Source organism: Brachybacterium paraconglomeratum, from assembly GCF_003994255.1.
Taxonomy (GTDB): domain Bacteria; phylum Actinomycetota; class Actinomycetes; order Actinomycetales; family Dermabacteraceae; genus Brachybacterium; species Brachybacterium conglomeratum.
Map to the genome: position 1 here is coordinate 1 of NZ_ML133851.1, position 55462 is coordinate 55462.

Annotated in this window: 52 protein-coding genes, 2 tRNA genes and 1 rRNA gene (1 of these 55 cut by a window edge); 20 read left to right on the forward strand and 35 right to left on the reverse strand. The window is 72.9% G+C overall.

All coding sequences use genetic code 11. The annotated features are described in order from the left end of the window. Both DS079_RS00005 and DS079_RS00010 read right to left on the reverse strand, forming a co-directional pair. Nucleotides 1–77: ribosomal RNA gene (locus DS079_RS00005) — 16S ribosomal RNA — on the reverse strand; the annotation flags it as partial. A gap of 487 nt (nt 78–564) precedes the next feature. Further along, nucleotides 565–1263, reverse strand: a complete 699-nt coding sequence (locus DS079_RS00010; RefSeq protein WP_126984311.1) for a demethylmenaquinone methyltransferase — start codon at nt 1261–1263, stop codon at nt 565–567. Between the two features lie 159 nt (nt 1264–1422). On the opposite strand from DS079_RS00010, the gene serC reads away from it, so the two are divergent. Then, nucleotides 1423–2592 carry a phosphoserine transaminase gene (gene serC, locus DS079_RS00015; RefSeq protein WP_126984312.1) on the forward strand — a complete coding sequence of 390 codons (1170 nt, stop codon included), beginning with the start codon at nt 1423–1425 and terminating at the stop codon, nt 2590–2592. 258 nt (nt 2593–2850) lie between these two features. On the opposite strand, the gene DS079_RS00020 is transcribed toward serC, so the two are convergent. From DS079_RS00020 to DS079_RS00080, 12 genes are all read right to left on the reverse strand, one after another. Continuing rightward, on the reverse strand, nt 2851–3294 hold the full coding sequence (locus tag DS079_RS00020; RefSeq protein WP_126984313.1) for a MarR family winged helix-turn-helix transcriptional regulator: 444 nt from the start codon (nt 3292–3294) through the stop codon (nt 2851–2853). Between the two features lie 3 nt (nt 3295–3297). Beyond that, nucleotides 3298–4818, reverse strand: a complete 1521-nt coding sequence (locus tag DS079_RS00025) for an NCS2 family permease (RefSeq protein WP_126984314.1) — start codon at nt 4816–4818, stop codon at nt 3298–3300. Nucleotides 4819–4898: 80 nt separating this feature from the next. Continuing rightward, complete coding sequence (gene nagB, locus DS079_RS00030; protein ID WP_126984315.1) at nt 4899–5696, reverse strand: glucosamine-6-phosphate deaminase; 798 nt, start codon at nt 5694–5696, stop codon at nt 4899–4901. A 187-nt stretch (nt 5697–5883) separates the two neighbouring features. Beyond that, nucleotides 5884–7257 (reverse strand): NAD(P)/FAD-dependent oxidoreductase, encoded by a 1374-nt coding sequence (locus DS079_RS00035; RefSeq protein WP_126984316.1) that lies wholly within the window; start codon nt 7255–7257, stop codon nt 5884–5886. 78 nt (nt 7258–7335) lie between these two features. After that, nucleotides 7336–8289 (reverse strand): Ppx/GppA phosphatase family protein, encoded by a 954-nt coding sequence (locus DS079_RS00040; RefSeq protein WP_126984317.1) that lies wholly within the window; start codon nt 8287–8289, stop codon nt 7336–7338. Next, a complete protein-coding gene (locus tag DS079_RS00045) occupies nt 8286–8864 on the reverse strand; it encodes a DUF501 domain-containing protein (protein ID WP_010551097.1) in 579 nt (192 codons plus the stop codon). Before DS079_RS00045 ends, DS079_RS00040 begins: the two co-directional genes overlap by 4 nt. Beyond that, entirely contained in the window at nt 8861–9577 is a 717-nt protein-coding gene (locus tag DS079_RS16975) for an FtsB family cell division protein (RefSeq protein WP_164736044.1), read from the reverse strand. The genes DS079_RS00045 and DS079_RS16975 overlap by 4 nt, the downstream gene beginning before the upstream one ends. A gap of 68 nt (nt 9578–9645) precedes the next feature. After that, entirely contained in the window at nt 9646–10929 is a 1284-nt protein-coding gene (eno, locus tag DS079_RS00060) for a phosphopyruvate hydratase (RefSeq protein ID WP_010551095.1), read from the reverse strand. Between the two features lie 147 nt (nt 10930–11076). Beyond that, nucleotides 11077–11847, reverse strand: a complete 771-nt coding sequence (locus tag DS079_RS00065) for a MazG nucleotide pyrophosphohydrolase domain-containing protein (protein WP_126984318.1) — start codon at nt 11845–11847, stop codon at nt 11077–11079. Nucleotides 11848–11857: 10 nt separating this feature from the next. Beyond that, the gene (mfd, locus tag DS079_RS00070) at nt 11858–15538 is read right to left on the reverse strand and encodes a transcription-repair coupling factor (protein ID WP_241237497.1); all 3681 of its coding nucleotides are present in this window, start codon (nt 15536–15538) and stop codon (nt 11858–11860) included. Further along, nucleotides 15535–16149 carry an aminoacyl-tRNA hydrolase gene (pth, locus tag DS079_RS00075; RefSeq protein WP_010551092.1) on the reverse strand — a complete coding sequence of 205 codons (615 nt, stop codon included), beginning with the start codon at nt 16147–16149 and terminating at the stop codon, nt 15535–15537. Before pth ends, mfd begins: the two co-directional genes overlap by 4 nt. Before the next feature lie 157 nt (nt 16150–16306). Further along, on the reverse strand, nt 16307–16948 hold the full coding sequence (locus tag DS079_RS00080) for a 50S ribosomal protein L25/general stress protein Ctc (RefSeq protein ID WP_010551091.1): 642 nt from the start codon (nt 16946–16948) through the stop codon (nt 16307–16309). Between the two features lie 426 nt (nt 16949–17374). Here DS079_RS00080 and DS079_RS00085 point away from each other — a divergent pair, with 426 nt between their 5' ends. Further along, the gene (locus DS079_RS00085) at nt 17375–17944 is read left to right on the forward strand and encodes a hypothetical protein (RefSeq protein WP_164736043.1); all 570 of its coding nucleotides are present in this window, start codon (nt 17375–17377) and stop codon (nt 17942–17944) included. A 129-nt stretch (nt 17945–18073) separates the two neighbouring features. Here DS079_RS00085 and DS079_RS00090 read toward each other — a convergent pair whose 3' ends face one another. The 3 genes from DS079_RS00090 to DS079_RS00100 form a co-directional block, all read right to left on the reverse strand. Then, nucleotides 18074–19054, reverse strand: coding sequence for a ribose-phosphate diphosphokinase (locus tag DS079_RS00090; RefSeq protein WP_010551089.1), 981 nt, complete (start codon nt 19052–19054; stop codon nt 18074–18076). Then, nucleotides 19051–20559 carry a bifunctional UDP-N-acetylglucosamine diphosphorylase/glucosamine-1-phosphate N-acetyltransferase GlmU gene (glmU, locus tag DS079_RS00095; protein ID WP_126984320.1) on the reverse strand — a complete coding sequence of 503 codons (1509 nt, stop codon included), beginning with the start codon at nt 20557–20559 and terminating at the stop codon, nt 19051–19053. Before glmU ends, DS079_RS00090 begins: the two co-directional genes overlap by 4 nt. Nucleotides 20560–20630: 71 nt before the next feature. Continuing rightward, nucleotides 20631–20702, reverse strand: a tRNA-Gln gene (locus DS079_RS00100). 179 nt (nt 20703–20881) lie between these two features. Here DS079_RS00100 and DS079_RS00105 point away from each other — a divergent pair. From DS079_RS00105 to DS079_RS00115, 3 genes are all read left to right on the forward strand, one after another. Beyond that, complete coding sequence (locus DS079_RS00105) at nt 20882–21529, forward strand: TetR/AcrR family transcriptional regulator (protein WP_126984321.1); 648 nt, start codon at nt 20882–20884, stop codon at nt 21527–21529. A 95-nt stretch (nt 21530–21624) separates the two neighbouring features. Continuing rightward, a complete protein-coding gene (locus DS079_RS00110) occupies nt 21625–22161 on the forward strand; it encodes a MarR family winged helix-turn-helix transcriptional regulator (protein ID WP_053917517.1) in 537 nt (178 codons plus the stop codon). A 96-nt stretch (nt 22162–22257) separates the two neighbouring features. Then, nucleotides 22258–24117 (forward strand): ABC-F family ATP-binding cassette domain-containing protein, encoded by a 1860-nt coding sequence (locus DS079_RS00115; RefSeq protein ID WP_126984322.1) that lies wholly within the window; start codon nt 22258–22260, stop codon nt 24115–24117. A 67-nt stretch (nt 24118–24184) separates the two neighbouring features. Here DS079_RS00115 and DS079_RS00120 read toward each other — a convergent pair whose 3' ends face one another. From DS079_RS00120 to DS079_RS00135, 4 genes are all read right to left on the reverse strand, one after another. Continuing rightward, nucleotides 24185–25996 carry an HNH endonuclease gene (locus DS079_RS00120; protein WP_126984323.1) on the reverse strand — a complete coding sequence of 604 codons (1812 nt, stop codon included), beginning with the start codon at nt 25994–25996 and terminating at the stop codon, nt 24185–24187. 402 nt (nt 25997–26398) lie between these two features. After that, on the reverse strand, nt 26399–27325 hold the full coding sequence (locus DS079_RS00125) for a 4-(cytidine 5'-diphospho)-2-C-methyl-D-erythritol kinase (RefSeq protein WP_126984324.1): 927 nt from the start codon (nt 27323–27325) through the stop codon (nt 26399–26401). Beyond that, complete coding sequence (gene rsmA / locus DS079_RS00130) at nt 27322–28299, reverse strand: 16S rRNA (adenine(1518)-N(6)/adenine(1519)-N(6))-dimethyltransferase RsmA (protein ID WP_126984325.1); 978 nt, start codon at nt 28297–28299, stop codon at nt 27322–27324. Before rsmA ends, DS079_RS00125 begins: the two co-directional genes overlap by 4 nt. Continuing rightward, nucleotides 28296–29267, reverse strand: coding sequence for a TatD family hydrolase (locus DS079_RS00135; RefSeq protein ID WP_126984326.1), 972 nt, complete (start codon nt 29265–29267; stop codon nt 28296–28298). Before DS079_RS00135 ends, rsmA begins: the two co-directional genes overlap by 4 nt. Nucleotides 29268–29593: 326 nt before the next feature. Here DS079_RS00135 and rpmF point away from each other — a divergent pair, with 326 nt between their 5' ends. Beyond that, nucleotides 29594–29764 carry a 50S ribosomal protein L32 gene (gene rpmF / locus DS079_RS00140; RefSeq protein WP_010551080.1) on the forward strand — a complete coding sequence of 57 codons (171 nt, stop codon included), beginning with the start codon at nt 29594–29596 and terminating at the stop codon, nt 29762–29764. Nucleotides 29765–29896: 132 nt separating this feature from the next. Here rpmF and rsmI read toward each other — a convergent pair whose 3' ends face one another. Next, nucleotides 29897–30742 (reverse strand): 16S rRNA (cytidine(1402)-2'-O)-methyltransferase, encoded by an 846-nt coding sequence (gene rsmI / locus DS079_RS00145; protein ID WP_126984327.1) that lies wholly within the window; start codon nt 30740–30742, stop codon nt 29897–29899. Between the two features lie 96 nt (nt 30743–30838). On the opposite strand from rsmI, the gene DS079_RS00150 reads away from it, so the two are divergent. Both DS079_RS00150 and malQ read left to right on the forward strand, forming a co-directional pair. Further along, complete coding sequence (locus tag DS079_RS00150) at nt 30839–32461, forward strand: dolichyl-phosphate-mannose--protein mannosyltransferase (protein WP_164736045.1); 1623 nt, start codon at nt 30839–30841, stop codon at nt 32459–32461. A gap of 83 nt (nt 32462–32544) precedes the next feature. Continuing rightward, nucleotides 32545–34674 (forward strand): 4-alpha-glucanotransferase, encoded by a 2130-nt coding sequence (gene malQ / locus DS079_RS00155; RefSeq protein ID WP_126984328.1) that lies wholly within the window; start codon nt 32545–32547, stop codon nt 34672–34674. A 92-nt stretch (nt 34675–34766) separates the two neighbouring features. Here malQ and DS079_RS00160 read toward each other — a convergent pair whose 3' ends face one another. The 4 genes from DS079_RS00160 to DS079_RS00175 form a co-directional block, all read right to left on the reverse strand. Beyond that, entirely contained in the window at nt 34767–35240 is a 474-nt protein-coding gene (locus DS079_RS00160) for an S-ribosylhomocysteine lyase (RefSeq protein WP_126984329.1), read from the reverse strand. Nucleotides 35241–35343: 103 nt separating this feature from the next. Next, nucleotides 35344–35898: a type 2 periplasmic-binding domain-containing protein gene (locus tag DS079_RS00165; protein WP_126984330.1), complete on the reverse strand. Its 555-nt coding sequence runs from the start codon at nt 35896–35898 to the stop codon at nt 35344–35346. Nucleotides 35899–35907: 9 nt separating this feature from the next. After that, nucleotides 35908–36753, reverse strand: a complete 846-nt coding sequence (locus DS079_RS00170; protein WP_126984331.1) for an alpha/beta fold hydrolase — start codon at nt 36751–36753, stop codon at nt 35908–35910. Further along, nucleotides 36750–37460 carry an alpha/beta fold hydrolase gene (locus tag DS079_RS00175; RefSeq protein WP_126984332.1) on the reverse strand — a complete coding sequence of 237 codons (711 nt, stop codon included), beginning with the start codon at nt 37458–37460 and terminating at the stop codon, nt 36750–36752. The genes DS079_RS00170 and DS079_RS00175 overlap by 4 nt, the downstream gene beginning before the upstream one ends. 80 nt (nt 37461–37540) lie before the next feature. Here DS079_RS00175 and DS079_RS00180 point away from each other — a divergent pair, with 80 nt between their 5' ends. From DS079_RS00180 to DS079_RS00185, 3 genes are all read left to right on the forward strand, one after another. Next, the gene (locus DS079_RS00180) at nt 37541–37891 is read left to right on the forward strand and encodes a hypothetical protein (protein WP_126984333.1); all 351 of its coding nucleotides are present in this window, start codon (nt 37541–37543) and stop codon (nt 37889–37891) included. 95 nt (nt 37892–37986) lie between these two features. After that, on the forward strand, nt 37987–38205 hold the full coding sequence (locus DS079_RS16980; protein ID WP_164736046.1) for a hypothetical protein: 219 nt from the start codon (nt 37987–37989) through the stop codon (nt 38203–38205). Further along, nucleotides 38202–38912: a Mur ligase family protein gene (locus tag DS079_RS00185; protein ID WP_164736047.1), complete on the forward strand. Its 711-nt coding sequence runs from the start codon at nt 38202–38204 to the stop codon at nt 38910–38912. Before DS079_RS16980 ends, DS079_RS00185 begins: the two co-directional genes overlap by 4 nt. Here the strand turns inward: DS079_RS00185 and DS079_RS00190 are convergent. From DS079_RS00190 to DS079_RS00215, 6 genes are all read right to left on the reverse strand, one after another. Continuing rightward, nucleotides 38904–38976: transfer RNA gene (locus tag DS079_RS00190), tRNA-Ala, on the reverse strand. The genes DS079_RS00185 and DS079_RS00190 overlap by 9 nt on opposite strands. A gap of 76 nt (nt 38977–39052) precedes the next feature. Then, complete coding sequence (locus tag DS079_RS00195) at nt 39053–39928, reverse strand: inositol monophosphatase family protein (protein ID WP_126984335.1); 876 nt, start codon at nt 39926–39928, stop codon at nt 39053–39055. Between the two features lie 96 nt (nt 39929–40024). Continuing rightward, nucleotides 40025–41365 (reverse strand): D-arabinono-1,4-lactone oxidase, encoded by a 1341-nt coding sequence (locus DS079_RS00200; protein WP_164736048.1) that lies wholly within the window; start codon nt 41363–41365, stop codon nt 40025–40027. Between the two features lie 48 nt (nt 41366–41413). After that, complete coding sequence (locus DS079_RS00205; RefSeq protein ID WP_126984336.1) at nt 41414–42616, reverse strand: alanine racemase; 1203 nt, start codon at nt 42614–42616, stop codon at nt 41414–41416. A gap of 10 nt (nt 42617–42626) precedes the next feature. Beyond that, complete coding sequence (locus DS079_RS00210) at nt 42627–43541, reverse strand: hypothetical protein (RefSeq protein WP_126984337.1); 915 nt, start codon at nt 43539–43541, stop codon at nt 42627–42629. A gap of 89 nt (nt 43542–43630) precedes the next feature. Beyond that, on the reverse strand, nt 43631–44257 hold the full coding sequence (locus DS079_RS00215) for a GNAT family N-acetyltransferase (RefSeq protein WP_126984338.1): 627 nt from the start codon (nt 44255–44257) through the stop codon (nt 43631–43633). A 186-nt stretch (nt 44258–44443) separates the two neighbouring features. Here DS079_RS00215 and DS079_RS00220 point away from each other — a divergent pair, with 186 nt between their 5' ends. The 5 genes from DS079_RS00220 (at nt 44444) to DS079_RS00240 (ending at nt 47889) form a co-directional block, all read left to right on the forward strand. After that, nucleotides 44444–45106, forward strand: a complete 663-nt coding sequence (locus DS079_RS00220) for a 5-formyltetrahydrofolate cyclo-ligase (RefSeq protein ID WP_126984339.1) — start codon at nt 44444–44446, stop codon at nt 45104–45106. Between the two features lie 71 nt (nt 45107–45177). Further along, nucleotides 45178–45513 (forward strand): FmdB family zinc ribbon protein, encoded by a 336-nt coding sequence (locus tag DS079_RS00225; protein ID WP_053917534.1) that lies wholly within the window; start codon nt 45178–45180, stop codon nt 45511–45513. A gap of 80 nt (nt 45514–45593) precedes the next feature. After that, entirely contained in the window at nt 45594–46226 is a 633-nt protein-coding gene (locus tag DS079_RS00230) for an SAF domain-containing protein (protein ID WP_126984340.1), read from the forward strand. 60 nt (nt 46227–46286) lie between these two features. Beyond that, nucleotides 46287–46709 carry a large conductance mechanosensitive channel protein MscL gene (gene mscL, locus DS079_RS00235; protein WP_010551061.1) on the forward strand — a complete coding sequence of 141 codons (423 nt, stop codon included), beginning with the start codon at nt 46287–46289 and terminating at the stop codon, nt 46707–46709. 280 nt (nt 46710–46989) lie between these two features. Further along, the gene (locus DS079_RS00240) at nt 46990–47889 is read left to right on the forward strand and encodes an HhH-GPD family protein (protein WP_126985041.1); all 900 of its coding nucleotides are present in this window, start codon (nt 46990–46992) and stop codon (nt 47887–47889) included. Nucleotides 47890–47926: 37 nt separating this feature from the next. Here the strand turns inward: DS079_RS00240 and DS079_RS00245 are convergent, their stop codons facing one another. From DS079_RS00245 to DS079_RS00255, 3 genes are all read right to left on the reverse strand, one after another. Further along, complete coding sequence (locus DS079_RS00245; RefSeq protein WP_053917537.1) at nt 47927–48448, reverse strand: amino-acid N-acetyltransferase; 522 nt, start codon at nt 48446–48448, stop codon at nt 47927–47929. Next, nucleotides 48445–49269 carry a DedA family protein gene (locus DS079_RS00250; RefSeq protein ID WP_126984341.1) on the reverse strand — a complete coding sequence of 275 codons (825 nt, stop codon included), beginning with the start codon at nt 49267–49269 and terminating at the stop codon, nt 48445–48447. Before DS079_RS00250 ends, DS079_RS00245 begins: the two co-directional genes overlap by 4 nt. Nucleotides 49270–49440: 171 nt before the next feature. Then, nucleotides 49441–52029 (reverse strand): ATP-dependent Clp protease ATP-binding subunit, encoded by a 2589-nt coding sequence (locus tag DS079_RS00255; RefSeq protein WP_126984342.1) that lies wholly within the window; start codon nt 52027–52029, stop codon nt 49441–49443. A gap of 233 nt (nt 52030–52262) precedes the next feature. On the opposite strand from DS079_RS00255, the gene DS079_RS00260 reads away from it, so the two are divergent. From DS079_RS00260 to DS079_RS00275, 4 genes are all read left to right on the forward strand, one after another. Continuing rightward, nucleotides 52263–52505: a DUF6458 family protein gene (locus DS079_RS00260; protein ID WP_029360583.1), complete on the forward strand. Its 243-nt coding sequence runs from the start codon at nt 52263–52265 to the stop codon at nt 52503–52505. Nucleotides 52506–52710: 205 nt separating this feature from the next. After that, nucleotides 52711–54192: a malate:quinone oxidoreductase gene (locus DS079_RS00265; RefSeq protein WP_126984343.1), complete on the forward strand. Its 1482-nt coding sequence runs from the start codon at nt 52711–52713 to the stop codon at nt 54190–54192. Between the two features lie 61 nt (nt 54193–54253). Continuing rightward, on the forward strand, nt 54254–55039 hold the full coding sequence (locus DS079_RS00270; protein ID WP_126984344.1) for a (Fe-S)-binding protein: 786 nt from the start codon (nt 54254–54256) through the stop codon (nt 55037–55039). After that, nucleotides 55036–55462 carry the 5' portion of a lactate utilization protein B gene (locus DS079_RS00275; RefSeq protein WP_126984345.1) on the forward strand. The gene runs 1211 nt beyond the window's last position, so the window shows 427 of its 1638 coding nt (coding positions 1–427); its start codon is at nt 55036–55038; its stop codon lies beyond the right edge, outside the window. The genes DS079_RS00270 and DS079_RS00275 overlap by 4 nt, the downstream gene beginning before the upstream one ends.

A 55462-nucleotide genomic window follows, 5' to 3' on the forward strand; every position in this document is an offset into this window, starting at 1 on the left:
CACCGTCATCGTTCGACTTGCATGTGTTAAGCACGCCGCCAGCGTTCGTCCTGAGCCAGGATCAAACTCTCCATGAAAATCATGAAAAACTATAAACCTGACAAAATAAACAAACAACCAGCATTAACTGCTGTATCATCCGTTATAATCTGCCATTCAAAATAATGGCATCGATAAACAGACACGCTATTGAGATATCAAGCAACACGCGCACTCAGCGTTCTGAACTCTTTCAAGCTCTTCACCCTGAGGCAACCCGTCTAACTTAGGACTTCCGCTCCCCCGAGTCAAATCGCTGCGGTGTGATCCGCGCCGCGATCCTCTTCCGAGAACCTTCCGTCCCAGGTCAGGACCAGTTCCAACCTCTCGACCATGGGCCGATCCGCTGTCCCGATCTCCTGGGCACGAGGAAGAACATTACGGGGGTTGCGAGGCCCCGTCAAGCCAGAACGGCCCTTTTCGAGGTGGCCTCGACCACATCGCTCCCCGTCGAGGTGCGCATCGGCCCCGACGCCGATCCTCGTCTCGCCTGTACGTGCAGGTCAGGGCGAGGATCGAGGGAGGTCAGCGAGCGGGCACCACTCCACGGTGCAGGGCGACGATGCCCCCGCTGAGGTTCCGGTACTTGACCTGCTCGAGGCCGGCCTGTGCGAACCATCCTCGCAGCGCCTCCTGGTCCGGCCAGTCCAGGATCGATTCTGCGAGGTAGTCGTAGGCGTCGGCGCTCGTGGCGACGCGTCGTGCCACGGCCGGCAGCGCACGCAGCAGGTAGTTCTCGTAGACCGTACGGAAGGGGCGCCACGTCGGGGTCGAGAACTCGCACACCACGACGCGGCCGCCCGGGCGCACCACCCGGGACATCTCTGCGAGTGCCAGGCGCGGCTCATGGACGTTGCGCAGGCCGAAGGAGATCACCGCGGCCTCGAAGGAGTCGTCCGCGAAGGGGAGGTGCTGGGCGTCGGCGCCCACGAACGGAACCGGCGCACCTCGTCGGCGGCCCTCGGTCATCATCCCGAGCGAGAAGTCGGCGGCGACCACCTGCGCGCCGGCGCGGGCGATGGCGGCGCTCGAGGTGCCGGTGCCGGCGGCGAGGTCCAGGACCTGGTCCCCCGCAGCGATGTCGAGGGACTCGACCATCTTCTCGCGCCACATCCCGACCTGCCCCATGGCGGCGACATCGTTCATCAGGTCGTAGCGGCGGGCGATGCCGTCGAACATCGTCGCGACGTCGTACGGCTGCTTCTCGAGATCGGCACGGCTCATGCCCTGATCCTCGCACGGACCGTGCCCCGGGAGCGTCAGCCGGCCCGCACTCGCGACGCTCCCCGGACCGACCGAGGCGTCGAGGCCCGTTCCTGGAAGAATGCCCCCGGGCCGCCTCGTCACCGGGCGGCCCGGACCGTCCTCGTGAGGAGAGCTCGAATGACCGCTGCCAGCACCGCTCGCACCGACGCCCTGCGCGCCCTGACCATCCCCTCGGAGCTGCTGCCCTCCGACGGACGCTTCGGCTCCGGTCCCTCCCGGGTGCGCGATGCGCAGATGGAGGCGCTCTCTTCGGTGTCCCGCACGGTGATGGGCACCTCCCACCGTCAGGCGCCGGTCAAGCAGGTCGTCGCTCGGGTCCGTCAGGGCCTGGCCGAGCTCTTCTCCCTCCCCGAGGGGTACGAGGTCGTGCTCGGCAACGGAGGCTCCACCGCGTTCTGGGACGTGGCCGCCTACGGGCTGATCGAGAAGCGCTCCCAGCACCTCGTGCTCGGCGAGTTCTCGCAGAAGTTCGCCGCAGAGACCGCCGGCGCACCGCATCTCGCCGAGCCCGAGGTCATCCGCGCCGAGCCGGGGAGCTGCCCCGCCCCGCGCGTCTCCGAGGACGTGGACGCCTATGCCTGGCCGCACAACGAGACCTCGACCGGCGTGATGGTCCCGGTCGCCCGTCCCGAGGGCGCGCGCGAGGACCAGCTCGTGCTCGTGGACGCGACCTCCGTGGCCGGCGCCGCGCAGGTGGACGTCTCGGCGACGGACGCGTACTACTTCGCCCCGCAGAAGGCCTTCGCCTCCGACGGCGGGCTGTGGCTCGCGATCCTCTCCCCCGCCGCGATCGAGCGCGCGGAGCGGCTCGGCACGGCGGAGGACCGCTGGATCCCGTCGTTCCTCTCCCTCACGGCCGCGATCGACAACTCCCGCAAGGACCAGACGCTCAACACCCCGGCGGTGGCGACCCTGGTGCTGATGGCCGAGCAGATCGAATGGATGCTCTCCCAGGGCGGTCTCGCCTGGGCGGACTCCCGCACCCGCACGACCAGCGGCATGCTCCAGGCCTGGGCGGAGCGGCGCGGGGAGATCACCCCCTTCGTCGCGGACCCGGCGGCGCGCTCGCAGGTCGTGACCACCCTCGACGTCGACGACTCGATCGACGCCACGGCGATCACCTCCGTGCTGCGTTCCCACGGGGTCGTCGACATCGAGCCCTACCGCAAGCTCGGACGCAACCAGCTGCGCATCGCGACCTTCCCGGCCGTGGACGAGCAGGACGTCGCCGCGCTGATCGCGGTCCTGGACCACGTGCTCGACCGCTCGGCCGACGCCGTCTCCTGAGCAGCTCGCCGGGCCGGGCGGCTCCCGCGCGCTGACCGCTGCATGTCGGCCCGCCTGGCCGCGAGACCACGAAGGGCCCCGTCCGAGGACGGGGCCCTTCGTGCATGGGGCGCGTGGGCAGGAAGTCCGTTCGGTCCTGCGGAGCGGCTGCCAATGGACCCGGGGCGGGCGGAGCCGCGCGTCGTCGTCCACCCGGCCCCGCCACGGCGTCCCGTCGCTCCCACGGCGACGCCTCGACTCCCCCGCTGCTGCGCCCCGTCAGTCCCGCGGCGGGACCAGCGTGCGCCGCAGCAGGGCGGTCGCCTCGCGCAGGCTCTCCCGCTCCGCGGCGCTGATCCCGTCGAGACGGGAGCGCAGCCAGGCGTCCCGCTCCGCGCGGCCGGCCCGCACGAGCTCCCTGCCCCGGTCGGTGAGGGTCACCCGCACCTGCCGACCGTCCTCGGGGTGGGCGGAGCGGCGGACGAGCCCCGCCTCCTCGAGGCGGCCGAGCACGCGGGTCATCACCGGGGGGCTCACGTGCTCGAAGTCGGCCAGCGTCCCCGGGGTGGACTCCTCCGCCCGGTCCAGGTGCGCGAGCACCGAGAACTGCGAGGCGGAGACCGCGTGCGAGGCGGTGTGCGAGCGCAGGATCCGCGAGGAGACCAGCAGCAGGCGCTGCAGCTCGGCGGCGAGCTCGGCGATCTCGGCCTCCGCCCCCGGGATCGGTCACAGCAGCAGGCCCTCGACCGCGCCGCGCAGGAAGTACGCGACGAACATCAGGGCGATCACGTACATCAGCCAGTGGATCGAGCGTGCCTTGCCCCGCACCAGCTTCAGCAGCACGTACATGATGAAGCCGGCGCCCATGCCCACGGTGATCGAGTACGCGAAGGGCATCAGGATGATCGTGAGGAAGGCGGGGATCGCGATCTCGACGTCGGTGAAGTCGATGTCGGTGATCTGGGTCATCATCAGGAAGCCGACCATCACCAGCGCCGGGGTCGCCGCCTCGTAGGGCACCATGCCCACGAGCGGCGAGAGGAGGGTCGAGAGCAGGAACAGCACGCCGACGACCACGGCGGACAGCCCGGTGCGCGCGCCCTCGGCGACGCCGGAGGTGGACTCGACGAAGCTCGTGTTCGAGGAGACTCCGCCCATGCCGCCGGCGATCGCCGCCGCGGAGTCGACCACGAGGATCCGCTGGGAGTGCGGGATGTCGCCCTGCTCGTCGACGAGGTCCGCCCCCGCGGCGACCCCGACCATGGTGCCCATGGTGTCGAAGAAGTCGGCCAGCAGCAGCGAGAAGACGATGACGCTCGCGCCGACCGCTCCCGCGGCGGTGATCCCGCTGATCGGGTCGACGGTCAGCAGCGTGGAGAAGTCGGGCAGCTGGACCGGGAACTCGGAGACGGCCGGGACGTTCATCGCCCACCCGCCCGGATTGCCGGGGCCGTCGGTGCCGGCCGGGGCGAAGGCGCCCAGGTGGAGCACGCGCTCGATCACGATCGACAGCGCGGTCGCGGTGACGATGGCGATGAGGATCGCGCCGGGGACCTTGCGCACCCAGAGCACGAACATGAGCAGCAGCCCGGCGACGAACACGAAGGTGGGCCAGCCGGTGAGGGACCCGTCGTTGCCGAGCTGGACCGGGGTGCCGTTCGCGGTCGTCACGAACTTCGCGTTGTACAGGCCCAGGAAGGCGATGAACAGCCCGATGCCGACGGCGATCGCGGTCTTGAGGAAGGCCGGGACGGCGTCGAAGACGGCCTTGCGGAAGCCGCTGAGCACCAGCAGCAGGATGACGACGCCCTCGATGACGACGAGGCCCATGGCACCGCCCCAGGTCATGCCCGGCAGCGGGACGACGGAGTAGGCGAGATAGGCGTTCAGCCCGAGCCCGGCGGCCAGTGCCAGCGGGAACTTCGCCCACGCCCCCATGAAGATGCTCAGCAGTCCTGCGATGAGCGCGGTGCCGGCGGCGACGGCGGGGAGGTTCGGCTCGGTGCCGCCGCCGAGGTACATCCCGGTCGAGTCCGGGACCGTGCCGATGATCAGGGGGTTCAGCACCACGATGTAGCACATCGAGAAGAAGGTGACGATGCCGCCGCGGATCTCCCGGGGGATCGTCGAGCCGCGTGCGGTGATGTGGAACCAGCGGTCCAAGGCGCCGCGCGGCGCCTCGGGGGTCGTGGTCGCGGCGTCGGGGGCTGTGCGAGAGGAGGAGGGGGAGGGATCGGCCTGCTGCATGAGGGCGATCGTATCGGCCCTGCGCCCACCGGGCCCCTGCCGGGGAGGGGGGTCCCGCCCGGGACCCGGTGGTATCGGTCTCAGTGGGAGCGCGCGGCGCGCTCGGCCTCCTCGAGGCGGCGCTCGTGGCGGTAGTCCTCGTGCAGCTCGAGGCGGGAGGCGGCGGCCTCGTCGGCGACGACGACGACCTCGGGGTGCATCTGCAGCACGGTCGCGGGCCAGCGCGCGCTGATCCCGCCCTCGACGAGCTGGGCGATGGCCGCGGCCTTGTTCTCCCCGGAGGCGACCAGCACGATCCGCCGTGCCTCGAGGATGGTCCCTAGCCCCTGGCTGAGGGCCTGGATCGGGACGTCCTCGGGGCTGGCGAAGTAGCGCGAGTTGTCGGCGATGGTCGAGCGGGTCAGGCCCACGACCCGGGTGCGGGAGCCGAGGGAGCTGCCGGGCTCGTTGAAGGCGATGTGGCCGTTGGAGCCGATGCCGAGGACCTGCACGTCCACTCCGCCGGCGTCCCGGATGCGTCCGTCATAGGCCACGGCCTCGGCGTGCGGGTCCTCGGCGGTGCCGTCCGGGGAGTCGACCCTCTCCTCGGGCAGGTCGATGTGGTAGACGAGGTTCTCGCGGATGAAGCGGTGGTAGCTCTGCTCGTGCTCGTCGGGCAGGCCCACGTACTCGTCGAGGAGGAAGGCGCGCGCGTCGGCGAAGGAGAGCCCCTCCTCGCGGTGGCGGCGGATCAGCTCCTGGTACGCGGACAGCGGCGAGGAGCCGGTCGCCAGGCCCAGCACCGGGCCCCGGTCGTCCGCCTGCTCGAGGACGCGCTGGATCTCGTCGGCGACGACGACGCCTCCGGCCGCGGCGTCCTCCACGATGTGGATCTGCATGGTCCTGCCCCTCTCCGGCCGTGCGCCGGATGCTCTGCGCCGCGCCGCTGCCGCGTGCGCGAACGTGCTCGTCTGCGTGACCCTCCGAGGATACTCGCTCACACGGGCCTCGAACATGACGACGCCGCCGCCCCGTGAGGGGCGACGGCGTCATGTCGCGGGGACGCTCAGCGGCGTCCCGCGCGGATCACTTCTTCTTGCCGGAGCTCGCGGCGAGCTCGAAGGCGGCGCGCGGGGTCTCCGCCTGCGGGATGCCGATGATGTCGCGGCGGGAGACGAGGTTGCCCACCCAGCCTGCGGCCACGGAGACCTTCCGGCCGAGGGTCGGCATCGCGTACAGGTGGTACGAGCGGGCCATCGCCCAGGCCGGGAGGCCGCGGATGTCCAGCTCCTTCTCGCCGAGCATCAGGCGGCCGACGCCCTTGTACATGCCGAGGGTCGCGAAGACGCCGAGGTTCTTGTGGTAGTAGTCCACCAGCGGGCGGCCCTGGACGGAGCGCGCGATGTTGTCGGCCAGGCGCTTGGCCTGGCGCACCGCGTGCTGGGCGTTGGGCGGGCAGAACTTGCCCTCGCCCGAGGCGAGGTCCGGCACGGCGGCGCAGTCGCCGGCGGCGAAGACGTCGTCGAAGGGGCCGTCCTCGCCGTTGACGCGCAGGTCGGGCAGGACCTGGACCTTGCCCATGAGCGGGCCGCGCTCGGTGACGATCGGGAGGTCGGAGGTCTCCTCGTCGAAGAGCACCGGGTTCGGCTTGACGCCCGCGTTCCACACGAGCAGGTCAGTCTCGAACTCGTCGCCGTCGCTGGTCTTGATCACGCCGTTCTCGGCGGAGTTCAGGAAGGTCTCGAGCTTGACCTCGATGCCGCGCTCGCGCAGCCGGTTCAGCACGTAGGCGCGCTGGTCCTCGGTGAGCTCCGGGAAGATGAAGGGGGCGCCGTCGACGAGCACGAAGCGGATGTCGGAGGCGTGGAGGTCGGGGTAGTAGCGCAGGGCGTCGCGCACCATGTCCTCGGCCTCGGACACGGCCTCGCCGCCGGCGAAGCCGCCGCCGATGAAGGTGAAGGTGAGCAGGCGCTTGCGGAGCTTGGGATCCTTCGTGGTCGCCGCCTCGGCGAGGTTGGCGAGGATGCGGTCGCGGACGGCCGCGGCCTCCTCGACCTGCTTGAAGCCGATCGCGTTCTCGGCCAGGCCCGGGATCGGGAGCAGACGCGGGACGGCGCCGAGGCCCACTACGAGGTAGTCGTAGGAGATATCGAGCTGCTCGCCCTCCTCGGTGTCCACCACCACGGTGTGCTCGGCGCTGCGGATCGCCGCGACGGAGCCGGTGACGACCTTGGTGCCGGTGAGGATCTTGCGCAGCGGCGCGAGCACGTTGCGGGGATCGATGCTGCCGGCGCCGACCTCGGGGAGGAAGGGCGCGTAGGTCATGTACGGGCGCGGGTCGACGACGGTGATCGCGACCTCCGCTCCGAGCGTCTTGCGCAGCTCGGACGCAGTGGTCATGCCGACGGAACCGCCGCCGAGGATGAGGACATGGGGCTTGCCGCCGAAGGTGTTGGTCATGGACCACAGCCTAGGACCGTATGGTCGCTGAGACAAAAGCACCTCGTCAGGTGGTCACCGCCCGACGCGCGGAGGGTCTCAGGGCACGTGGTCGAGCAGATCCAGCGCCATCCCGTCGAGGATGTCGTGCTCGCTCGTGCGGGTCTCGGTGATGCCGGAGGCTGCGGCGACGCGCTCGACGATGCGCGACCAGATCAGTGCGCCCGCGCCGATGACGTCGATGCGCCCGGGGTGGATCACCTGGTGGCGCGCCCGTTCCTCGCGGGTCTCCCGCAGCAGCGTCTCGCACAGCGCGCGGACCTCGTCGACGGGCAGGGCGGCGCCGTGGGTGACATCGGGACGATAGTCCCGGATCCCGGTGGCGACCGCGGTGACCGTGGTCACGGTCCCGGCGACGCCGACGAGCGAGGCGACCCGCTCCAGCGGGATCGCCTCCGCGGCCTCGTCCAGCAGGGCGTCGATGTCCGCCGTGGCGGCGGCGATCTCGTCGGCGGCGGGCGGGTCGGAGCGCAGGTGGCGCTCGGTGAGGCGGACCGATCCCATGTCCAGGCTGATCCGGTGGGTGGGGGCGGTGGTGCCGAGCACCAGCTCGGTGGAGCCGCCGCCGATGTCGACCACCAGCGCGGGTCCGGCGGGCAGGCCCTCGACGGTGCTGACCGCGCCGCGGTAGGACAGCTCCGCCTCCTCCTGGCCGGAGATGACCTCGGGGTCGATGCCGAGGATCGCGCGGATGCCGGAGATGAAGTCCTCGCGGTTGGAGGCGTCGCGGGTCGCGGAGGTGGCCACGAAGCGGACGTCCTCGCGGCGCACGCCGTGGTGCTCCACCAGCGCCTGGTATCGGCGGGCGGCGTCCAGCGTGCGCTCGACGGCGACGGGGTCGAAGCGCCCGGTGCGGTCCACGCCGAGCCCGAGGCGGACCATCTCCAGGTGCCGCTCGAGGTCGACGAGGCGCCCGGTGGCCTCGTCGCGCCGGGCGATCAGCAGGCGGATCGAGTTGGTGCCGCAGTCGATCGCGGCGACGGGCGCGCTCATCGTCCCTCCTCGCCCTCGTCGGTGCGGTGCTCGTCGGGGTCGGTCCCGGGCTCCTCGTCCTGGCAGCGGCACACGAGCTCGGGCGCGGCGCCGTCGATCATCGCGAGCACCTGGTCACCGACGGGGTTGATGCCCGGTCCCTCGGCGAGGGACTGGCCGGCGAGGGCGTGGAGGCACTTGACGCGCGTGGGCATGCCGCCGGCGCTGACGTGCGCGACCTCCTCCGCCTCGCCGATCTCGGCACGGCGCGCCAGGTAGCGCTCGTGCGCCGCGCGGTACGGGGCGGCGAGCTGCTCGTCGCTCTCGAGACGCTCGGTGAGCTCGGCCATCAGACCGGTCGCCTCGAGCCGGGAGAGCTCGAGGGTGAGCCAGGGAAGGGTGAGGTACAGCGAGGTCGGGAACGGGGTGCCGTCCTCGAGGCGCGGCGCGGTGCGCACCACGGCGGGGCGCCCGCAGCCGCAGCGCCTGGCGATCGAGACGACGCCGCGCATGTCGCGGCCGAGCTGGAGGCGCATGATCTCGAGGTCGCTCGGCGAGGCGGGCGTCTCGTGGGGAAGGGGGGCGAGTGAGGTCACTGGTCGTCGTCCTGATCGGTGGTGTCGGCGGGGTCCTCGGCCGGGACGTCCTCGTCGGTCGAGCCGGTCTCGTCGGGGATGTCCTCGGGGGTCAGGCGGCTCGAGCCCTCGACGCTCTCCCAGAGGGTCGAGTACCACTCGCCCTCCTTCGCGGCCTCCTCGGCCTGCTGCGCCTCGGTGAGAGGGACGTCCTGGCCGGAGGTGTCGGTGAGGCGGTACTGGGTCTCCCCCGGCATCGCGAACAGGAGGCGCTCGCGGGCACGGGCGGCGACATAGGTGGGGTCCTCCCACTGCGCGACCTGCTCGCGCAGGTCCTCGACCTCCGCCTCCTGCTGGGCGACCTGGCCCTGCAGGTCGGACAGCTTCTGGCGCTGGGCCACGTAGGAGTTCACCGTCGGCACGAGGGCCGCCAGCGCCACCACGACGAGAGCGACCAGCACGAGGGTGCGGCGCGTGATCGTGATGCCGGGCCCGTCCGGGCCGTCGGCGCGGGACGGGGCGGTGGCGGGGCGGGAGGCGGCGGCGGGGCCCCGGCTGCGGTCGCCGCCGGTTCCGGCGGAGGCGGACTGCCTGGTCCCGCCGGGGCGGACGGCACCGCCGCGGCCGGGGGCGGCCGACGGGCGCGAGGTCGAGCGCGCACCGGTGCGACGGGCCCCGGACGCGGCGACCGGGCGCCTCGTCGATCGCGGGGCGCCCGGTCGTCTGCTGCTCATGCGCTAGAGGATACGGCCTCCGCCTGGACGCGCCGCGCGGGAAACGCGGTGCGCCCGGGCGGCGGAGATCACGCCGTGTAGCGCGGGAAGGCGGAGGCGCCGGCGTAGCGGGCGGCCTCGCCGAGCTCCTCCTCGATGCGGAGCAGCTGGTTGTACTTGGCCACGCGCTCGCCGCGGGCGGGGGCGCCCGACTTGATCTGGCCGCAGTTGGTCGCCACGGACAGGTCGGCGATGGTGGTGTCCTCGGTCTCGCCGGAGCGGTGGGACATCATGGCCTTGAAGCCCGCGCGGTGCGCGAGGTCGACGGCGTCGAGGGTCTCGGAGAGCGAGCCGATCTGGTTGACCTTGACCAGCAGCGCGTTGCCGGCGCCCTCGTCGATGCCGCGGCCGAGGCGCTCGGGGTTGGTGACGAAGAGGTCGTCGCCCACGAGCTGCGTCTTGGTGCCGAGGCGCTCGGTGATGGCCTTCCAGCCGTCCCAGTCCTCCTCGTCCAGCGGGTCCTCGATGGAGACCAGCGGGTAGGCGTCGACGAGCTCGGCGTAGTAGTCCACCATCTCGGCGGAGGTCTTCTTCGCGCCCTCGAAGGTGTAGGCGCCGTCCTCGAAGAACTCGGAGGCCGCGACGTCGAGCGCGAGCGCGACGTCCTTGCCGGCCTCGAAGCCGGCCTTGCCGATGGCCTCGACGATCAGGTCGAGCGCGGCGCGGTTGGAGTCGAGGTTCGGGGCGAAGCCGCCCTCGTCGCCGAGACCGGTCGCCAGGCCCCGCTCCTTGAGCACGGCCTTCAGCGCGTGGTAGACCTCGGCGCCGACGCGCATGGCCTCGGAGAAGGTCTCCGCGCCGATCGGCGCGATCATGAACTCCTGGATGTCGACGTTGGAGTCCGCGTGGGAGCCGCCGTTGAGGATGTTCATCATCGGGACGGGCAGGATGTGCGCGTTCGGGCCGCCGACGTACTGGTACAGCGGCACGCCCGCGGAGGCCGCGGCGGCGCGCGCCACGGCGAGGGAGACGCCGAGGATGGCGTTCGCGCCGAGGGTGCCCTTGTTCTTGGTGCCGTCGAGATCGAGCATCGCCTGATCGATCGCGCGCTGCTCCTGGACGTCCATGCCGTGGATCGCCGGCAGGATCTCGGTGATCACGGCGTTGACGGCGTCGAGCGTGCCCTTGCCGAGGTAGCGGTCCTTGTCGCCGTCGCGGCGCTCGACGGCCTCGAACTGGCCGGTGGAGGCGCCGGAGGGGACCGCCGCGCGCTCGAACGTGCCGTCGTCGAGCAGGATCTCGACCTCGACGGTGGGGTTGCCGCGCGAGTCGAGGATCTCTCGTGCGAGGAGTGCTTCGATCAGGGCTGCCATGGGCTGTTCCTTCCTTCGGTGATGAAGTTCGAATCGTCCGGTCGGCGCTGACCGTCCGCCAGACAGTCTAGGCCGAGCGGCGCCCGCCACGCGCCCCCGTGCCCGCGGTTGCGGCCGGAGGGCGCCGACGGCGGACGAGTGCCCCGGTCAGGCGCCGGTGCCCTGCTCGAGCTCGCGGACGGTCCTCGCGAGCAGGGCGCGCAGCGCGGTCTCGGGATCGTCGTCGCGGCCCTCGGCGGCCACGACCAGGTCGAGCAGCGCCCGGCCGAGGTCGCCACCCCAGTCGCCGGCGTCCTCGGCCGCGGCCGCGGCGTCGGCCGCCGCGAGCAGCTGCTCGAGCCCGCCCGCCGACCGGGCGCGGTGGACGATCTTCGCCGTCGTCTGCAGGGCGGGCAGCTCGGCGGGGATCCCCTCGGCCCAGCCGCGGGGGCGCGCCGGAGCCGCCCCGGCGCGCCCCTGCTCCTGCAGGTCCTGCTGCTTCTCCTGCGCCTTGACGGCGTGCCACTGCGCGATGATCTGCTCGACGTCGGCGGGGTTCTCGAGCGCCTGATCGGGCGCGTCGCCGAAGACGTGCGGGTTGCGCCGCTCCATCTTCGCGACGAAGGAGCGGGCCACGTCGTCCACGTCCCAGGCCGGCTCCTCCTCCTGGCCCACGCGCGCGTGGAAGAGGATCTGGAAGAGCAGGTCGCCGAGCTCGTCGGGCAGCGCCCCGGGGCCGTGGCCGGCGGGGTCGTCGATCACCTCGAGCACCTCGTGGGTCTCCTCGAGGAGGTAGCGCGCGAGCGAGGCGTGGGTCTGCCGGTGGGTCCAGGCGTCGCCGCTCGGCGCCCGCAGCGCCTCCATCACCTCCACGGCCCGCAGCAGGGCGCTGCCGCGCGGTGCGGGATCGGTCGGGTCGGGGCGCTGCGCGGTGCTCACGAGGGCGAGGCTACTTCCTCGCCGGCCCCGACCCCGCCTCCGCCTGCACGACGGGCGCGGAGATCTGCTCGGCCGCGGAGGGCACGAGCACGCGCAGCACCTCGCGCGCCCACTCGAGCAGCGCGTGGTCGCGCAGCTCGGTGCCGCCGAAGCGGGAGGTCATCGGGCGGGGCACGAGCACATGGCGCAGGGCGGGCTTGAGCAGCGTGCCCGGGTACAGGCGCTTCATCCGCATCGCGACGGAGTCGGCGGGCTCGAGATGGGCGAAGCGGATCATCTTGCCCTGGGCCTGGACCTCGTCCACCCCGGCGGCGCGGGCGTCGATCCGGAAGCGGGCCACGTCCAGCAGCACCTCCACCGGCGCGGGCAGCGGGCCGTAGCGGTCCGCGAGCTCGGCACGGACCTGCTCGATCTCGGAGACCTCGCGCACCGCGGAGAGCTTCGCGTAGGCCTCGAGCCGCAGTCGCTCGGAGCCGATGTAGTCGTGCGGGACGTGCGCGTCCAGCGGTAGCTCGACTCGGATCTCCTTCTCCGGCGCGCTCGCCTCGCCCCGGAAGGCCGCGACGGCCTCCCCGACCATGCGCACGTAGAGGTCGAAGCCCACGCCGGCGATGTGTCCGGACTGCTCGCCGCCGAGCAGGTTGCCGGCGCCGCGGATCTCGAGGTCCTTCATCGCCACCTGCATGCCGGCGCCGAGGTCGGTGTTGGTGGCGAGGGTGGTGAGGCGGTCGTGGGCGGTCTCGGTGAGCGGCTTGCCCGCGTTGTAGAGGAAGTAGGCGTAGGCGCGCTCGCTCGAACGGCCCACGCGCCCGCGCAGCTGGTGCAGCTGCGAGAGCCCGAAGCGGTCCGCGTTCTCGACGATCAGGGTGTTGGCGTTGGCGATGTCGAGGCCGGTCTCGACGATCGTGGTGCACACGAGCACGTCGAAGTCCCGCTCCCAGAAGTCGACGATCACGCGCTCGAGCTGGTGCTCGTTCATCTTGCCGTGGGCGACGGCGACGCGGGCGTCCGGCACCAGCTCGCGCAGGTGCGCGGCGACGCGGTCGATGTCCTCGACCCGGTTGTGGATGTAGAACACCTGCCCCTCGCGCAGCAGCTCGCGCCGGATCGCGGCGGCGATCTGGCGATCCTCGTCGGCGCCGACGTAGGTCAGCACCGGATGGCGCTCCTCGGGCGGGGTCGCGAGGATGGACATCTCCCGGATGCCGGTCACGGCCATCTCGAGCGTGCGCGGGATGGGGGTCGCCGACATCGACAGCACGTCCACGTTCGTGCGCAGCGCCTTGAGCGTCTCCTTGTGCTCGACGCCGAAGCGCTGCTCCTCGTCAATGATCAGCAGCCCCAGGTCCTTGAAGCGCACATTGCCGGTGAGCAGGCGGTGGGTGCCGATCACGACGTCGACGCTCCCCTCGCGCAGCCCCTCGACCGTCGCCTCGGAGTCGGCGGCGGACTGGAAGCGGCTGAGCCCCTTCACGGTCACGGGGAAGCCCGTGTACCGCTCGGAGAAGGTGTCGAGATGCTGCTGGGCCAGCAGCGTCGTCGGGGCGAGCACGGCGACCTGCTTGCCGTCCTGGACGGCCTTGAAGGCGGCGCGCACCGCGATCTCCGTCTTCCCGTAGCCGACGTCGCCGAGGATCAGGCGGTCCATCGGGACCGGCTTCTCCATGTCCTTCTTGACGTCCTCGATGGTGGAGAGCTGGTCCGGGGTCTCGACGAACTCGAAGGAGTCCTCGAGCTCCCGCTGCCAGGGGGAGTCGGGACCGAAGGCGTGGCCGGGCGCGGACTGCCGGGCGGAGTACAGGCGCACCAGCTCGTCGGCGATCTCGCGGATCGCCTTGCGGGCCCTGGACTTGGTCTTCGCCCAGTCGGCGCCGCCCATGCGGTTGACGGACGGCTCCTCGCCGCCGACGTACTTGGTGACCTGGTCGAGCTGGTCGGAGGGGACGTAGAGCCGGTCGCCGGGCTGGCCCTTCTTCGAGGCCGCGTACTCGATGACGAGGTACTCGCGGGTGGTGCGCTTCGCGCCGGTGCCGACGGTGCGGCTGGTCATCTCCACGAAGCGGCCCACGCCGTGGTGGGCGTGGACGACGTGGTCGCCTGGCCGCAGCTGGAGCGGGTCGACCACGTTGCGGCGGCGGGAGGGCATCCTCCGCTCCTCGCCGCGGCGCGCCCCGGACTTGCCGGTGAGGTCGCGCTCGGAGGCGAGGACCAGCTTCAGGTCCTCGGCGACGAGCCCCTCCGCGAAGGGGCCGACGGTGACGACGGCCTCGCCGGGCTCGACGGGTCCCTCGAGCCGCTCGGCGAAGACGGCCGCCATGCCCTCGCCGCGGAGGTTCTCGGCCGCGTGGCGGGCCCCGCCCGTGCCGGCCATGGTCGCGAGGACGGACCAGCCGTCGGCGCGGCGGCGCTCGAGGTCCTTCGCGGCGTCGGCGGGCTTGCCGGAGTAGCCGGGGTGGGTGGACGTGCTCGAGGTGGTCAGGTCGAGGTCGGCGTCGAGGCCGAAGGCGGCCAGGGTGAACCAGGCGCGGCCGCCCTCGAGGGCGTGGCCCTTCGCCTCCGACAGGGGCACGAAGCTCGCCGCCCCCACGTCGATCGGGAGCCCGCCTCCGGCGGCGGCGCTGGACCAGGCGGCGGCGAGGAACTCGTCGGTCGTGGCGACGAGCTCCTCGGAGCGGGCGCGCGCCTTCTCCGGGTCGACGACGAGGAAGCGGGCGCCGGCGGGGAGCACGTCGGCGACCTGCTCCATGCCGTCCACGAGGACGGGGCTGAGGGACTCCATGCCGTCGGCGGCGATGCCGTCGGCGATGCGCAGCAGCAGGTCGCGCACGCCGGGCAGCTCCTCGGCGCGGGCGCGGGCGCGCTCGCGCACCGAGGGGGTCAGCAGGATCTCCCGGCAGGGCGGGGCGTCGAGCCCGTGCGGGACGGGATCGAGCGAGCGCTGGTCGGCGACGGCGAAGTACCGCACGTCGTCGATCTCGTCCCCGAAGAGGTCCACGCGCACGGGATGCGGCTCGGTGGGCGGGAAGACGTCCAGGATCCCGCCGCGCACCGCGAACTCGCCGCGCTTCTCGACCATGTCCACGCGCACGTAGGCGGCGTCGACGAGCTCCTGCTCCAGGTCCTCGAGGGGGTGCTCCTCCCCCACCAGCGCCCGGACGGGACGGAGCTCGCCGAGGCCGGTCGCGATCGGCTGGAGCAGGGAGCGCACGGGCATCAGCAGCACGTGCACCGGGTCCTCGTTCTCCGGATGGGCGATGCGGCGCAGGGTCTTCAGGCGCTTCGCGACGGTGTCGGCGCGCGGGGAGAGCCGCTCATGGGGCAGGGTCTCCCAGGCGGGCAGCTCGGCGACGTGCGCGGTGCCGACGAGGGCGCTCAGCGCCGCGCGGAGGTCCTCGGCGGCGCGGGTGGTGGAGGTGACCACGACCAGCGGCGACTCGGCGCTCGCGCGTCGCGCGAGATCGGCGACGACGAAGGGGAACAGCGCGGTCGCGGCGACGATGTCCCCGCCCGGGCCACGGTCCTCGTCCGCGCCGGCGGACTCGACGAGCTCGCGGATCGCGGTGAGATCGGCACCCTCGGCGAGGCGCGCGAGCAGCGGGGCGAGCGGCGGGGCGGACCGCTCGGCGCTCACGGCATCGGAGCCTGCGCCGGAGGCCCGTCCGGTGCGTGCGGCGTCGGTCGGCGCGGTCATCGGTCCTCCCGGGAGTGGAAGCGCTGCTGGGCGGCGGTGAGGCCCTCGAGGACGACGGCCTCGACGGCGTCGGCGGCGTCCGAGATCAGCAGCTCGAGCGTGCGGCGCTCGGTGGAGGTGAAGGGGGCGAGCACGTGGTCGGCGGTGTCGCGGCCGCCCGGAGGTCGGCCCACTCCGACGCGGACGCGCAGGTAGTCCTTGGTGCCCAGCGCCTTGGAGATGTCGCGCAGGCCGTTGTGGCCGCCCTCGCCGCCGCCGCGCTTCAGGCGCACCGCGTCGAAGGGGATGTCGACCTCGTCGTGGACGACGACGACCTGCTCGGGGTCGATGCCGTAGTACGCGGCCAGCGCCTTCACCGGACCGCCGGAGACGTTCATGTAGGTGGTGGTCTTCGCGAGGATCACCCGCTCGCCGGCGCCGGGGGCGCCGAGGCGGCCCTCCAGCACGACGGCCTGCGCCCGCTTGGCGGCGGCGAATCGCCCGCCGGCGGCGTCGGCGATGTGGTCCAGGACCATCTGGCCGATGTTGTGCCTGGTCGCGGCGTACTTCGGGCCGGGGTTGCCCAGGCCCACCACCAGGTACGGCCCGGGGCGGCGCTCGCTCACGGTCATGATGCTCCTCGTTCTCACCGGTGCGCGGCGGCGCACGACCCCGGACACCGTACCGGGGCGCCGCGCGATGCGCGACGCCCCGGCAGGCGGTGTGTGAGCAACGGAGCGGGACGGGGAGCCGACGGGCGTCCTGCCCGCGCTCCCCGTCCCGGAGGGGTCACTCCTCCTCGGAGCCCTCGGAGGACTCGGCGCCCTCGGCCTCGGTCTCGCCCTCGGCGCCCTCGGCGTCCTCGTCGACGACCGGCTCGAGGTCCTCCTCGGCCACGTGCGGCACCATGACGGAGACCACGAGGATCTCGGCGTCGGTGACGAGCTCGGCGTCGCCCGGGAGGACGACGTCGCCGGCGAAGAGCTGGTAGCCCTCCTCCTTGCCCTCGACGTCGATCTCGATCTGCTCGGGGACCTTGAGCGCGTCGACCGAGAGGGTCAGCGACTGCAGGTCGACCATCGCGACCGCGGGGGACACGGCCTCACCGGCCAGGACGACGGGGATGTCGACCTCGACCTTCTCGCCCTTCTTGACGATGATCAGGTCGAGGTGGTTCAGCGAGCGCTTGAGCGGGTGGCGCTGGATCTCCTTGATCAGGGCCAGGTGGGAGGTGCCGTCGGCGAGCTGCAGCTCGAGGAGGGCGTTGGGGTTGCGGGCCGCGAGCGCGGTCTCGTGACCGGGCAGCGACAGGTGCAGCGGGGCCTCGCCGTGGCCGTACAGGACGGCGGGGACGCGGCTCTCGGCGCGCAGACGGCGGGCAGCGCCCTTGCCGAAGTCCTCGCGCAGTTCGACGTTCAGCTTCTCAGCCATGGTGGTGCTCCTCGTGGATGCGGGGCTCGACGATGAGCGACGCCACGGGGCACAGGGAGGGCACGCCTCCCGGAGATCCGCACCGCGTCGATCACGGAGGGGGCAGGACCCCTCCCTCGCCGAAGTGACGCGCAGACACTACCACGCAGCCGCCCTCCCGGTGCCGGGGAGCCGGGCGGACGTGAGCGGCGCCGCACGCGGCGGCAGCCCCGCACCCGGCCGTCTCATCCCCCACCCACCCCTCACACTTCCCGACGGGACCAACGTCCCTGCAGGTCAGGAGGACGAATCGGTGACCTTGGTCCCCGCGCGGACCGGCCGGTCGGGCCTACCGTTGTTCTTGTCAGGACGACACCGCTGACATGGACATCATCGACATCACCGAGATCCGGGCACCGACCGGGTCGACACCGAAAGGCAGCTGCCGTGAGCGCCTCCGCCGCCACCCCCGCCGCTGCGACTCCCGCCCGCCCCGCCACCGCCGCCGAGCTGACCGCCACGCGGAAGGCGGGCTGGGGCTACACGCTCCTGGGCGTGACGCGCCTGATGGTCGGCTTCACCTTCCTGTGGGCCTTCCTGGACAAGACCTTCGGCCTCGGCTTCGCGACCCCGCCCGAGGGCGCCTGGCTGAACGGCGGCTCCCCCACCGCGGGCTTCCTCGGCGGCTCGATCGAGGGCGGCAACCCCTTCGCGGACGTGTGGAGCGTCTTCCTCTCGATCAACCCGCTCACGGACGTGCTGTTCATGCTCGGCCTGCTCGGCGTGGGCCTGGCGTTCATGCTCGGCATCGGCACCCGCGTCGCCGCCGTCTCGGCCGCCGCGATGCACACGCTCATGTACCTCGCCGCGTTCCCGATGTCGACCAATCCGCTCTACGACACCCACCTGCTGCTCGCGGTCGCCGTCCTCGCGATGGCGGGCCTGGCCGCCGGTGACCACATCGGCCTCGGCAGGCAGTGGAGCCGCCTCGTCAGGGGCAACCGGTTCCTGATCTGAGCCCCGGCACCACCCCGCCGCACGACGAAGCGGCCCCGTTCCCCGTCGGGAACGGGGCCGCTTCCCCGTCGGCCGCGTGCGGCGCGGGGCGTCGCGCCCGCAGGAAAGGCCGGCCCGGACCGCGTCGGCTCAGACCTCGCCGTCGAAGAGGCTCGTCACCGAGCCGTCGTCGAACACGGCGCGGATCGCCCGCGCCAGGAGCGGGGCGATGGAGAGCTGGGTGAGGCGGTCGAACTGCTTCTCCGGCGGGACCGGGAGGGTGTTCGTGCACACGACCTCGCGCACCTGGGAGTTCTTCAGCCGCTCGGTCGCCGGGTCCGAGAGGATCGGGTGGGTGGTGGCGATGACGACGGAAGCGGCGCCGTTGGCGATCAGCGCGTCGGAGGCCTGGACGATGGTGCCGGCGGTGTCGATCATGTCGTCGACGAGGATGCAGGTCTTCCCCGTGACGTCGCCGATCACGCGCTTGGCGACGGCCTGGTTGGGGCGCGTCGTGTCGCGGGTCTTGTGGATGAAGGCGAGGTTCACGCCGCCGAGCCGCTTGGACCACTGCTCCGCGACGCGGATCCGGCCGGCGTCCGGGGAGACCACGGCGATGTCCTCCTCGCCGTACTTCCTCTGCACGTAGTCGGCGAGGATCGGCAGCGCCATCAGGTGGTCCAGCGGCCGGTTGAAGTAGCCCTGCACCTGGGGGGCGTGGAGGTCCACGGAGATCATGCGGTCCACGCCGGCGGTCTCGTAGAGGTCCGCCATGAGGCGGGCGGAGATCGGCTCGCGGCCGCGGTGCTTCTTGTCCTGGCGGGCGTAGGGGAAGCTCGGCGCGATGGCGGTGATGCGCTTGGCGGAGGCGCGCTTGAGCGCGTCGATCATGATGAGGTGCTCCATCACCCAGGTGTTGATGGGAGCGGGGTGGGACTGGAGCACGAAGACGTCGGTGCCGCGCACGGACTCGCCGTAGCGCACGTAAATCTCCCCGTTGGCGAAGTCCCAGGCGTCCATGGGGAGGACCTCGACGCCGAGCTCCTCGGCGACCTCCTGGGCGAGCACCGGGTGGGCCCGTCCTGAGGCGAGGACCAGTCGCTTCTCCCCGGTGGTGACGATTCCGCTCATCGCTGCTCGTGCTCCTTGTGCTCCTCGGCGGCAGTTCCTGCGGGCGTCTGTGCCGCGGACCCCTGCTCGGCGTCGAGGGCGGCCCGGGCCGCGCTCTCGGCCGGGGTCCCCGCACGGCGTCGCAGGGTCCATCCTTCCATGTTCCGCTGCGAGACAGCGTTCACGCCCAGCGCTCCGGCGGGGACGTCCTTGCGCACGGTGGTGCCGGCGCCGGTCGCGGCGCCGTCGCCGATCGTGACCGGGGCGACGAGCACGTTGTCCGAGCCCACGCGCACGTGGCGGCCGACGGTGGTGCGGTGCTTGTTCACCCCGTCGTAGTTCGCCACGATCGTGCCGGCGCCGATGTTGGTGCCCTCGCCGATCTCGGCGTCGCCGACGTAGCTGAGGTGGGGCACCTTCGCGCCCTCGCCGATCACCGCGTTCTTCGTCTCGACGAAGCCGCCGATCTTGCCCTTCGCGCCGAGGTCCGTGCCGGCGCGCAGGTAGGAGAAGGGGCCGACGGTCGCGCCCTCGCCGATCACGGCGAGCAGCGCGTGGGAGCGGACCACCTCGGCGCCGGCGCCGACCTCGGTGTCGCGCAGGGTGGTGTCCGGGCCGATCACGGCCTCGGCGCCGATGTCGCTGGCGCCGTGCAGCTGGACGCCGGGGAGGATCGTCGCATCCTGGCCGATGGTGACGTCGGCGTCGATCCAGGTGGTGGCGGGGTCGACGATCGTGACGCCGGCGCGCATGTGGCGCTCGAGGATGCGGCGGTTCATCTCGGCGCCGAGCTGGGCGAGCTGGACGCGGTCGTTGACGCCCTCGACCATCATCACGTCCTCGGTGACCACGGCCCGCACGGAGCGGCCGTCGGCCCGCGCGATCGAGAGGACGTCGGTGAGGTACATCTCGCCCTGGGCGTTGTCCGTCGTGATGCGGCCGAGCGCGTCGCGCAGCACGGCGAGGTCGAAGGCGTAGATGCCGGAGTTGATCTCGTCGATCGCGCGCTGCTCGTCGGTCGCGTCCTTGTGCTCGACGATGCCCAGCACCTCGGAGCCGTCCTCGCTGCGCAGGATGCGGCCGTAGCCGGCGGGGTCCGGGACGCGGGCGCTGAGCACGGTGACGGCGGCGCCCTCGGCCTCGTGGGCGGCGACCAGCTCGCGCAGCGTCGCGGGGTCCAGCAGCGGCACGTCGCCGTAGGTCACCAGCACGGTGCCCTCGCCCGCGGCGACCTGCTCGAGGCCGCACTGGACGGCGCGGCCGGTGCCGGGGATCTCGTCCTGGTCGGCGACCCGCACCTCGGAGGCGTGCTCGGCGAGGTGCGCGGCCACGCGCTCGCGCTCGTGGCGCAGCACGACGACGAGCTCGCCGGGGCCGGTGCCCTCGGCGGCGGTGAGCGCGTGCACGAGGAGCGAGCGACCGCCGATCTCGTGGAGCACCTTGGGGGTGCGGGACTTCATGCGGGTCCCGGCGCCGGCGGCCAGGACGATGACGGCGGCGGGTGCGGTGGTCTCGGCAGTGGCCACGTCGGCAGCTCCTAGAGATCGAGGGTGGGATCGACGGGTGTCGGCCGCGCCGCCCCGGAGGACGGTGAGCGTTCCGCCATCAGGACTCGAACCTGAAACTTCAGAACCAAAATCTGAGGTGTTGCCGATTACACCATGGCGGAGCGCGCCCGTCGCGGAGCGCCGGCGAGCAGGCGCGGGGCACCGCCGGACGGAGCCGACGGGCGCACGGACGCGGGGCGATCCTACCGCCCGGGCGCCCCCGGCCAGCGCCCGTCGACGCGCTCGGGGGCTCCGCTGACCCGCCGGTCACCGTGCGGTCGCCGTGTGGGAGACTCGCCGCATGGCGGAGAACGGGGCCCCTCGCGGTCGGTCGACCCGGATGACGGGCAAGGAGCGGCGGGAGCAGCTCGTGCTCGTCGGCCGGCGGGTGTTCGCCGAGAAGGGCTTCGACATGACCGCGGTCGAGGAGATCGCCTCGCGCGCGAAGGTCTCCAAGCCGATCGTCTACGAGCACTTCGGCGGCAAGGAGGGCCTGTACGCGGTCGTCGTGGACCGCGAGGTCTCCACCCTGCTCACCGCGCTCGAGGAGTCCCTCTCCGATCAGCGCGCCCATCCGCGGATGCTGATGGAGCGCGCCGCCCTCGCCTTCCTCGCCTACATCGACGAGAACGAGGACGGCTTCCGGATCCTCGTGCGCGACTCCCCCGTCAGCCATTCCGTGGGGACCTTCTCCTCCCTGCTCACGGACGTCTCGCGCCGCGTCGAGGTGATCCTGGCGAGGCAGCTGCGGCTGCACTCGTACCCGATCAAGGACGCCGCGCTGTACGCGCAGATGCTGGTGGGCATGGTCGCCTACACCGGCCAGTGGTGGCTCGAGACCCGCAAGCCCTCGAAGGAGGTCGTCGCCGCGCGGATGGTGAACCTCTCCTGGTTCGGGCTGAGCTCGCTGGAGAAGAAGCCCGAGCTGCGCGGGGAGACGAAGGGCTGAGCGTCTCGGCCGGCGCAGCACGTCGCCCGCGTCGCCCGCGTCGCCCGTGTCACCCGTGTCGACCGCGGCCCGGACCGAGAACCTAGACTCGCCCCATGCCCACCACGCCTGCGGACGACGCCGCGCCGCCCCATGACGAGGTCGACCGCGTCCTCGCGGGCTGGGAGCTCGCGCGCGAGGACCTCGACGTCTCGCCGCTGGCGGTCCTCTCCCGCGTCTCGCGCCTGACCCGCTATCTCGAGATCGCCCGGCGCGAGGCCTTCTCCGAGGCCGGGCTCGAGGGCTGGGAGTTCGACATGCTCTCCGCCCTGCGCCGCAGCGGCGAGGACGCTCTCTCCCCCGGCGCGCTCATGCACGAGACGCTCGTGACCAGCGGCACCATGACCACTCGCATCGACAAGCTGGTCACCCGCGGCCTGGTCTCGAAGAACCGCAGCCCGCACGACGGCCGAGCGGTCGAGGTGCGGCTGCGTCCCGACGGCGTGGCCCGTGTCGACGCCGCGATGGAGCGCCTGCTCGAGGCGGAGCGGGAGCTGCTCGGCCCGCTCGCCGCGGCCGAGCAGGCGGAGCTCGCGGGCATGCTCCGCACCCTGCTGCTCACCTTCGAGTCCGACGACCCCCTCGGAGGCTGAGGCCGGCGCACGGCGCCCGGTGAGCGTCCGCTCCCGCGCCGCCCCGGCACTCCCCCTCCGACTCCGCTCCCCGTCCCCCAGGAGGACCCCACCCGCATGGCTCATCTGCTCGGCACCCAGTCCCTCCACGTCGCGCTGCCCGATCGCGTGCTGCTCGACGACGTCACCGTCGGCATCGACGAGGGCGACCGCATCGGAGTCGTCGGCCGCAACGGCGACGGCAAGTCGACGCTGCTGCGCCTGCTCGCCCGCGCGCAGGAGCCCGACGAGGGACGCGTGACGGTGCGGGGCGGGGTGCGCGTCGGCGTGCTGACCCAGCAGGACGAGGCGACGGTCGGGGCGAGCGTCCGCGACCGCGTGGTGGGCGACCGGCCCGAGTACGAATGGGCCTCCGACGCGCGGATCCGCGACGTGCTCGCGGGTCTGCTCGGCGGCATCGATCTCGACGCACCGCTCACGGACCTCTCGGGCGGGCAGCTGCGCCGCGTGCATCTGGCGGAGCTGCTGGTCGGCGACTGGGACGTGCTGCTGCTGGACGAGCCGACGAACCATCTCGACGTCGAGGGCATCGCCTGGCTCGCCGAGCACCTGCGGCGGCGCTGGAGCGCGAAGGACGGCGGGCTCGTGGTCATCACCCACGACCGCTGGTTCCTCGACGCGGTGTGCACCCGGATGTGGGAGGTGCACGACGGTATCGTCGAGCCCTTCGAGGGAGGGTACGCCGCCTACGTCCTCCAGCGGGTCGAGCGAGACCGACAGGCCGCCGCGATCGAGTCGAAGCGGCAGAACCTGATGCGCAAGGAGCTCGCGTGGCTGCGCCGCGGGGCCCCGGCGCGGACCTCGAAGCCGAAGTTCCGCATCGACGCGGCGAACGAGCTCATCGCCGGCGAGCCGCCCGTGCGCGACACGGTCGCGCTGACCCAGCTGGCGACCTCGCGGCTGGGCCGCGACGTGATCGACGTGCTCGACGTCGCCGCCGGCTACGGCGACACGACCGTGCTGGAGGACGTGACCCTGCACATCGGCCCGGCGGACCGGATCGGGATCCTGGGCCCGAACGGCGCCGGGAAGTCGACGCTGCTCGCGCTGATCACCGGGGACCTCGAGCCGCTCGCCGGGCGGGTCAAGCGGGGCAAGACGGTGACGGTGCGGCAGGTGTCCCAGCGGCTCGAGGGGCTGCAGGAGCATCTGGACTCCCGGGTCCGCGATGTCGTGGGGCGATACCGCACCACGTTCACGGCCGGCAAGGACGAGGTCTCCCCCGGTCAGCTGCTCGAGCGTCTGGGCTTCACCGCGGCGCATCAGAAGGTGCAGGTCAAGGCGCTCTCGGGTGGTCAGCAGCGTCGCCTGGACCTGCTGCTGACGCTGCTCGAGGAGCCGAACGTGCTGGTCCTGGACGAGCCGACCAACGACATGGACACGGACATGCTCGCGGCGATGGAGGACCTGCTGGACACCTGGCCCGGGCCGCTGCTGGTGGTATCGCACGACCGCTACCTGCTCGAGCGCATCACGGACACGCAGTACGCGGTGCTGGACGGCACGGTGCGGCACGTGCCGGGCGGTGTCGAGCAGTATCTCGCGCTGCGCGCCGCGAGCGAGGAGGCCGCGGCGGGTTCGGCCTCGAGCAGGGCGACCGGCGCGGGCTCCTCCGGCGCTGCCGGCTCCGGGTCCGGGGCGGGCGGCGCAGGGCCCTCCAGGTCCGGCGGCAGCTCCGCGGTTGCCCCTGCCCTCTCCGGCGCCGAGGCGCATGCGGCGCAGAAGGAGCTCGGCGCGATCGAGCGGCGGATGCAGAAGCTCGAGAAGCAGACGGAGTCCCTGCACGCGAAGCTCGCCGGGCACGACCAGTCGGACTACCAGGGGCTGCAGGAGATCACCGCACAGCTGCAGGAGGTCGAGCGGGAGAACGAGGAGCTCGAGGAGCGCTGGCTGGAGCTGTCCGAGCAGCTCGGCTGAGCAGCTCGTCGGCCGTGGTCCTGGTGCCGTCCCGCTGAGCAGGGCATCGCTCAGCGCCTCCGGCGCATCATCTCCCGCGACTGCCGCGCCGCACGAACCAGTCGCCGGGGCGGCCCGGGCAGCGGCGGGACCGGTGGGGCTCGGGGATGTCCGTGAGCTGGAGCCGCAGAGCGGTGAGAGCACGGTGCAGTGTCATGCCGTCGCCTGCCGACCCGTCTCTCTGCCCGGTCGCCCCGGGTCTGCTCATCTCATGGTCCTCGCCCACGTGCTCGCTCGTCGTGAGGTCGTGGGGCGCTCCGTCATGCGCAGACTGATCGCCTGCCGGGTGCTCTGCGGGCGCACAGCTGCTCAGAGGGGTTTCTCCGGGTGCCGGGGCCTCTCTCGCGCATCGTCGTCGGTAGGTGCCGAGCGGATCGAGGTTGATCGCCCCGCGGGTCGCGCTGCGGCCGTGACGGGTGGTCCAGCGGACGGTGCGGCGCACGCCGTCCTCGTCGCGGACCACGCGTGCGGTCTCCCCGGCGAGCTCCTTCTGGTTGCATGCGGCGCAGAGGCCGTTGCCGTTGTCGAGGGTCGTCTCCCCGCCCTCCGACCAGGGCGTGATGTGGTCGATCTGCCGTATCGGGGCGTCGCAGTGGGGCCCGCGGCAGGTCTGGTGGGCGAGGGTGAGGAACCTGGTCAGCGCTGCGGGGAACGCCCGCGATCGTGACTCCACCGCGACCAGGTCGCCGTGGTCGAGGCCGGCGTAGAGCTGACGGATCGTGAGCGCGAGGTCGGTGTCCTCCTCGGACTGGGCTGCGCAGAGCATCTCCTCGCGCACATGGTCGTAGGGCACGGACCCGAATCCTTCGACCAGGGCGGCGTCGGCGTGCGCGGGGGCGAGGAGGGAGCGGTCGGTGATGACGATCCCGACATCGAGCGTCGTGGGGTCGATGCCGTCGCCGCGGCCGATCAGCGCGTCGGCGAAGAGGTCGGCCATGATCTGCTGGTGCCCGCGCCGGTCCCCCTGGGCGCGGGCGCTCTCGGCCGCGACGTCGAGTCCCTTGCGGATCCGAGCGCCGTCGATGCCGGGGACGAGGGCGGTGATCCGCGCCATCCCGTGGTCGGTGCGCCGCACCGTCACGTGCCGCTCCCGCTTCGCGGCCTGGTGGCGCGCGGCGGCACCGGCAGGGTCGAGGGCGTGGAGGATCCTCGCCGCCTCGTCGCCCCACTGCTGCGGCCCGCACCCTTCGAGCTCGGCGAGCCGGGAGGTGAGGATCGCATCGACCTGTCGACGCTGCTCCGGGGTCGCCGGGCCCAGGACCGAGCCGACCTTGTGGGCGGACTGCGGGAGCATGCGCGCGGAGGAGAGCGCCGAGATCATCCCGGGCATGCTGCCGACGAGCCGGCGGGAGGTCGCCAGCGTGCGCCCTGCGACCGCGCGGGAGGACTTCAGCGCCCGCGACGCTTCGGCGCGGGCCACCAGCGCGGCCTGTCTGGGGCTCTCCTCCCGTCGGAGGCAGTCCGCCTTCACCGCGTCCTCGAGGTGCACCGCTGTCCGCGCGCGCAGCGACTCGAGCGCTCCTTCCAGGCCGACGATGGTCTCGAGGAGCGTCAACGTCTCGTCGATGTCCAGCGAGTCCAGGGGCGCGGAGCCCCGCGCACCGAGCTCGGCGAGGACCTCGCGGGCGGCGAGGAGGTCGAGCTCGCCGATGGTCAGCTGCTCGGCGTCGACCTGGATCGGGCGGTCCGCACGAGGAGGGAGCTCGCCGGCCGGATCCCCGGACGGGCGGAAGTGCTCCCCGGACGGGCGACCATGTTCCCCGGACGGGCGGCCGTGACCGCCGGAGGCGCCGGCGGCACCTTCGGGGATCTCGCGCTCGTTCGAGGATTCCTTCGACATGCCTCAACTTTCGCACGGCCATTCGAGGAAGAGAAGACCCACAATGCAGCTACTGACCAGGAACTTCGCTGTGTGGACAACCCGGACGTGGGGAGGACAGGTCGGCGGTCGCAGCGGGCAGCAGCACCAGCACCCGCCCGCCGAACTGCAGAGACACACCCATCTCAGGCCCTCGACTGCGCGTCTGGATCCGAGGGGGAATGTCAAGCGGCGTCGATTCCTGTGGATAACTCGGCTGCCGTCCACGATCTTCCGCACTGAATTGCGGACAGCGCACTGTGGAAAACCAATACGTGGGGAGGAACCCTCGACACGACGCGGTGGATGACTCCGCTTCGTGGAGGAACCGTCCAAGCCGCACCGGGACGGGGCCGCGCCCGGAGGGGCGGGCCGCAGCCCCGCTCAGCTCTCCTCGAGCACGCTCGCGCCGGGCGCCGAGCCCCGCGCGATCAGGCAGGACTCCACCAGCCCGCCCTCCGTCAGGCCTGCCGCGATGGTGCGCGCGGCGGCCTCGTCCTCGACCAGCGCGGCGACCGTCGGCCCGGAGCCGCTGACGATCGCCCCGATCGCGCCGAGCCGCTCGGCGGCCTCGACGACCTCCTCGAGCCGGGGATGCAGGGCGAACGCCGCGGCCTGGAGGTCGTTGTGGAGGGTGTCGGCGAGCAGTTCGAGGTTGCCGCCGCTGAGCGCCTGGAGCTGTCGCTCGTCGATCTCGGGTCGCTCCGGCGGCACCCGGCCGCCCGCGAGCACGAGCTCGTCGAAGCGCCGGAAGACCTCCGGGGTGGAGAGGTGCCCGCCGGGGACGGCGAGCAGCCAGGTCCACTCGCCGTGGGTGAGCACCGTGGTGAGGTCCGCGCCGTTGCCGCGGCCCAGCGCGGTGTGGCCGAGCATCGAGAAGGGCACGTCGGCGCCGAGCCGTGCCCCGAGCGTGCGCAGCGCCTCGGCGCCGAGGCCCAGCCCCCACAGCCGGTCCAGCGCCACGAGCACCGCCGCCGCATCGGCCGAGCCGCCTGCCATGCCGCCGGCGACGGGGACCTGCTTGCGGACGTGGAGCGCCGCCGCCTCCCGCACCCCGCACTCGGTGCGCAGCAGCTCGGCGGCGCGCAGGGCGAGGTTGGTGCCGTCCAGCGGCACCTCCCCCGGCACCTCGGAGGTGATCTCGAGGCTCATCTCGTCGGCGCGGGTCGCCGTCACGGTCTCGTAGAGGTCGACCGCCTGGAACACCGTCGCGAGCGCGTGGTAGCCGCGGCCGTCCACGCCGCCGACGTGCAGGGACAGGTTGATCTTGCCGGGGGCGCGCACGACCACCCGTTCGAGTGCGCCGCTCACCCCTCGGCTCCCGTCGCGTCGTCCTCGGGCGCGGGGCCCCCCGTCGGACCATCCGTCCCGACCTCGCCCTCGGCCTGCTCCACCGCGGCGTGCGCGATGGCGCGGAACTGCTCGACCTCGAGGGTCTCTCCTCGAGCCGACGGGTCGATCCCGGCGGCGCGGAGGATCTCCTCGGCGCGTGCCGCGGTGCCCGCCCAGCCGGCGAGCGCGGCGCGCAGGGTCTTGCGGCGCTGGGCGAATGCCGCATCGATCACGGCGAAGACCTGCTCACGCTCCGCCGCGGAGCCGAGCGGCTGCTCGTGACGGACCAGCTGCACGAGGGCGGAGTCGACGTTGGGGACGGGCCAGAAGATCTGGCGCGAGATCCGTCCGGCGTGGACGGCCCGGCCGTACCAGGCGGCCTTCACGCTCGGACCGCCGTAGGTGCGCGAGCCCGGCCCGGCGGTGAGCCGGTCGACGACCTCGGACTGCACCATGACCAGCGCCGAGCGGAGCGAGTCGAAGCGCTCGAGCATGGTCAGCAGGATGGGGGTGGCGACGTTGTAGGGCAGGTTCGCGACCAGCATCGTCGGCTCCCCCGCGCGGGGCAGCCCGGGCAGGTCGGTGACCTGGAGCGCATCGGCGTGGACGAGGCGGAAGCGCTCCTCCTCGACGCCGCGGGCGCGCAGGGTGAGAGGGAGCAGCTCGGCGAGGCCGCGGTCGAGCTCGACAGCGACGACGTCCGCCTGCGCCTCGAGCAGGCCGAGGGTGAGGGACCCCAGACCCGGCCCCACCTCGAGCACGGCCTGGCCGGGCTCGACGCCGGCACGTCCGACGATGGTGCGCACCGTGTTCGGGTCCATCACGAAGTTCTGACCGCGCTGCTTCGAGGGGCGGATCCCCGCGGCCTCGGCGAGCTCGCGGATGTCGCGGTGGGTCAGCAGCAGGCCGGCGCCGTCCTGCTCTCCCCCGCGCTCCTGCTCCCCCGTGCTCATGCCGCGGCCGCCTCGGGCCAGCCGTACACGTCCTGGGTGGTGGCGCGCACCGCGCGGCAGGCCTCCTCGAGCGAGGCACCGGTGGTCTCCGCGATCGTCGCCATGGTCAGCGGGATCAGGTAGGAGGAGTTCGGCCGGCCGCGATAGGGCACGGGGGTGAGGAAGGGCGCGTCGGTCTCGACCATGACCTGTCCGAGACCGACCTCGGCGAGCGCGGCGCGGAGGTCCGTCGCGTTCTTGAAGGTGACGGTGCCGGCGAAGGAGAGGTACCAGCCGCGGTCCGCGCACCGGCGCGCGAACTCCGCGTCGCCGGAGAAGCAGTGGAAGACGGTCCGCTCGGGGGCGCCGTCGGCCTCGAGGATCTCGAGCACGTCGCGGTGCGCGTCGCGGTCGTGGATCTGGAGCGGGAGGTCGAGCTCCTTGGCGAGCGCGATGTGGGCGCGGAAGGAGGAGATCTGCGCCTCGCGGGCCTGCTCGTCCTTGCGGGAGGTGCGGAACCAGTCCAGGCCCGTCTCCCCCACCACGACCATGCCGGGGCCGCGCAGCAGCTCCGAGACCTCGGCGATCGCGGCGTCGAGGCCGACGATCCCGCGTCCGTCGTGGTCGTGGCCGCGGGCGTGCAGCGCCGCCTCGTTGGGGTGCACGGCGACGCCGCCGCGCAAGGAGGACGGGCAGTCCGGCGCGGCCAGCAGCGACGCGGTCCAGCGCACCGCCTCGAGGTCGGAGCCGATCGTGATCTGCGCGTCGATGCCGGCGGCGGCGGCGCGGTCCACGTGGTCCTGGACGCTGAGCTGCGTGTCCCCGTCGGCGAAGTCGAGGTGGCAGTGGTTGTCGATCACCGGGTACGGCAGCGGCTCGGGCGCGGGCGGCCAGGAGCGGTCGCGCGTCTTGCCGCGCGGATCGATGTCCTCGCGGTCGCGCACCGGCGGGAGCGCGGAGGCGGGAGTGTTCTCGTGCGGTGACGGCATGCGACCATCGTAGGAGGGTCGCCGCACTGCTCCGCACCGTGTCCTCGGGAGCGCCCCCGCGGCCTGCGGGGCCGACGGCTGTCGCGCTGCCGCGAAGCGCCGCGGAGGCGCCAGACCGGCTGTGTCCTGCACCGCCGGTGTGCTACCTCACGGAGCGCGAGGGCGCGGAGTCGATGCGGATGTGGCAAGATGGGTCGTCGTTGCGCGCCCTTTCGTGCACCCGAGCGCCCCGATCGTCGTGTCCCCGGACACTGCAGCGGGTTCGGGTCGCTGCTCGGGACGGACGCCAACGCCGTTCATCCTCCGGACCGTCCAAGGAGCGTCCCATGGCAGTGCCCAAGTTCAAGATGTCCCGTGCGCGCACGCACTCCCGCCGCTCGCAGTGGAAGGCGAACAACGCCGACCTCGTGCAGGTGACGGTCCGCGGCCGCACCGCCAACGTCCCGCGCCGCCTCGCGAAGGCCTACCAGCGCGGCCTCCTCCAGATCGAGGACTGATCCCGCGCGGGCACTGCCCGCACGCAGGACCTTCGAGAACGCCCCCGGCACCAGGTGCCGGGGGCGTTCTCGCATGCAGGGCCGGCGCGCCACCGGGCGCACAGGCCGCCTGCGCCCTCGCCACCGGCGTCCTCACCGCCGACGGGCGGCGAGCGCGAGGTCGTAGAGCTCGCTCGCGCCGACGCCCTCGTGGACCCGGGCGATCTCCTTCGCCGCGTCCTTGAGCCGCTCCCCCGCGGCCGCCCGCTCGAGCACCTCGTCGACGAGGTCCTCCGCGGAGGCGGCGACCGGCTCGGCCCCGGCGACCACGATCACGATCTCGCCGAGCACCTCGGTGCCCTCCGCCCAACGGACCAGCTCGGCGAGGGTGCCGCGCAGGATCTCCTCGTGCGTCTTGGTCAGCTCGCGGGCCACGGCCGCCCGTCGGCCCTCGCCGAAGGCCTCCGCCATCGCGGCGAGGGTCGCGGCGGTGCGCCGCGGCGATTCGAAGAAGACCATGGTGCGGCGCTCGCCCGCGAGCGGCTCGAGGGCGCTCGCGCGTCGGCCGCCGCGCCGGGGCGGGAAGCCCTCGAAGGTGAAGCGGTCCGGGGCGATCCCCGAGGCGGCGAGCGCGGTGAGCACGGCCGACGGGCCGGGGATCACCGTGACGGGAAGGCCCTCCTCCGCGGCGGCGCGCACGGCCTCGAAGCCGGGATCGGAGACGACCGGCATCCCGGCGTCGGTGACCACCAGGACCCGCTGACCGGCGCGGACCGCCTCGAGGAGCGTCGCGGTCCGCTCGGCCTCGTTGTGCTCGTGGTAGGAGAGGATCCTCGCGCTCGTGGAGACCTCGAGGTCGGTCATCAGCCGGTGCAGGCGCCGGGTGTCCTCGGCGGCGATGAGGTCCGCGGACCCGAGGGTCCGCAGCAGGCGCACCGAGGCGTCCAGGGGGTTCCCGATCGGGGTGGCGGCGAGGGTGAGGACTCCGGGCTCGAGCATCCCGCCATGCTAGTGCCGTCGGTGCCGGTCCTCTCGACGCCGTCGGGCCCCGCGTGCTGTCCGTGCCGCGGCCTGCCGATCACCTAGCATGACCGGGTGCGCACCGAGCTGTCCGAGGAGGAGTCCGCAGCGGGGGCCCGTCGTCGTGCGGCCGTCGAGGACGAGCCGGGCGCGCTGCTGGCCTCATACCGCCGGCGTCTGCGCGCCGTCGACCTGCCGGTCTCGCGGATGGCCTGGGCCGGGGCGATGGCCGTGTTCGGCCTCGCGCTCGTGCTGAGGCTGTGGGGGCTGGGCTCCATCGGGGAGCTGATCTTCGACGAGACCTACTACGTCAAGGACGGCTACACCCTGACCCAGCAGGGCGTGGAGATGGACTGGCCCGAGGAGCCCGATGCGGCCTTCGAGGCCGGGGACGTCGACTCCTACGAGGAGACCGCCTCCTACGTCGTCCATCCGCCGCTCGGGAAGTGGCTGATCGGTGCTGGCATGACGCTGCTGGGAGCGGACAGCCCCTGGGGCTGGCGGATCTCCTCCGCCGTTCTCGGCTCCCTCGCGGTGCTGATGCTGACCTTCATCGCGCGGCGACTGTTCCGCTCCACCACCGCGGGCCTCATCGCGGGGCTCCTGTTCGCCGTGGACGGGATGGCGCTGGTCCATGCGCGCACGAGCCTCCTGGACCCCTTCCTGATGGTGTTCGTGCTCGCCGCCTTCGGCGCGCTGCTCATCGACCGCGACCGGTTCCGGGAGCATCTCGCGCTGACCGCCGCCCGGATGCAGCTGGCCTCCGAGGCGCCGCCCCCGCTCGGGGCCTCAGGCGGGCTGCGGCCCTGGCGGATCCTGGCCGGGGCGCTGCTGGGGGCGGCCTGCGCGGTGAAGTGGTCGGGGCTGTACTTCGTGGCGGTCTTCGGGATCATGACCGTGCTGTGGGACTGGTGGGCGCGCCGCACGATCGCCCAGCCCCGCTGGTTCCTCGTCGGGCTGGTGAAGGACGCGATCCCCGCGTTCTTCGCGGTGGTCGGGACGGCGCTGCTGACCTACCTCGTCTCCTGGGCCGGCTGGTTCGCCTCCTCGATCGGGTACAACCGGCACCTCGCGGCCGACGAGGGCGTCGCCATCGGGTTCGGTCCGCTCGATGCGCTGATCTCGCTGTGGCTGTACCACCGTCAGGCCTACGACTTCCACGTCGGCCTCGACTCCGAGCACCCGTACGCGGCGCATCCCGCGGGCTGGCTGCTGCAGCTGCGGCCGACGAACTTCTACTACCGCTCCTACGACTACGGGGAGAACGGCTGCGAGGTCGCCCGCTGCGGCGCGCACATCCTCGACGTCGGCAATCCGCTGATCTGGTGGGTGGGAGCGCTGGCGATCCTCGTCGCCGTGGTGCTCGGGATCGTGCACCGCGACGGGCGGGCCTGGGCGTCGCTGTCGGGGATCGTCGCCGGCTACCTGCCGTGGCTGCTGTACACAGACCGCACCATCTTCACCTTCTACGCGATCGCCTTCGAGCCGTGGCTGATCCTGTGCCTGACCTATGTGCTCAGCCTCGTGATCGGTCCGCCGGGCGCGGAGCGGGAGCGGCGTCTTGCCGGAGGGCTGTTCGTCGGCTCGCTGCTGGTGCTCATCGTGATGGTCTCTGCGTTCTTCTGGCCGGTGTGGACCGGGCAGGTGCTGGACGTGGAGCAGTGGCAGTACCGGATGTGGCTGCCGTCCTGGACCTGACGGACCGCGGGCGCGCCGGCATCCCGTGCGGCAACCCCGCAGTCCGGTGCATCACGGCCCCTGCCCGCCGCTACGATGACGCCATGGCCACGGACTCCTCAGCGCTGCGAGATCTCGCCCACGACCTCGGTGTCAGCACCCGGTACTGGGGGTGGGACGGCACCGAGAAGGATGTCGCCGACTCCACCCTGCACGCGATCCTCGCCGCGCTCGGCTCCCCGGTCGCCTCCGACGAGGACATCGCCGCCGTCCGCGCCCGCCGCGAGCGCGCCCCGTGGGAACGCACCCTCCCGCCGGTGACGGTGATGCGGGAGGACCAGGCCTCGAGCGTCCCCGTGCACGTCGACCACGGCACCCCCGTCTCCGTGCACGTCCTGCTCGAGGAGGGCGGCCGGGTCGACCTCGTCCAGGGCGAGGACCACACCCCTGCCCACGACCTCGACGGCACGCTGCGCGGTCGCGCCCGCTTCCTGCTGCCGGAGGGGCTGCCGCTGGGCTGGCACCGGCTGGTCGCCGAGACCGCCGCCGGTCCCGCCGAGGCGGACCTCGTGGTCACCCCGGCACGGCTCACCGTCCACGAGCAGTACGCGGCCCGGCGCGCCTTCGGCGTCCAGGCGCAGCTGTACTCGGTCCGCTCCGAGCGGTCGTGGGGCATCGGCGATCTCGCCGACATGCGCGACCTCGCCGCGATCACCGGCGCCCGCCACGGCGCGGACTTCCTGCTGGTGAACCCGCTGCACGCCTCCTACCCGACCCCGCCCGTGGAGCCCTCCCCCTATCTCCCGGTCACCCGGCGCTTCACCGCCCCGCTGTACCTGCGCGTCGAGGACGTGCCCGAGCACCGCTCCCTCACCGAGGTCGCCCGGCAGAAGGTCGAGCTGCTGCGCGGCACGGTCGCGGACCGCAACACGCGCGGGGACCGGCTCGAGCGCGACGCCGTGCTGGAGGCGAAGCTCGAGGCGCTCGAGGAGCTGTTCGCGGTGCCGCTGACGGCGGGCCGGGCCGCGCTGCTGGACGCCTACCGGGCGCGGGAGGGGCAGGGGCTCGAGGACTTCGCCCTGTGGTCCGCGATCGCGGAGTCGGTGCGCGGCACGCCCAGGGAGACCGTGCTGCAGCATCTCGACGAGGCGGTCCTGGAGCAGGCACGGACCGAGCTCGCCGAGCGGATCGAGTTCCACGTCCGCGTGCAGTGGTGGCTGGACGAGCAGATGGCCGCCGCCCAGGCCGCCTCGCGCGAGGCCGGGATGCGGATCGGGATCATGCACGACCTCGCCGTCGGCGTCGAGCAGGTCGGCGCGGACTCCTGGGCGCTGCAGGACGTGCTCGCGCGCGGCGCGACCGTCGGCGCCCCCGCAGACCAGTACAACCAGCAGGGCCAGAACTGGTCGCAGCCGCCCTGGCACCCGGAGCGCCTGCGCGAGGCGTCCTACCGGCCGTGGCGGGACATGCTGCGCACCCTGATGCGGCACGCCGGTGCGCTGCGGATCGACCACGTGCTGGGCCTGTTCCGGCTGTGGTGGATCCCCGAGGGGCACCGGGCGGCCGACGGCGCCTACGTCTCCTACGACCACGAGGCGATGATCGGGATCCTCGCGCTGGAGGCGCAGCGCTCGGGCACCCTCGTCGTCGGCGAGGACCTGGGCACCTTCGAGCCATGGGTCCGGGACTATCTCGTCGATCGCGGGATCATGGGCACCTCGATCCTGTGGTTCGAGTACGACGGCGAGGGGAAGCCGCTGCGCGCCGAGGACTACCGCACCCTGTGCATGGCCTCGGTGAACACCCATGACCTGCCGCCGACGGCCGGCTATCTCGCCGGCGACCACGTCACGCTCCGCCACGAGCTGGGACTGTTGGAGCGGCCGCTGGAGGAGGAGCTCGCGACCGACGCCGCCGGGCGCGAGGAGGTTCTGGACGTGCTGCGGGCCGAGGGGCTGCTGGCCCCGGGCCCGGCGGGCGACGTCGAGGAGACGGTGATCGCGCTGCACCGGCACCTGGCCCGCACCCCGTCGATGCTGCTCGGGGTCTCGCTCGTGGACTGCGTGGGCGAGCGACGGATCCAGAACCAGCCGGGCACCGACGAGGAGTACCCCAACTGGCGGATCCCGCTCGCGGACCCGGCCGGCCGGCCCGTCGGCCTCGACGAGATCGCGACCGATCCCCGCACCGCACGGCTGCTCGCCGCGGTGCGGGAGGGGATCGGCGGGCGCTGAGCCCGCTCTCCCCCGCCCGCCGGGACGCTCGACGACGCAGCCCCGCCTCCCGTGATCGTGGGAGGCGGGGCTGCGTCGTCGGCGGGGCAGGCTCAGGAGGCGGTGACGGTGCCCCACTCCTCGCGCGCCTCGAGGAAGGCGCGGGCCGCGGCATGGGCGCCCTCGAGGCTGTGGTGGGCGCCCCAGCCGCACTGGACCTCGTTCGCGGCAGGGACCTCGTCGGCCGCGAGCAGGTCGCGCAGGGTCGCCTCGAGGATCGGAGCGAAGCCGTCTGCGTCGTGGTCCCCCACCAGCAGCACGTAGAACCCGGTGCGGCAGCCCATCGGGGAGACGTCCAGGACGTCCCCGGAGTGGTTGCGCATGTGCTCGGCCATCATGTGCTCGAGGGAGTGGACCGTCTCGGACTCGAGATGGGCGAGGTTCGGCTGGGTGAAGCGGACGTCGAACTTGGTGAGCACGTCGCCGCCGGGCAGCTCCTTGCGATCGGCGATGCGCAGGTAGGGCGCGGCGACGGTGCGGTGGTCGAGGTTGAAGCTCTCGACGTTCATGCGGGGCTGCTCGGTCATGGTTCTCCTCTGGTCGGGTGTGGGCGGAGGGTTCAGGGGCCGACGGGGCCGGTGCGCCGTCGGCGGGTGCGGAGGCGCGACGCAGGCGCTCTGCGCGGCTCGGTCAGCGGCTCGAGCGGGAGGTGCGGCCGCGGACGACGCCGACGAACTCCTGACGGATCTCGTCGTCGGCCGCGCGCGGCCAGGCGAGCGCGATGCGGGTCGGTTCGCCGTCCCGCAGAGGGAGGGCGACGGCGTCCTTGCGACGGTGGAGGCGGGCGAGGGAGAGCGGGACCCGCGCGAAGCCGACTCCGCTCGCGGCCACGGCGATCCGCGAGGCGGCATCGTCGAGGTGCTCCTGCCGTATCTCGGTCTGCCCCTCGAGGTCGGCCTCGACGATGTCGTCCTGCAGGCTCAGCACGTCCTCGTCGCCGACCACCACGCAGGCGCGCTCCTCCCACAGCGCCACCCGGTGCAGCTGCTCGCCCGACTCCTCCGGCAGCGGGAGGCGCACGAAGCACATGTCGACCTCGCCGCCGATCAGCGCCTCCGTCTGGCGGGACAGCGGCACGGGGACGAGCTCGAGCCAGGCGTCGCGACGGCCGGACTTCCAGCGGCGCAGGAAGCGGTCGGGCTCGACGCCGGGCACGAAGCCGACGCGCAGGGTGGTGTGGTGCATGGGACCAGACTAGGGCCCGAGACGGTCCTGGGTCGTCCCGGGGCTCGTCGGTCGCTCGGCGCGGGCGAGGACGCGCAGCAGGTCCGGGGTGAAGCGCTCGGCGCGGACGAGGTTCAGCATGTGGTTGCCGTAGGGCAGCAGCTCGAGCCGGCCCTGCGGGGCGGCGGCGGCGAACGAGCGCTCGTGCAGGCGCAGCTGCTCGAAGCGGCCGTGGAGGAAGGTCACCGGCACCGGGATGCGGGACAGCTCGCCGCGCAGGTCCAGGGAGGCGACGGCGGCGAAGGCGGGGGCGACCACGTCGATGTCGGCCCGGCCGCCGCGCAGATAGGCGCGGGCCCCGTCCCGGCCCAGCAGCCAGGTGAAGGGGAAGGCCTCGGAGCCGCTGCGCATCGCGGGAAGCAGGTCGGTGGCGGTGATCAGGCGGGCATAGAGCCGGGCGGTGAGCGGGGTGGGCTGCACCGCGGCGCCGCAGGCGACGAGGGAGCCGAGGACGGGTGGTGCGCCGGCCCTGTCGGTGCCTGAGTCGGCCTGGTCCGCCGCGCCGAGCCGCGCCGCGGAGCGGATGGCGAGCATCCCGCCGAGCGAGCTGCCGACGAGGTGGACGGGCAGAGCGGTCGCCTCGTGCGCAGTGCGCGCCGCGCCCTCGATGACGGACTGCGCGGCCTCGAGAGTGAAGGGCTCGCCGCGGCGAGCGCCGTGCCCCGGCAGGTCCGGGGCGAGGACGTGGTGCCCGGCGGCGCGGAGCGCGGGCACCTGCGGGTCCCACTGGCTGTGCGAGGTGCGGGTGCCGTGCACGAGCACGACGGGCCAGGGACGTGCGGGCCCGGCGGGGCCGGACGCGGCGGGGTCGCTCACGCCGGCACCGTCGCCGCCGCGCAGCGGTGCAGCACCTTCGCGAAGCGCTTGGGGCGGGAGAGGTTCGCGATGTGCCCGGCATCCTGCAGGATCACGAGCTCGCCGTCGCGGGCGGCCTCGACGAAGAGCGCCTCGTGGCGGCGGAAGGGGTCGTGCTCGCCGTTGACGAAGGTGATCGGCACGTCGATCGCGGCGACGTCGGAGAGCAGGTCGAGGGCGCCGATCGTGCGCACCACGATGCGGATCACGCCGTGGGCGCGGCCGCCGCCGTAGTACCGCTTCGCGGCCTTGCGGGTGTGGCGCCGGGCGAAGGAGCGCGCGACGCGGGCATCGGAGTCACCGGGCAGCCAGTCCTTCATCGTCATCCACAGCCCGTACACCCGCGCCATCGCGGGTCCGGGCACGATCGTGCAGTCCGCGGCGACGACGCCCGCGAGCCGGCCGGGGTTCGTGCCGGCGAAGTGGAGCGTGAGATAGCCGCCGAGCGAGAGGCCGACGAGCAGCGGCGGCTGCTGGCAGCGGGAGACGGCCTCGTCGATCGTGGCGAGCGCGGACTCCAGGGTGAAGGGCTCGCCGCGGCGGGCGCCGTGGCCGGGCAGGTCCGGGGCGATCACCTCGTAGCCGCGCTCGCGCAGGCGGCGCACCTGGCCCTTCCACATGGTGCGCGAGGAGCGCACGGCATGGATCAGCACGATGCTCCGAGTCACGGCGTCCCCTCCCCCGGTCCTCTGCGGCCCGTCCCGCACGGAGCGTACCGGAGCTCTCGGAGCGGGACTAGCCTGGGACGATGCCGAGCTACCGCCTCCACCTGCCGATCGGTGCGCTGCGCGCCGGCTCCTCCCCCGCCGACGTGCTCGAGCAGGCCGCGCTCGCGCTCGGCTCCCTCCACGCCGTGGAGCGGAAGGACGTCGAGGCGCCGCTCGTCGCGGGCCGGCGCGTCGGCCGGGTGGTGCTGCGCTTCGGCGTGGATCCGAGCTCCCGGGCGGAGGAGGACGAGTCGGCACGGCGGGCCCTCGCGGCGGTGGCCCGGCATCTCGAGGAGACCGTGTGCGAGGTCGCTCCGGCGAGCGCCGTGGTGCTGAGCCGCGGTGCGGGCGGACGGTTCCGTCCGATCCCGCCGTCCCGCCCCCGGGCCTGACGACGGGTCCCGGGCCTGGGACGGGCCCTGGTCGTGGGGTGGGATGAGCACGGTGCGCCGTCCGTGCGTGCTGCCGTCGGCCCAGGGGGAGAACGATGATCCAGCCCATCACCGCACCCGTCGGCCGCCCGCTCACCACCGCGGTCACCGGCACCACGGGCAAGACCACCGTCGCGACCGCGACCCTGCAGCTGCTGCGCGCGGCGGGGCTGCGCGCGGCCGGCTGCGACTCGACCGGGATCGACGACGTGCACGGTGCGGTGAGGCCCGCGCAGTTCCGGCGCTCGGCGCCGACGACGTGCACGGTGCGGTGAGGCCCGCGCAGTTCCGGCGCTCGGCGCAGTTCCTGCCGGATCTCCTCGCCGAGCAGGTCGTGCTCGGCGAGGAGGCGATCACGCTCGAGGCCTTCGTGGGGACCCTCAAGGACGGCCTCTACGAGCACGTCGAGGTCGACGTGGCGGTGTGCACGGGGCTCGAGAGCGACCATCTCGAGGTGCACGGCAGTCTCGAGGCGTACTGGGGAGCGAAGCTGCAGCTGTTCGAGGAGCATCTGCGGCCCGACGGGGCGGTGGTGCTGGCGACGGACTGCGCGCAGGGGGAACTGGTGCGGGACGCGGCGGCGCGGCGCGGGGCGCGCCTGGTGACGGTCGGTCCCGGCGGGGACGTGGTGCTCGAGGAGGTCGAGGAGGTCGCCGCGGCCGACGGGGCGATGCGGCTCGAGGGGGTGCTGCGCGTGGGCTCGCAGCGTCTCCCGGTGCTGCTTCCGACGGTGCACGCGGTGGCGGTGACGAACCTGCTGCTCGCGGCGAGCGCGGTGATCGCCCTCGGTGCGGGGCCCGGGACGGTGGCCGAGGCGCTGGCCGGGGTGGCTCCTCCGCCGGGCCGGCTCGAGGTGATCGGGCGCCGCGGCGGCGTCACCGCGATGGTCGACACCGCGCACAGCGGACGCCGCACCATCCCGCTCGCGAGCACGAAGAACCCCGCCGGTCCGGAGACCAGCGGGGTGATTTTGTGGAGCTAGGGGGATTCGAACCCCCGACCTTCTCATTGCGAACGAGACGCGCTACCAACTGCGCCATAGCCCCATGTCGCTCGGCGACCGCATCAGATTAGCACCCCACCAGGGATGCTGTCGCATCGAGGCGGGCCTCTTGACGAAGGTCACAGAGCGGACGCTCGGCTCCCGACCCGCAGAGCCTGCAGCTCGTCCTGCAGCGCATCGAGCACCTCGAGCCGCCCCTGGCCGGAGCAGGCGACGTAGGCGGGCTGGAGATGGTCGGGCCGCTCGGCGACCTCCTCACCGGGCCATGTGCGCAGGGAGCCGCCGGCGCGGCGGACGATGTGGAAGCCGGCCGCGACGTCCCAGGAGTTGATCGCGGTCAGGGCGGTGGCGTCCGCCCATCCCGCGGCGACGTAGGCGAGCTCGAGCGCGGCGGAGCCCAGGTGGCGCACCGCGGAGACCGAGTCCTCGAGGGTGCGGACGGCGTTCGCGGCGAACTCCGGGAAGCGGGAGCCCGTGCGCTGGCCGGGGTAGCCGGACAGCACGAGGGCGTCGGGGGCGGGGCGGGTCTCGCGCGGGGTGATCTCGCGGCCGTTCAGGGTCGCGGAGCCGTCGGCCGCGGCGAAGACCTGGCCGAGCACCGGCGCGTCGATCACGCCGGCGACCAGCTCGTCGCCGATGGTGACGCCGATCGAGATGCAGAACAGCGGCAGGCCGGCGGCGAAGTTGCTGGTGCCGTCGATCGGGTCGACGTAGAAGCTGACCTGCTCGGGACCGGAGTGCTCCGCGGCGGGGCGCTCCCCGCCCTCCTCGCCGACGATGCGGGCGCTGGGCAGCAGACGGCGCAGCTCGGAGACGATGATCTCCTCGCTGCGGCGGTCGTGCTCGGTGACGATGTCGTGGCTGGAAGTCTTGTACTCGCGGGAGAGGTCGTCGCGGTCGAGGCCGCGGAGATACTCGGCGGCGGCATGCGCGGCGGTGAGGGCGTGCTCGAGCAGCTGGGCCGGGGACGGGGCGGAAGAAGCGGTGGTGTTCATCACCGCCAGGCTAGTCCGCCCTGGTCAGGATCGGGGCGACGGCCCGGAGCACGGACGCCTCCCCTTCCTCGACCGGCCCTCCACGGCATCGCCGGGTCACGCCCCGAGCAGATGGCGCAGCGCAGGCGTCATGAGCTGGCCGTCCGGGTCCGCGGCGCGGCGCACGGCGCGGAAGTCCTCGAAGCGCGGGTAGAGCCGGGAGAGCTCGCGGGCGACCAACCAGTGCATCTTGCCCCAGTGGGGCCTCGCCCCGAAGTCGGCGAGGGTGCGCTGGACCAGCAGCAGGTAGGGCCCGGCTTCCTCGCGGTGGTAGCGGTGCGCGGCGATGTACACGGTCTCCCGCTCGAACGCGGTGGAGAGCCAGACGTCGTCGGCCGCGGCCCGGCGGATCTCGAGCGGGAAGGTGACGCGCACGTCCTCGGCCGCGAAGCGGGCGCTCAGCGCCGTGAGCGCCGCCTCCAGGTGCTCGGCCGGCAGCGCCCACTCCGACTCGTGGAAGCGGACCCGGCGCGGTGCGGCGTACACCGCGGCGGAGTCGTCGACGGTGCGCGGGCCGGCGAAGACGTGGGAGGCGAGCTCGGCGACGGGCCTCGACAGCGGCGGGGCGAGGGCGGCGGCGCGGCACAGCATCTCCCAGGCGCCGTTGCCGAGCACCTTGCGCTGCAGCAGCTCGGCGGCGCGCGAGGGACGCTCCCGGGGCGCGTCGGCCGGGAGACGGCGCATGGTGCGCACGGTCGCGCGGTCGGTGCGGGGGAACCAGAAGATCTCGTGGTGGTCCTCGCTCTCGCAGGTCGCGAGGAACTCGCCGGCCGCCTCGTCGAGGGGCCGGGTGGTCTCGACCAGCTCGAGCCGGTAGGCGGGCACGCACTGCAGGGTCACCTCGAGGATCACCCCGATCGTGCCGAGGCCGAGCCGTGCCGCCTCGAAGAGGTCCCTGTCCCGGGCCGGCGAGGTGTCGAGGACGGAGCCGTCGGGCAGGGCGATCCGCAGTGCGCGCACCGTGCCCGCGAAGCCGGTGAAGCGCGCGCCGGTGCCGTGGGTGCCGGTCTGGATCGCCCCGGCGATCGACTGCCGGTCGATGTCCCCCATCGTCTCCAGCGCCAGGCCGTGCGGGGCGAGGAGCTCGGCGACCGTCCAGAGCCGGGTGCCTCCGCGCAGGGTCACCAGACCGGTCGCCTGATCGGCGCGGACCAGACCCTGATAGCCGTCGAGGGTGAGGAGCAGCCCGTCGGTCGCCACCAGCGGGGAGAAGGAGTGGCCGCCGCCGATCACGCGCAGCGGGAGACCGCGGGAGCGTGCCTCCCGGAGCGCGGCGGTGACCTCGTCCTCGCTGGTGGGGGCGAGGATCTCGTGCGGGGTGAAGCGGACCGCGCCGGACCAGTTGCGGCGCGGCCGGGGGCGGTCGGTGCGCGGGCGGCGGCTCGGGCTCATCGTCATCGACGGCTCCTTCCGGGACAGGGACGGCGGGGCGCTGCGGGCCGGGGATCAGAGGAAGGTCAGGCCCTCGCCGCGATAGGTGGGCATCGGGTCCAGGACCTGCTCGCCCTGGACGGGCAGGTAGTGGGAGAAGTGCTCGGCGGGCTCGCCGGCCTTGGCGTGCCGCAGCCACACCGTGTCGCCGACGCGCAGGTCCTCGGCTGCGGGCCCGATCACGGGGGTCTGCACCTCGCCGGCCGCCTCCTGCGGGGCGAAGGCGAGTCCGGGCGGATGGGCGATGGTGGGCAGGCGGTCCGTGCCGGGCGGGCCGGAGGCGATCCACCCGCCGCCGAGCGCGGTCGCGACGCCCGGTGCGGGGCGGCGCACGACGGAGGTGCCCAGCCACAGCGCGGGCTGCGGGGAGAAGCCGCGGTAACGGTCGAACAGGCCCGGCCCGATCAGTCCCGAGCCGGCGGCGACCTCGGTGACGGCCTCCTCGGCGGCGCTGGACTCGAGCGAGCCGGTGCCGCCGGCGTTGACGAACTCGAGCGGGGCGAGCGCCCGGACGGCGGCGACCACCTCGGCGCGGCGTGCGGCGATCTCTGGGCGGGAGAGGCGCTTCATCGCGCGGACCGCGGCGCCGTAGGGGGTGGGCGCGGCGTCGGTGACCCCGGCGATGTGCCCCTCGTAGGCCATCAGGCCCACCAGCTGGAGCCGGGGCCGGGCGAGCGCCGCGCGGGCGAGGTCGACGGCCTGGCCCGCCGTGCGCACCGGGGATCGCAGGGCGCCGAAGCGGATCCCGGGCAGCGGGGCGTAGGAGACGTCGAGCTCGAGCGCCACGCGGATCCTGCGTCCGCCCGTGCGGGGAGGGAGGTCGGCGGTGGCGTCGAGGATCAGGTCCAGCTGCGCGGTCTCGTCGACCATGAGCGTGATCGCGTCCAGCGCCTCCGGCGAGGCGGCGAGGCGGCGCAGCGCCCCGCGCTCCGCGGTCGGATAGGCGACCAGCACGTCCCGTGCCCCGTGGGCGACGAGCCACAGGGCCTCGGGGAGGGTGAAGGCGAGGATCCCTGCGATGCCGGGGCGGGCGAGGAGCCGGTCGAGCAGTCCCCGCACCCGCAGCGACTTCGAGGCGATGCGCACCGGGGTGCCGCCGGCGCGGCGGAGGAGGTCGTCGGCATTGGCGTCGACGGCGTCGAGGTCGAGGACCGCGAGGGGTCGCTCGGACCATCCCGCCCGGGCCAGCAGTCCGTCGAGTCCCGCGAGGTCGCGCACCGGGTCCGCCTCAGGCGCGGCGGCGGGCGAGGATCTCGTCGAGGTGGAGGTCCTGGGCGGGGGCGAAGCTCTCCTCGACCGCCTCCGCCTCCTCGACGTGGGCGCGCTCCAGCGGCACGGACTCCGGGAGCATGCTGCGGCGGTGGGCGGCGTGACGGCTGGCGAGGTCGTCGACCTCGCCGCGCAGGGCGTAGGTGGGCCGCGGCACCGGGCGGGGCGTCCACTCCCCCGGGCGCGTGACCTGCTCGGCCGCGCGCTCCGAGGCGGTCTCGAGCACGGACGCGGAGGCGGTCTCGGCCTCCGCGGACGCGGCGGGGTGCTGCGCGGCGGAGACGGCCGACGGGGCGGACAGCTCGCGCCCGGCGCTCGCTGGCGCCTGCTCGGCGCGTCGACGCGCGGTCTCGGCCTCGGCCTGCTCCTGACGGGCGCGGGTCGCGGCGCGGGTGCGGCGGGCCCGACGCTCCAGCTCGGCACGGCGCAGCCCCACCAGGAACACGCCGAGCACGACCGCGCCGAGGACCGGCGGCCACCAGGGCAGCACGTTCGCGACCGCGCCGACGACCAGCGCGGCGGTGAGGACGATCAGCCCGATCAGCACCCCGCGCATGAGGCGGCGCGAGCGTCCGCGCTCCTCGCCGAGGTCGACGCGGGTGCCGGGGTCGGTGTCGAAGCGGGGCCGACGGGTCGGATCGGCGGGACGCATGAGCAGGCGGTCCTGGGGCATGGGAGTGGTCACCTCGGCAGACGAGCGGCGGGCGTGGACGGCCTCGGAGAGATCCCGGGCCTGGGGCGTCATCCCGGCCTCGTCCGCAGCGCGGGCGCGGCCCATCACCTCGCGACGGGCCGCGGTGCGCGGCAGCGCGTACACCAGCCACAGCAGCAGCAGGCCGCCGAAGAGGACGGCACCGAGATTGATCGACTCCACACCGCCACAGTAATGACACCGATGTGATTCGCCTGGTCACGGAGCGGGCGTGTCGGCGAGCAATTCCGTGCGCCGCGCCACCGCGGGGCTCAGCCGGTCGGTGCGGGGCTCGGATGCTCGCGATGCAGGCGGCGCAGGACCCCGTAGCCGGCATGGTCGGTCGCGACCTCCTCGGCGGTCAGCGCGAAGACGAGGTGGTCGCGCCAGCCGCCGTCGACGTGGATCGCCGCGCGGCGCAGCCCCTCGGGGCGCAGGTTCAGCTTCTGGACCACGCGCAGGCTCGGCGCGTTCTCGGGCCGCACGGTCACCTCGACCCGGTGCAGGCCCAGCTCGGCGAAGAGGTGGTCGATCACCAGCGCCGCCGCGCGCGGCGCCAGTCCGCGGCCGGCCATCTCCCGGTCCACCCAGTAGCCGAGCACCGCCGAGCGCACCGCCCCGTACTGGATGGGGCCCGCGGTGATCTGCCCGACCACCCGTCCTCCGACGACCATCGCCAGCGGGAGGGAGGTCCCCAGCCGCGCCTGCTCGTCGGCCCAGCGGCGCAGGGTGCGGAAGTCCGCGGGCCCGCGCTCGCTCAGCGGGTCCGTCGCGTCCCACGGCCGCAGCCAGTCGGCGCTGCGGGCACGCAGCCGCTCGAAGTCTCCGCGGTCGCGCCGTCGCAGCGGGCGCAGCGTCAGCTCCCCGTCGCGCAGGACCAGGGGCCACACGTGAACCATCGCGTCATCGTAGACGTCCGACGGACTCGCCTGCGCGTTCTCCCGCCGTGTGCGACTCTGGGCCGTGGACGCCCGGCCTCGGCCGATGCGCCGCCGACCGGGGCCTCCCTCCCCCGGGTCGGCGCGCCGGGCGGAGAGCCGGCGCCTGCGCAGGAGCAGTGCGCGCAGCAGGAGAAGGAGGCACTCGTGGACGAGCAGCTCGTGGACAAGCAGTCGGAGAAGAAGGCGCTGCGCACGACGCTGCGCGCGGACCGGCGTGCCGTGTACGGCGCGGACCCCGGCCGGCGCTCCCGCGAGGCGGAGGCGATCCTCGCGCATGCCGCGGGGATCGTCGCGGACATCGAGGCGCTGGCCGCACGTCGCGAGGAGGCCGGGGACCCGGCCCCTCGCGTCGCCGCCTTCCATCCCACCCCGACGGAGGCCGACGTGATGCCGCTGGCCTCCGCCCTCGCCGCGCGGGGCGCGGAGCTCGTGTTCCCCGCCGCCGCCGGGCCGGAGCTCGAGTGGATCCGCTGGGACGGGGTCTCCGACTTCGCCGACTCCCCCGGGCGCGGCTTCGGGAAGGAGCCCCGGGGCGAGCGGCTCCGGCCCGATGCGCTCTCCGGGGCCGTGCTCGTGCTCGCCCCTGCGCTCTCCGTGGACCGCTCCGGCACCCGGATCGGGCACGGCGCCGGCTACTACGACAGGGCGCTGACCACCCTTCCCTCCGAGGCGCGGGTGGTGGTCGTGATCCATCCGCACGAGCTGCTCGCGGCCGGGACGCTCCCCCGCGAGGAGCACGACGTGCCGATCCGCGAGGTGCTGACGGCCGACGGGTTCGTCTCGCTGGTCACCTCCGATCCCGTCTGAGCGCCGCGCGTCGTAGACTTCCTGCGGCCGCCCGTGCGCGGCCCGCACATCGACCATCCCGGAGGACCCGCGTGCCCACGTACGTCTATGCCTGCAAGAACTGCGGACATCGTTTCGAGCAGTACCAGAGCTTCAGCGAGGACTCGCTGACCACCTGCCCCGAGTGCGCGCAGGAGGCCCTGCGGAAGGTCTTCGACTCGGTGGGCATCGTCTTCAAGGGCTCGGGCTTCTACTCGACGGACTCGGCGACCTCGGGCGCCTCCACGGTGGGCGGGGGCTCCTCCTCCGATGGGGCGGGCAGCTCCGCCTCGTCCTCGGAGGGATCGGCCGGCTCGTCCTCCGCCGGCTCGTCCTCGGGCGGTTCCTCGGCGGGCTCCGCCTCGCAGCCGGCCGCCGCGGCCTCCTGACCTCTCCTCCCCATCGCCCCGCCGTCCACTGCGGGGCGCGATCCGTCGCGCCGTCACAGGGTCGGCCCTAGCGTCGGGGCATGCTCACTCGACTGCTCCCCCACCTGCCGACCTGGCGCCGGGCCCTGCGCCGTCGGCGCCGCACGCTGGCGGTGCTCGTCGTGGCCGCCGCCGCGGTGCTGCTGGTGCCCTCGCTCGTGCCGGGCTCGGTGACCGGGACGGAGGTGGTGGTCGCCGACGAGGACCTGCCGACCGGCACCACCCTGGAGGCAGAGCAGATGCGCACCGTCGAGGTCGCGAGCTCGCTGGTGCCCTCCGGTGCCGCGACCGCTGCGGAGGACCTCGTGGGAGAGCGCCTCGCCGCCCCGGTCGCCGAGGGCGGACCGATCCTCGCCGGGGACCTCCTCGGCGCCGGCGAGGACCCCCTCCCCGAGGGGACGGCGCTGCTGGCCGTCCCCGTGCCGGAGGTGCTGCTGCCGCATCTTCGATCGGGGACGCGGATCGAGCTGCTGATGAGCGATCCCGTGGACGGGTCCGCGACCCGCATCCCCGCGGAGATCCGTTCCCTCTCCGCCGCCGCGACGAGCACGGGAGCGCTCAGCACAGGGACCGATACCGGTGTCCAGGCGCTTGTCCTCGTGGATCGGCAGCGGTCTGGAGAAGTCGCTCACGCTCTCGGTACGTCGAACGTCATGGTGTCCGTGATCCGCTAGAGTCCGAGCGGGCCGTGACTTCGGTTCTCCCTCATCCCCCATCTTGAGAAGGAACTCCCCATGAAGGGCTTCAAGGACTTCGTCATGCAGGGCAACGTCATCGACCTCGCGGTCGGTGTCGTGATCGGCGGCGCGTTCACCGCGCTGGTCACCGCCTTCGTCGACAACCTCATCAACCCGGTCGTCGCCGCCGCGGGCGGCGCGGACAGCGTCGAGGGCTTCGGCTTCAAGATCTTCGAGAACAACGAGGCGACCTTCATCAACTTCGGTGCCGTGATCTCCGCGATCATCACCTTCCTGATCACCGCGGCCGTCGTCTACTTCGTCTTCGTGATGCCGATGACCAAGGCCCGCGAGGCGGCCAACCGTCGCAAGGGCGTCGAAGAGGAGGTCGAGGCGGCTCCCGAGGACATCGTGCTCCTCTCCGAGATCCGCGACCTGCTCAAGACCCAGAACCCCCAGGGCGGCAACCCCCAGGTCTGATCCTGGTCCGTTCCACCCTGGCGCGGCATCGCCCGCGCACCCCACGACGGGGGCGGCACCACCTGGTGCCGCCCCCGTCGTCGTTCCCGGGGTGGAGCTCGTTTCCCGGCCAGGACCCGCGCGCGAGACCGGTGCCCGCCGCGGCGCCGAGGCGGTATGCGATAGCGTCCCCCGGGTGACCCGCTCCTCCACCGCCCCGAAGGGCACCACCCGCCCCGGGGAGCCCGCCGTCCAGGGCGCGGAGGACGCGGCCGCTGCGGACGGCCCCGATCCCGAGGCGATGATCGAGGCGACGATCGCCTGGTACGCGGAGACCGCCCGCGACCTCCCCTGGCGCTCTCCCGACGCGACGGCCTGGGGGATCCTCGTCTCCGAGGTGATGCTGCAGCAGACCCCCGTGGTGCGGGTGCTGCCGCGCTGGCTGGAGTGGATGCAGCGCTGGCCCGAGCCGGCCGACCTCGCCGACGCCCCGACCTCCGAGGTGCTGCGCGCCTGGGATCGGCTCGGCTATCCGCGCCGTGCGCTGCGCCTGCAGGAGTGCGCGCGCGAGATCGTGAGCGCGCACGGGGGCGTGGTCCCCCGCGGCGAGGAGCGGCTGCGATCGCTGCCCGGGATCGGCGAGTACACCGCCGCCGCGGTCACCGCCTTCGCCCACCACGACCGCGCCGTAGTCGTGGACACCAACATCCGGCGCGTCCTCGCCCGCGCCGTCCGCGGCAGGGCGCTGCCGGACCGCTCCTACTCCGCCGCCGAACGGGCGCTCGCCACGCACACGCTGCCCGCGGAGCGTGAGCGGTCGGTGGCGTGGAACCAGGCCGTGATGGAGCTCGGCGCGCTGGTGTGCACTGCGCGGACGCCCCGCTGCGTCCAGTGCCCCCTCGCGAGGGTCGGCTGCGCGTGGGTCGCCGCGGGCCGCCCCGAGCCCGAGGAGGACACGCGACGCCGTCAGTCCTTCGAGGGGACGGACCGGCAGATGCGCGGGCGGATCATGGCGCTGCTGCGCGAGCAGGGCACGGCCGGTCCTGCGATGCTCGCAGCGCTGGATCCCGAGGATCCGGTGCGGGTGGAGCGCTGCGTGCGCTCCCTGCTGGCCGACGGGCTCGCAGCGGTGGCGGAGGAGGCGGGAGGGGCCGCCGCGGCGGGCGACGCCGGCGCGCTCCCCGGCCTGCGTCTGCCCTGAGGCACCGCGCAAGCCCTGAAGCACGGCGCCGACGGGCTCAGGCGCTCCGGTCGAGCTGCTTGATCATGCGGGTGTTGCCCAGGGTGTTGGGCTTGACCCGGGCGAGGTCCAGGAACTCCGCGATCCCCTCGTCCGGGGAGCGCAGCAGCTGGCTGTAGATCTCCGGGTCGACCGTCTCGGCCATCTCCTCGAAGCCGTGACGTGCGAAGAACTCGACCTCGAAGGTCAGGCAGAACACGCGCTCGAGACCGAGCTGCACGGCCCGGTCCAGCAGCGCCTCCAGCATCCGGTGGCCGAGGCCCGTGCCGCGCACCGTGTCGGACACGGCGAGGGTGCGCACCTCCGCGAGGTCCTCCCACATCACGTGCAGGGCGCCGCACCCCACCACCGTGCCGTCCTCGTCGACCGCGACGAGGAACTCCTGGACGGCCTCGTAGTAGGAGACGAGGTCCTTGCCCAGCAGGATCCCGGTATGGGTCATCGGCTCGACGATCGCGTTGATGGCGCGGACGTCGGCCGGGAGCGCGGGACGGATCTGTGCGCCGGTGCCTGAGGTCATGCGGGGCTGTCCTCTCCGTGGACGGTGGTGGCGGCGTCGGCCTCGGCGTCCGCGCCGGGGCCGGTGCCGACGGCGGAGCCGGCGCCGACGGCGGAACCGGTGCCGACGCCTGTGCCGGTCTCGACGGCGGAGCCGGCCTCTGCGTCGGCCTCGGCGTCGCGACGCTCGGCATCGCGGCGCTCGGCGCGACGGTCGAGCCAGCGGTGCACGGCCGCGATGATCCGCTCGACCACCAGTGCCATCACGATCGCGGCGACGAGCGCCACGGTGATCGCGAGCAGGTGGTTGTTCTCGAACCAGGCGCCGGCGACCGCGCCGATCGCGCAGGAGTACACCGCCCACACAAACGTGGACAGCAGCGAGCGGGGCCAGAACAGGCGGTGCGGGTAGTGCACGGCGCCCGCGACGAGGTTCACGGCGGTGCGGCCGAAGGGGATGTAGCGGGCCGTCATGAGGAAGACCAGGGCCCGCTTGCGCAGCCCGTTCTCCGCGGCCTCGACCGCGCGTCGACCCTTGCCCCCGCGCAGGAAGCGGAAGCGCTCCCAGCCGATCTTGTTGCCCAGGAGATAGCCGAGGTTGTCCCCGGTGAAGGCGCCGGCCCAGGCCGCCAGCCCGATCAGGATGATCGAGGGTCTTCCGGAGCTCGACCACAGCGAGGACAGGGACACGATCGTCGACTCGCTGGGGACGGTCGGGAAGAAGCCGTCCAGGGCGGCGAAGGCGTAGACGACGAGGTGGACCCACCAGGCGTCGCCGATCTGGAGGATCCAGTCCTCCAGGACGCCGGTCAGCGAGAGGAGACGATCGAGCAGCTCTCCCATGGGTCCTTCCGGTCAGGGGTCCCGCGGCCCCATGGGGGCCGCTGCGCTCCGGGACGAGATCCCGTGACCGGTGATCCCGGTCCGGGAGTGCTCCGCGCTCCGGCGAGCGACCGGAGGCGGGATCGGTCACGGCCCGGCTCCCGCGGGCGGGGGCCGGGCCGTGGCCCGAGCTCAGGAGGTGCTGGCCTCCGCGCTGTCGGGCGTGCTGTCGGCGCCGTCCGCGCCGTCCGCGTGGGTGACGTCCTCGGCGCGGGCCTGGGTCATCGACTCCACGTCGACCACATCGGAGATCGGCTCGAGGGAGCCGTCCTCGCCGCGGCGGGCGAAGGTGAGATCGCCCAGCAGGCCCTCGCCCTCGGCGTCGACCACGATCTGGTCGCCGACCTGGACCTGGCCGAACAGGATCCGCTCGGAGAGCGAGTCCTCGATGTCGCGCTGGATGGTGCGGCGCAGCGGCCGCGCGCCCAGCACGGGGTCGTAGCCCTTCTCGGCCAGCAGGTCCTTCGCCGGCTGCGTGAGCTCGAACGTCATGTCGCGGTCCTGCAGACGACGCGAGAGCTTCGCGACCTCGAGATCGACGATCTGGACGATCTCGGTCCTGGACAGCTGCGGGAAGACCACCACGTCGTCGACGCGGTTGAGGAACTCGGGCTTGAAGTGCTGCTTGAGCTCCTCGTGGACCTTCGACTTCATCCGCTCGTAGTCGGTGGAGAGGTCGCCGCCCGCGGTGAAGCCCATGGAGACGCCCTTGGCGATGTCCCGGGTGCCGAGGTTGGTGGTCATAATGATGATGGTGTTCTTGAAGTCCACCACGCGGCCCTGGGAGTCGGTCAGGCGACCGTCCTCCAGGATCTGCAGCAGCGAGTTGAAGATGTCCACATGGGCCTTCTCGACCTCGTCGAACAGCACGACGGAGAACGGCTTGCGGCGCACCTTCTCGGTGAGCTGGCCGCCCTCGTCGTAGCCGACGTAGCCGGGGGGCGAGCCGAACAGGCGCGAGGCGGTGTGCTTCTCGCCGAACTCCGACATGTCCAGCTGGATGAGCGCCTCCTCGTCGCCGAAGAGGAACTCGGCCAGGGCCTTGGCCAGCTCCGTCTTGCCGACGCCGGTGGGCCCGGCGAAGATGAACGAGCCACCGGGCCGCTTGGGATCCTTCAGGCCCGCACGGGTGCGGCGGATCGCCCGGGAGATGGCCTTGATGGCCTCGTCCTGCCCGATGACGCGCTTGTGCAGCTCGTCCTCCATGTTCAGCAGGCGCGAGGACTCCTCCTCGGTGAGCTTCACGATCGGGATGCCGGTGGAGGCGGCGAGGACCTCGGCGATGACCTCCTCGGAGACGGTGGTCACCGCGTCGGACTCGCCGTGGCGCCAGGCCTTCTCCTTCTCGTCACGCTCGGACTTGAGCTTCTGCTCCTCGTCGCGGAGGTTCGCGGCGAGCTCGAAGTCCTGCCCGTCGATCGCCTCCTCCTTCTTCTTCCGCGCCTCCTCGATGCGGGAGTCGAACTCCTTGAGCTCCGGCGGCGCGGTCAGGCGGCGGATGCGCAGGCGGGCGCCGGCCTCGTCGATCAGGTCGATCGCCTTGTCCGGCAGGAAGCGGTCGTTGACGTAGCGGTCGGCGAGGTTCGCCGCGGCGACGAGGGCGGAGTCGGTGATGGTCACCTTGTGGTGCGCCTCGTAGCGGTCGCGCAGGCCCTTGAGGATCTCGACCGTGTGCGCGACCGAGGGCTCGTCGACCTGGATCGGCTGGAAGCGGCGCTCGAGCGCGGCGTCCTTCTCGATGTGCTTGCGGTACTCCTCGAGGGTGGTCGCACCGATCGTCTGCAGCTCGCCGCGGGCCAGCATGGGCTTGAGGATGCTGGCGGCGTCGATCGCGCCCTCGGCGGCACCGGCCCCGACGAGGGTGTGGATCTCGTCGATGAACAGGATGATGTCGCCGCGGGTGCGGATCTCCTTGAGCACCTTCTTCAGGCGCTCCTCGAAGTCGCCGCGGTAGCGGGAGCCCGCGACCAGGGAGCCGAGGTCGAGGGTGTAGAGCTGCTTGTCCTTGAGCGTCTCGGGGACGTCCCCGGCGACGATCGACTGGGCGAGACCCTCCACGACGGCGCTCTTTCCGACGCCGGGCTCGCCGATCAGGACGGGGTTGTTCTTGGTGCGGCGGCTGAGCACCTGCATGACCCGCTCGGCCTCGCTCTCGCGCCCGATGACCGGGTCGAGCTTGCCGTCGCGGGCGGCCTGGGTGAGGTTGCGGCCGAACTGGTCCAGCACGAGCGAGCCCGAGGGCTGACCCTCGGCGGGGCCGCCGGCGTTGGCCGGCTCCTTGCCCTGGTAGCCGGAGAGGCGCTCGATGACCTCCTGGCGCACGGCCGACGGCTCGGCCTTGAGGCGGGAGAGCACCTTGACGGCGGTGCCCTCGCCCTCGCGCAGCAGGCCGAGCAGGATGTGCTCGGTGCCGATGTAGTTGTGGCCGAGCTGGAGCGCCTCGCGCAGGCTCAGCTCGAGCACCTTCTTGGCGCGCGGGGTGAAGGGGATGTGGCCCGAGGGGGTCTGGTTGCCCTCGCCGATGATGTCCCGGACCTGCTCGCGCACGGCGTCGAGCGTCACGCCGAGGGCCTCGAGCGCCTTCGCGCCGACGCCCTCGTTCTCGTGGATCAGGCCCAGCAGGATGTGCTCGGTGCCGATGTAGTTGTGGTTGAGCAGGCGGGCCTCGTCCTGCGCCAGGACGACGACGCGACGCGCCCGGTCGGTGAACCGTTCGAACATGGTCCTCCCCCATTCGGTGGTGGTGATGGATCGAGAGTACGCGGATCGGGCGGGGATTCCCCGTGTGTTCGCCGCGGGCGTGATGGCTGTTCGCCGTGGGCATGACGACCCGCTCCACCGGTGGCCGCGGGATCCCGACACGCGCCGCCGACCCGCCGGTCGGGTGCCACGGGACGATCGGGCCCGCCCCGTATCATGGCGTGCGTCACATCCCCTTCCCCAAGGAGCACCTCATGGGCGCCATCGTCGGCGGAATCATCCTCTTCGTCCTGGGAGCCATCGCGCGCTTCGCCCTCGAGATCGACATGCCGGGGGTGGACTCGGCCATGCTCGGCACCATCCTGATGGTCGCGGGAGCGGTGCTGTTCCTCGTCGGCCTGCTGCTGATGCTGCGCTCGCGCAAGACCGTGGTGGACACCCAGAACGCTCCGGGGCACAGCGTCTCCGAGCGCCGCGACCCCCCGCCGAACGTCTGAGGGTCACGACCCGACCGAGGCGGCATCCCCTGTGAGGGGTGCCGCCTCGTCGCTGTGCAGGCGGCGAGGCGCCCGGCGCGGGCGCGGCGACCCCGGGCGGACGCCTGCGGACACGAGATACGCTGATGGGCACGACCGCCCGGGGCCGCGCGAGGCAGCACGCCGACCGGCCGCGAGGCGAGTGACGAGCAGCGAACGGAGAGACATGGCAGACCTGGACGTGACCCGCGCGGATGCGGTGCTGATCGGCGGCGGCATCGCCAGCGCGACCCTCGCCGCGATGCTCACCGAGCTCGAGCCGGACTGGGACATCGTGGTCCTCGAGCGCCTGGACTCCCTCGGCGCGGAGTCCAGCGACGCATGGAACAACGCCGGGACCGGGCACAGCGCGCTGTGCGAGCTGAACTACACCCCGCAGGACGTGGACGGCTCCGTCAGCCCCGCCAAGGCCATCGCGATCAATGAGCAGTTCCAGGTCTCTCGCCAGTTCTGGACCCACCTCGTGGAGAACGACCGGATCGGCGACCCCTCCCACTTCATCCACACCGTCCCGCACATGAGCTTCGTGCACGGGATGGAGAACGCGGACTACCTGCGACGCCGCCACGAGGCGCTCGTCGCCAACCCGCTCTTCGACCGCATGGAGTTCACCACCGAGCACGCCCGGCTCGCCGAGTGGGCGCCGCTGGTCTCCGAGGGACGCCCGGTCACCGAGACCATCGCCGCGACCTGGTCGCCCGACGGCACCGACGTCGACTTCGGGGCCCTGACCCGGGAGATGCTCGACTTCGCCTCCCGCGCCGGGACCACCGTCGCCACCGGCTCCGAGGTCGTGGACCTGCGCCGCATGGGCAACGACTGGGGCGTCATGGTGCGCAGCACGGCCGACGACTCCCTGCGCGTGGTGCGTGCGCCGTTCGTGTTCGTCGGCGCGGGCGGCTACGCCCTGCCGCTGCTGCAGAAGTCCGGGATCGAGGAGATCCGCGGCTTCGGCGGCTTCCCGATCTCGGGCCAGTGGCTGCGCTGCACCGACCCGGCCGTCATCGCGCGGCACGACGCGAAGGTGTACGGAAAGGCCGCCGTCGGCGCCCCGCCGATGAGCGTCCCGCACCTGGACACCCGGTACGTCGGCGGGAAGCGCTCGCTGATGTTCGGCCCGTACGCGGGCTGGTCGCCGAAGTTCCTCAAGTCCGGCTCCTACACGGACCTCTTCGAGTCGATCAAGCCCTCGAACCTCACCCAGATGATGGCGGTCGCGCCGCCGAACCTCGACCTCATGGTCTACCTCGGCTCGCAGCTCGCCGCGACCACCCACAAGCGCTTCGAGGCGCTGCTGGAGTACATGCCCGACGCCGACATGTCCGACTGGGAGGAGGTCACCGCCGGGCAGCGCGTCCAGGTGATCGCCCCCGACAAGAAGAAGCACGGCGTGCTGCAGTTCGGCACCCAGCTGATCACCGCGGCCGACGGGTCGATCGGCGGCATGCTCGGCGCCTCCCCCGGCGCGTCGACCGCGACGAGCATCATGCTCACGATGCTCGAGAAGATGTTCCCCCAGCGCATCGAGGCGTGGCGACCCGCGCTCAAGCAGATGGTCCCCAGCTGGGGCACCCACCTCTCGGAGGATGCGGAGCTCGCGCACCGCACCCTCGAGCGGACCGCCGCCGCCCTCGACCTCACCCACTGAGAGCCACCCGGCCTCGCCCACTGCGCGTCGACGACGACGCCTCGCCGCTCCAGGAGAGCTCATGCGGATCTCGCTGATGACCACCTGTCTCGTGGACGTGATGGCCCCGGACGTCGCCCGGGCCACCGTCACCCTCCTGGAGCGGCTGGGCCACGAGGTGGTGTTCGACAGGCGGCAGACCTGCTGCGGCCAGATGCACACCAACTCCGGCTACTACACCGAGGCCGCGCCGATCGTGCGCTCCTTCGTGGACACCTTCGAGCCGGCGCTCGAGGAGGTGGACGCGATCGTGATGCCCTCGGGCTCCTGCACCGGCTGCGTCCGCGACCAGCACGCGCTGGTCGCCCGCCACGAGGGCGACACGGCGCTCGAGGAGCGCACCGCCGCGGTCGCCGCGAGGACCTACGAGCTCTCCGAGCTGCTGGTGGACGTGCTGAAGGTGACCGACGTGGGGGCGTACTTCCCCCATTCGGTCACCTACCACCCCACCTGCCACTCGATGCGCTTCCTGAAGGTGGGGCCGCGCCCGCTGAAGCTGCTGCGCGCGGTCGAGGGGATCGAGGTGAAGAACCTGCCCGAGTCCGACACCTGCTGCGGCTTCGGCGGGACCTTCTCGGTGAAGAACGACGCCACCAGCGACGCGATGGTCACCGACAAGGCCGCGAACGTCGTCGCCTCCGGTGCGGAGTTCGTGGTCGCGGGCGATGCCTCGTGCCTGATGAACATCGGCGGGAAGCTGCACCGCACCGGGGCGGCACCGAGGTCGGTGCATCTCGCGCAGATCCTCGCCTCGACGAAGGAGGACCCCTTCGTCCCGTCGGAGACCATCCTCGGGAGGGCGTCATGAGCACCGTCCAGCTGGGCATGCCGGGCGTGCGTCCGCAGCACGCCTCGCCCGTCTCGACCCTGCGGGGCGAGCGCGGGTTCCCGGAGGCGGCGCGGGAGGCGCTGGGCGATGCGACCCTGCGCGCGAACATGCGCCACGCGACCTCGACGATCCAGGCCAAGCGCGCCGGGGCGGTGCGCGAGGTGCGCGACTGGCAGAAGCTCCGCAGCGCCGGCAGCGCCCTGAAGTGGCAGGTCACCGACCATCTCCCGGAGCTGCTCGAGCAGCTCGAGGAGTCGGTGGCAGCCGCAGGGGGCGTCGTGCACTGGGCCCGCGATGCCGAGGAGGCCTCCGAGATCGTCACCCGCCTCGCCCTCGAGCGCGATGCCCGGGAGGTGCTGAAGGTCAAGTCGATGGCGACCCAGGAGATCGGCCTGAACGAGG

Bases quoted from the DNA above. Each gene is read 5' to 3' on its own strand.
- DS079_RS00010 (WP_126984311.1), bottom strand. From the start codon at position 1,263: ATGAGCCGTGCCGATCTCGAGAAGCAGCCGTACGACGTCGCGACGATG.
- serC (WP_126984312.1), top strand. From the start codon at position 1,423: ATGACCGCTGCCAGCACCGCTCGCACCGACGCCCTGCGCGCCCTGACC.
- DS079_RS00025 (WP_126984314.1), bottom strand. From the start codon at position 4,818: ATGCAGCAGGCCGATCCCTCCCCCTCCTCCTCTCGCACAGCCCCCGAC.
- nagB (WP_126984315.1), bottom strand. From the start codon at position 5,696: ATGCAGATCCACATCGTGGAGGACGCCGCGGCCGGAGGCGTCGTCGTC.
- DS079_RS00035 (WP_126984316.1), bottom strand. From the start codon at position 7,257: ATGACCAACACCTTCGGCGGCAAGCCCCATGTCCTCATCCTCGGCGGC.
- DS079_RS00040 (WP_126984317.1), bottom strand. From the start codon at position 8,289: ATGAGCGCGCCCGTCGCCGCGATCGACTGCGGCACCAACTCGATCCGC.
- DS079_RS16975 (WP_164736044.1), bottom strand. From the start codon at position 9,577: ATGAGCAGCAGACGACCGGGCGCCCCGCGATCGACGAGGCGCCCGGTC.
- eno (WP_010551095.1), bottom strand. From the start codon at position 10,929: ATGGCAGCCCTGATCGAAGCACTCCTCGCACGAGAGATCCTCGACTCG.
- mfd (WP_241237497.1), bottom strand. From the start codon at position 15,538: ATGACCGCGCCGACCGACGCCGCACGCACCGGACGGGCCTCCGGCGCA.
- pth (WP_010551092.1), bottom strand. From the start codon at position 16,149: ATGACCGTGAGCGAGCGCCGCCCCGGGCCGTACCTGGTGGTGGGCCTG.
- DS079_RS00080 (WP_010551091.1), bottom strand. From the start codon at position 16,948: ATGGCTGAGAAGCTGAACGTCGAACTGCGCGAGGACTTCGGCAAGGGC.
- DS079_RS00090 (WP_010551089.1), bottom strand. From the start codon at position 19,054: ATGAGCGGAATCGTCACCACCGGGGAGAAGCGACTGGTCCTCGCCTCA.
- DS079_RS00105 (WP_126984321.1), top strand. From the start codon at position 20,882: ATGGCGGAGAACGGGGCCCCTCGCGGTCGGTCGACCCGGATGACGGGC.
- DS079_RS00110 (WP_053917517.1), top strand. From the start codon at position 21,625: ATGCCCACCACGCCTGCGGACGACGCCGCGCCGCCCCATGACGAGGTC.
- DS079_RS00115 (WP_126984322.1), top strand. From the start codon at position 22,258: ATGGCTCATCTGCTCGGCACCCAGTCCCTCCACGTCGCGCTGCCCGAT.
- DS079_RS00120 (WP_126984323.1), bottom strand. From the start codon at position 25,996: ATGTCGAAGGAATCCTCGAACGAGCGCGAGATCCCCGAAGGTGCCGCC.
- rsmA (WP_126984325.1), bottom strand. From the start codon at position 28,299: ATGAGCACGGGGGAGCAGGAGCGCGGGGGAGAGCAGGACGGCGCCGGC.
- DS079_RS00135 (WP_126984326.1), bottom strand. From the start codon at position 29,267: ATGCCGTCACCGCACGAGAACACTCCCGCCTCCGCGCTCCCGCCGGTG.
- rpmF (WP_010551080.1), top strand. From the start codon at position 29,594: ATGGCAGTGCCCAAGTTCAAGATGTCCCGTGCGCGCACGCACTCCCGC.
- rsmI (WP_126984327.1), bottom strand. From the start codon at position 30,742: ATGCTCGAGCCCGGAGTCCTCACCCTCGCCGCCACCCCGATCGGGAAC.
- malQ (WP_126984328.1), top strand. From the start codon at position 32,545: ATGGCCACGGACTCCTCAGCGCTGCGAGATCTCGCCCACGACCTCGGT.
- DS079_RS00160 (WP_126984329.1), bottom strand. From the start codon at position 35,240: ATGACCGAGCAGCCCCGCATGAACGTCGAGAGCTTCAACCTCGACCAC.
- DS079_RS00165 (WP_126984330.1), bottom strand. From the start codon at position 35,898: ATGCACCACACCACCCTGCGCGTCGGCTTCGTGCCCGGCGTCGAGCCC.
- DS079_RS00180 (WP_126984333.1), top strand. From the start codon at position 37,541: ATGCCGAGCTACCGCCTCCACCTGCCGATCGGTGCGCTGCGCGCCGGC.
- DS079_RS16980 (WP_164736046.1), top strand. From the start codon at position 37,987: ATGATCCAGCCCATCACCGCACCCGTCGGCCGCCCGCTCACCACCGCG.
- DS079_RS00195 (WP_126984335.1), bottom strand. From the start codon at position 39,928: ATGAACACCACCGCTTCTTCCGCCCCGTCCCCGGCCCAGCTGCTCGAG.
- DS079_RS00200 (WP_164736048.1), bottom strand. From the start codon at position 41,365: ATGACGATGAGCCCGAGCCGCCGCCCGCGCACCGACCGCCCCCGGCCG.
- DS079_RS00215 (WP_126984338.1), bottom strand. From the start codon at position 44,257: ATGGTTCACGTGTGGCCCCTGGTCCTGCGCGACGGGGAGCTGACGCTG.
- DS079_RS00230 (WP_126984340.1), top strand. From the start codon at position 45,594: ATGCTCACTCGACTGCTCCCCCACCTGCCGACCTGGCGCCGGGCCCTG.
- mscL (WP_010551061.1), top strand. From the start codon at position 46,287: ATGAAGGGCTTCAAGGACTTCGTCATGCAGGGCAACGTCATCGACCTC.
- DS079_RS00240 (WP_126985041.1), top strand. From the start codon at position 46,990: ATGATCGAGGCGACGATCGCCTGGTACGCGGAGACCGCCCGCGACCTC.
- DS079_RS00245 (WP_053917537.1), bottom strand. From the start codon at position 48,448: ATGACCTCAGGCACCGGCGCACAGATCCGTCCCGCGCTCCCGGCCGAC.
- DS079_RS00250 (WP_126984341.1), bottom strand. From the start codon at position 49,269: ATGGGAGAGCTGCTCGATCGTCTCCTCTCGCTGACCGGCGTCCTGGAG.
- DS079_RS00255 (WP_126984342.1), bottom strand. From the start codon at position 52,029: ATGTTCGAACGGTTCACCGACCGGGCGCGTCGCGTCGTCGTCCTGGCG.
- DS079_RS00260 (WP_029360583.1), top strand. From the start codon at position 52,263: ATGGGCGCCATCGTCGGCGGAATCATCCTCTTCGTCCTGGGAGCCATC.
- DS079_RS00265 (WP_126984343.1), top strand. From the start codon at position 52,711: ATGGCAGACCTGGACGTGACCCGCGCGGATGCGGTGCTGATCGGCGGC.
- DS079_RS00270 (WP_126984344.1), top strand. From the start codon at position 54,254: ATGCGGATCTCGCTGATGACCACCTGTCTCGTGGACGTGATGGCCCCG.